Raw genomic sequence first — 55,041 nt, forward strand, 5'->3', positions numbered from 1 at the left:
ATGCCTCGGCTCTGGGCGTGGTGATGTTCTTCTTCACGGTCGGCTTCGCGATCCTGTCGCTGCGGCTGTCCCGGCGCGAACGAATCGAGTACTAGATGACGACGATGATCTCGTGGACCGCGGCCACCTCGCGCAAGCTGGCCCGCGAAGAGCGCCGCCGCCGGCTGGGGCCGCTCGGGGTGCTGACGCACCTGGCCCTGCTCATCTGGACGCTGCTGGTGATCATTCCGATCCTGTGGACGTTCCTGGCCTCGGTCAAGAGCGAGGACGAGATCTTCGGCGACGCGTGGTCGCTGCCGGCCACGCTGCGCTGGGACAACTTCGCGCGGGCCTGGGAGCAGGCGCACATCGGGCAGTACATGCTCAACAGCGTCATCGTGGTGTCGTTCAGTACGTTCGGCACGATGCTCGTCGGGTCGATGGCGGCGTACGTGCTGGCCCGGTATCCCTTCCGCGGCAACCGGGCCATCTACCTGCTGTTCGTCTCGGGCCTGGCGTTCCCCGTCTATCTCGCGCTGACGCCGCTGTTCTTCGTCGTGCAGAACATGGGCAACATCCCCGTGATCGGGCCGTTCATCGGGCTGAACACGCACGCGGGGGTGGTGCTCGTCTACATCGCGTACTCGCTGCCGTTCACGGTGTTCTTCCTGTCGGCGTTCTTCAGGACGCTGCCGACCGCCGTGGGCGAGGCCGCGATGGTGGACGGGGCCTCGCACACGCGGGTCTTCTTCCAGATCATGCTGCCGATGGCCCGGCCCGGGATCATCAGCATCACGATCTTCAACGTGCTGGGCCAGTGGAACCAGTACCAGCTTCCGCTGATCCTGCTCCAGGAGCGGGACAAGTGGGTGCTGACGATGGGCATCGCCGACATCTCCACCGCCGCCGGCTACGACCAGGACTGGTCCGCCCTGTTCGCCGCTCTCACCCTGGCCATCCTGCCCATGCTGATCGTCTACACGGTCTTCCAGCGGCAGATCCAAGCCGGCCTCACCACCGGCGCGCTCAAGTAGCCCGCCGGCGATCGGCACCGGCCCTGCCGCCGACATGGTCGGGGCGGGGCCGGGCCACACGATGGGCCCGGCCCCGCCCGCCCCGCCATGCCGCACTCCGCCGGGGCGCAGGCCGTGGTCTGGCACCGGTGCGCCAGTTTCTGGCCCGACCCGGCCCGCCCCGGCCCCCCAAGTTCCGGCATGGCGGCCTCCCCGGCCGCTACTTCCCCGCGCCGGCGACGCGCGTAGTCGCCGGCTGCCTCACCTGGCCTCTCCCGACAGGATCTGCTTCCAGATCGCCAAGGTGACGGCGCGGCGGCCGCGGGCGGCCTCGTCGACGAAGACCGCGTTCTCGTGCCTGCGGGTCCTGCGGATGAAGCTCTCGCCGCCGTACTCGCACAGCTCGTAGGTGATCGACTGGTACGAGCACGTGTAGTCGCGTACCCGTACGGACCGGCCCATGGGACGGATCGGCGTCCACGTGAGCTTCTTGTAGCCCTCGTTGGCCGGCGGGAGGTGCACCGACAGACATTCCTCGTCGTCGGGGCTCGGGCAGATCGTCATGCGCACACCATATCTCTGGTCGTACACGCTCGTCTGCTTGCACAAGCACATCTGTCTAAGAAGACAGAGCGATATGGGCGCTCTTGCGGTGATTGGCCTATGTTGCCGATGTGCTCGACTACGAAGGCGACACACACGTCTACATTCAGATCGCCAACATCCTCAGGGAGCGGCTGAAGGGTCTCTCGCCGGGCGACCCGGTGCCGAGCGAGGCCGACATCCAGTACGAGTTCGGCGTCGCCAGGACCACGGCCCGGCGCGCGATCCGCGTGCTGCGCGAGGAAGGGCTCATCTACACCGTCCAGGGCGAGGGCGCCTTCGTCGGCCCGCCCGCGGGCGGCCTGCGCAAGAAGCGCAAGACGCCGCTCTACCAGCAGATCGCCACGGAGATCGCCGCCGGCATCAAGCAGGGCCGCTACCGCCCGAGGCGTCCCATTCCCGGCGAGTCGGCGCTGGTGAAGCAGCACGACGTGGCGCGCGAGACCGTGCGCAGGGCGATGGCGCTGCTGCGCGAGCAGGGCTGGATCTACACGGTGCCGCAGCGGGGCAGCTACGTCTCGCCCGAGGAGAAGTGGCCGAAGGACTGATCATGGCCGCCTCGGCGTAGGCGGGCGTCTACGATGCGAGCATGCTCGACCGCGACGGTCCCGTACCCCTGTATGTCCAGGTCGCCGAGGTGCTGGGCGAGCGCATCGCCTGCGGCGAGTTCCGGGTGGGCGAGGCGCTGCCGAGCGAGACGGCGCTCGAGGAGGAGTTCGGCATCGGGCGCACGACCGCCCGCAACGCCGCCCGCGAGCTGCGCAGGCGCGGGCTGGCCCACACCGTGCGCGGCGAGGGCACGTTCGTCGGCCCTCCCGGCGTGCCCAGGGTGAAGCCGAGCAGGGCGCTGTACGTGCCGATCGCGGCGGCGGTGGCTCGCAGGATCGCGCGCGGCGAGCTGCGGCCCGGCCGGCCGATCCCCGACGCGGGCACGCTGATGCGCCACTACGGCGTGGCCAGGGTCACCGCCAGGCAGGCCGTGGCGCTGCTGGTGCGCCAGGGGTGGGCGGTCGCGACGCCCCCGCGCGGCGCCCGCGTCGCCGACCCGTCGTCCTGGCCCCGCGACGCCTAGCCCTTGACGGCGCCCGCCGTCATCCCCGTGCCCACGTTGCGCTGCAGGAAGAGGAAGAGCAGCAGCGCGGGCAGCGCGAACAGGCTCGCGGCGGCCATGGTGGCGCCCCAGTCGGTGCCGAAGACGTCCCTGAACGACGACAGCCACACCGGCAGCGTCCGCTTGTCCTGGGCCTTGATGATGAGCACGTTCACGAACGCGAACTCGTTCCACGCCGTGATGAACCCGAACAGCGAGGTCGCCATCAGGCCGGGCGCGAGCAGCGGGAACACCACGCGGCGGAAGGCCGTCATGCGGCCGCATCCGTCCACCTGCGCGGCCTCTTCAAGCTCGGGCGGGATCGCGGCCAGGAAGCCGCGCAGCGTCACGATGGTGAACGGCAGCGTGACCATGAAGTACACGCCGGTCAGCATGGCGAGCGAGTCGAGCAGGTCGGTGTCGCGGGCGATGATGAACACCGGCACGAGCAGCGCCTCCCACGGCGCCATCTGCGCGGCGAAGACCGCGATCACGAACGGCCCGCGCCCCCGCCAGTTCATCCTGGCCACCGCGAACGCCGCCATCAGCGCCACCACCAGCGCGAGCAGCACCGCGCCCGCCGTCACCAGCAGGCTGTTGCGCAGGTACGTCGAGAACCCCGGCGCGTTGACGGCGGTGACGAAGTGCTCGAGCGTCGGGTTCGCGGGCCAGAACGTGGGCGTTGCCGACTGGATGTCGCGGGTGGGCTTGAAGGCGGTCAGGAACATCCAGTAGACGGGGAAGATCGTGGTCACCAGCACGACGACGGCCGCCGTGTTGAGCAGGATCCTTCTGGCGAGTCTCATGAGCGCACCATCCGGCGCAGGTTGCTGATCAGGGCGAAGGCGAGCAGGATCACCAGCAGGATCGCCACCGCCGAGCCGAGGTCGTAGCGGTGCAGCGCTCTGGCGATCTTGAACGCGTAGACGGGCAGGGTGGTCGTGGCGTCGCCCGGCCCGCCCTGGCTGAGCACCCAGATCTGCGGGAAGCACTTGGCCACCCAGATCACCTCAAGGGCGGTGATCAGCGCGAACAGCGGCCGCAGCATGGGGAAGGTGACGCTGCGGAACACCTGCCAGCCGGTGCCGCCGTCGATCCTGGCCGACTCGAACAGCTCGTTCGGGATCGTGGTGAGCCCGGCGTACAGGGTGAGCGCGGCGAACGGTACCGACTGCCAGACCACCAGCACGACGAGGACGGCGAACGTGGCGGTGCCGTCGGCGAACCACGTGTAGCCCTCGAAGGACTCGAAGCCCAGCGTGACCAGCAGCCAGTTGACGATGCCCAGCTCCGACTGGAACAGCCACTGGAACACCGTGGTCGCCGCGATGATCGGCATGGCCCAGGCCAGCGCGAGCGCGCTCATCAGCGCCAGGCGCAGGCCGCGCCGCAGGTGCTGGAGCATGAGCGCGACGCCGGTGGAGATGCCGACGATGAGCACCACGTTGATGGCCGTCCACACCGCCGTGCGCAGCAGCACCTGCCAGAACTGCGGGCCGCTGAGCAGCTCGGCGTAGTTGTCCAGGCCGATGAACGCCGCCCCGCCCCTGATCAGCTCCCCCATGCGGAAGTGCTGGAGCGAGATCAGCAGCGCTCTGAGCAGCGGGTAGAGCAGGAGGAAGGCCCCGCCGGCCACCGTGGGCGCGATGAGCAGGTAGGGCCAGTACGAACGGCTCCTCGACCGCATTCAGGATCCGCTGTTCAGGGTCGTGGTGATCGACTCGGAGACCTTCTTCGCCTCGGCCGCCGGGTCGCCGCCGGTGAGCACGGCGGTCATGTACTGCTTGATCACCGCGGTGGCCTCGACGGCCGCCCAGTTGGGGGTGTTGGGCGTGGCGCGGCCGTTGGCGGCGCCCTTGGCCATGGCGGCGGTGCCCTCGTCGCCGTCGAGCACGGAGGCCAGCGAGGTGCGGTTCGGCACGTAGCTCATGGTCTTGGCGAACTCCTTCTGGAACTCCTCCCCCGCCAGCGTCTTGACCAGCTCGTACGCCTCCTCCTGATGCTGGGACGCGGCCGGGATGATGAGGTCGGAGCCGCCGGTGAAGACGGTGCCGGGCTTGTCGGCCGTCTTGCCGGGGATGGGGAAGAAGCCGATCTTGTCCTTGAGCGAGGCGTCCACCTCCAGCACCCGGGCGGCGGCGCCGGGCACGGCGATGATCTGGGCGACCTTGCCCTGCGCGAACACCTCGTGCTGCGGCGGGTTGGCCTCGTCGGAGTCCTTGGGGCCCTTGCCGAGCGCCTGGAGCCGCTTGTAGAAGTCCATGCCGGCCAGCGCCTGCGGGGTGTCGAGCGCGCCCTTCCACCGGCCGCCCTCCTGGACGGCGAGGTCGCCGCCCTCGTCCCAGATGAAGCCGGCGAGCGCGTACCAGGTCTGGCCGGTCAGGTAGATGCCCTGGACGCCGTCCTTATTGAGCTTCTTGGTGACCTCCAGCCACTCGTCGCGCGTGGTGGGGAGCTTCTTGATCCCGGCCTTGGCGAACAGCTCCTTGTTGTAGACGACCACGCGGTTGGCGGCGTACCACGGGATGCCGTACTGCCTGCCGTCGATGTTGCCCGGCTGCGCGAGACCGGGCACCCAGTCCTCGCCCTTGAGCTCGGCCACCTTGCCGGTCAGGTCGGTCACGCCGCCGCTCGCGCTGTACTGGGCGACCTGGGTGTTGCCCACCTCGATCACGTCGGGGGCGTCGGTGCTGGCCAGGGCGGCGGTGACGCGCTCGCCGATGCCGTCCCACTGCTGGATCTGGATGTCGAGGTCGATGCCCTGGTGCGCGGCCTCGTACTCGGTCTCGAACTTCTTCAGCAGCTCCTCGGTGATGCTGCCGTCCATGATCCAGACGGTGAGCTTCGTGGGGGTGCCCGGCGCGGCCTCCTGCGGCTCCTGAGAGGTGCCGCACGCCGCGAGCGCGAACACGGCCGCCAGAGCCAGGATGCGGTTTCTCATGACGTTCCTTGTCCGGGGCCTCTCGCGAGAGCCCTCTTGCTGGGGGGTGCCCCGCGCCCGCACGCTCGCGGGCGCGGGGTGTCGGTCAAGGGGTGGGAACGGTGTCCTTGAAGGCGGTGCCGGCCGCCCGCAGCTCGGCGACGCGGGCCGACACGGTGGCGGGCGAGACGACCTCGTTCGCGCTGAAGTAGACGTAGTCCACCTGCTGCCGGTACGAGCGCGTCCCGCTCGCGCCCTGGAGATCGATGAACCACTGGTTGAACATGATCCACATGGGTGTCTCGGGATAGTAGTCGCCGCCGTGGTCGGCGAACAGACGTCCGTCCACGTAGTACTTGATCCGGCCGCCGGAAACCTGGATCACCAGGTCGTGCCAGCCGGCGAAGCTCGCCCGCTCCTCGGTGTGGGTGTTCACCGCGAGCCAGGGCTCGTTCCTGTAGGTCTCCCAGCTCGTCGTGTAGAGGATGCTGGACGGCTCGCCCCAGCCGCCGTTCGGCAGGTACTCGAAGTCGAGCTCGCCGTAGTCGGGGTCGAGGTCGTAGCGCAGCGGGGTGATGGTGAAGAACGTCTGCACCACGTGCTCGCCGTCTGGTCCGCTGACGGGGGCGTCGCTGAAGCGCACGCGGGCGGCGTACGTGCCCTCGTGGAACTTGCGCTGGGCGGTGGACAGCTCGGTGTGCACGGTGCCTGCGGCGGTGCCGTCCGTGGAGGAGTCGAGGGTCAGCAGGCCGCCGGGGAACGAGACGGCCGACGGCGACCAGGTCGCGCCGGGCACGCCGGGGCCGCCCGACGCCGAGCGCACGGTCCAGCCGCGCTGCGCGAGCCGCGGGTCCGCCGGTCCGGTGTAGGTGAAGTCGTCGAACAGCTCTCCGGTGCCGCCCGGTTCCTCGGGGTCGGGGTCGGGCTCGGGCTCGGGCTCGGTGCCGTGCGGCGTGCCCCAGGCGAGCTGCCCGTCCACGTAGACGGTGACCTTGTCCCAGTCGGCGTAGGCGGTGTTGGACCCGTACGAGTAGTCGTCGCCCTGCTGGAACGGCTGCCAGTCGGCGCGGTAGAAGCGCAGCTGCATGTCGCCGGTGTCCTGGCCCGGGTTCAGCGTGCCGGAGGTGAAGCCCACCTCCAGGTACTGCTCGCCGCCCTCCTGCGGGGCGAACCTGCCGGTGATCGTGGCGCAGCCGATCACGGCCCAGGAGCAGGCGAAGCGGTAGGTCTCGGTGCCGGTGAGGTAGTAGCGGATCTTGACCTGGCCGAGCGGGATCGCGGTCGTGCCGGTGTTGAACAGGCGCAGCCAGGGCTCGGCCTGGGCGGTGGTGGCGCCGGGGGCGCTGGTGCGGTACTGGAGGCGGACCGCCTGTGCGGCACTGGCGGGGGCGGCGATCAGGGTCACCGCGATGAGGATGGCGGGGAGGGCTAAGGAGAGAAGGCGTTTACCGAAATTTCGGGACATGGGGGGTTCTCCTTGCGGTCGTGCGACTCCCGGAAAAGGCGTTGATCGGGGGATGAGTGGACGGATCGTGGCGCCGGAGGTGCCCCGGGGATGCCCCGATGGCGGGACTCCCGGGTCGGGCGCCGGGCGGTCAGGTGGCGGCGGACGGGTCGGCGGCGGACGGGTCGGCGGCGGACGGTGCGGGCTTCAGGCGGCCCGCGGCGGATACGGCAGGCGGTGGGGTCAGTCGCCGCCGCGGCGGATGCGGCGGGTCGGTGCCATCAGGCGCCGCCGGCGACTACGGCGGGTCGGTGCGGTCAGGCGCCGCGGCGGATGCGGCCCGCGTAACGGGCCTCCAGGGCGAGGTTGTGCTCGTCGCCCTCGGGGACGTTCGCCGACAGGTAGACGGGCGGCACCTCGCCGGCTTCGAGCAGGTTGCGTACGGTCTGCGTGACCACGAGCTGGGCCAGCAGCGCGGAGGTGATCGTGGAGACGGCGCCGGTGGCGCCTCCGCCGGGCAGGGGCAGCACGGCGTCGCCGTAGGGCGCGTGGTTGTCCAGGACGACGTCGGCCAAGTCGGCGAGCTTGCGGCCCGAGGGGTGGCGGGAGGCGACGGCATCGGTGTGCGTGCGCGAGGTGATCGCGACCAGGTCGTGACCGCGCTCCTTGACGAGCGTGGCGAGCTCGACGACGACGCCGTTCACGCCGGAGTTGGAGATGATGACGAACAGGTCCTGCGGCTGCACGGGGGCGAGGTCGAGGATCTTGTGCGCGACGGCGGGGTCGCGTTCGAGGTCGTAGCGGTCCAGCTCGGACTTGGGGGCGTCGCCGTAGCGGACGATGTCCCTGAGCGCGAGCCGGTTGGTGGGCACCAGGCCGCCCGCGCGCCCGGCGATCTCCATGGCGATCGCCTCGGAGTGGCCGGAGCCGAACGCCTGGATGACGCCGCCGGCGGTGAGCGACTTGGTGAACAGGTCGGCGGCGCGGGAGATCTCGGGGTCTTCGGGGATCGTCCGTACGAGGCGGGCGATGTGCTCCACGAAGTCCTGCGGGTTGACTGTCATGTGTCCCTTTCTGGCAGGCGATGTCCGGCCACCGCGCGAACGGTCACGTCGAAAGCCTGCTTCGTCCTCTCATAGGTGCGCTGCGCCACCGACACGTACACGACGTCCAGCACCAGGAGCTGCGAGTGGATCGCGGCGAACCCCTCCGAGCGGAAGCTGGTCGCCCGGCTGGCGGTGGTGAGCACCAGCTCGGCCACCTCGGCGAGCGGCGAGCGCGGGTGCGAGGTGACGGCCACGGTGATCGCGCCGTGGCTGCCCGCCTCCGCCAGCACCTCGATGACCTCGCGCGTCCTGCCGCTGTGCGAGATGCCGATGGCCACGTCGCCCTGGCCGAGCAGCGCCGCGTCGGTCAGCGCGGCGTGCGCGTCGGACCTGCTCCAGGTCGGCACCCGCATGCGCTGCAGGCGGTACTCCATCTCGCTGGCCACGGCCGCGCTGCTCGACACCCCGAAGAGCAGCACCCGCCCGGCCCTGGCCACGGCCTGCGCGACCTTGTCGACCACGGCGAGGTCGAGCTGGTCGCGGGTCTGCTCGATGAGCCGGATGTCGTTGCCGGAGACGACGCGGAGCACGCGGTCGAGGCCGTCGTCGGGCAGGATCTCCTGGCCGATGTCGGTCTCCCACGTGGCCTTCGTCTCCCGGCCCGAGGCGGTGGCGATGGCCACCCGCAGCTCGGCGTACCCGGCGAAGCCGAGCGCGCGGCAGAAGCGGGTGATGGTGGCGGTGGACGTCCCGCTGCGCTCGGCCAGGTCGACGATGGTGAGCCGGTACGCCTCGTCGGGGGCCTCGAGGATGGCCTGGGCCACCTTGCGCAGCGCCTCCGGCATGTCGCCCTGCTCGTTTCTGATGCGGGTCAGGAGGTCCACGCGGTGAAAATTATGCTCAGATCTGCGCTCGGTCAATGGTTCCGGCAATAATTCTTGACATCCGCTCCGGTCACCACGCGAGCAGCGCGGCGCTGCCGTAGCTGCCGCCTAAGCCGGTCACCAGCGCCGTCTCCCGTCCCGCGCGCCGCTCGCGGACGGCCTGGGCCACGCCGTTCAGCCCGTGCACGTAGCCGTCCGACAGCAGGCCGCCGTGCGCAGGGGCGTGCTGACGTACGGGCCGGCCAGGTAGGCGTCGAGGGTGGGCGGCTCGCGGCGCAGCGCCTGCTCGGCACACCGGCCCAGCCACGGAAGTGAGATGACTACGCAACTTCACGAAAGCTGTCCGCTCTTGTAATACGGAGGTGCGATCAACCGATAGCTCATCATCATCACGCCGAGGTGAGCGATGGATCTACGCTATGTCCGGTATGCCATGGCGATCGCACGGGCGGGCAGCCTCCGACGGGCGGCCGCCGCCCTGCACATCGCTCAGCCGACGCTGTCCGAACAGCTCAGGGCGCTGGAGAAGGAGATCGGGGTCGAGCTGTTCAGCCGGTCGTCGAGCGGGGTGCAGCTGACCGAGGCGGGCGAGGCGTTCCTCGCGCAGGCCACGGTCGCACTCGACGCCTTCGAGCGTGCGGTCACCGCCGCGCGCGGCAAGGGCGCGACCACCCGCCTGGGCGTGGCCGACGGGCTCGGCGACATCGTCGCCCGGCTGCTGAGCCAGATCCACACCGGCCGCTTACGCGTCGCGCCGATGGGCACCGCCGAGCAGATCGTCTCCATCGCCGACGGCACCCTGCAGGCCGGGCTCGGCTACGCGCCCGGCTCGCTGCCCAGGGGCGTCGCGCGCATGCTGGTCCACCGCTTCCCCGTACGCGCCCTGCTCCCCCGCCGACACCACCTGGCCGCGTACGAGAAGGTGTCGCTGGCCGACCTGGCCGGCGAGCCGCTGCTGATGCCGGAGTCCGACGCGGTGGCCGGAGCCCGCCGCTTCCTTGAGGGCTTCGTCCGCCACGGGCTGCACCCCCGGCTGGGCCCCGCGGCCGCCACCCATGATCTGGTGGTCGCGATGGTCGGAGAGGGCGCCGGCTACGCGCTCTGCGTGCACGAGGGCACCACCGTGCCCGACACGCTCACGTTCGTCCCCATCAAAGAGGACACCCCGCCCATCGAGGTGGTCTTCCTCTGGAACCGCCAGGCCGACGTGCACGAGCTGGTGAGCGCCGCGCGGCATCTGGCACGATCTGGATAGCCCTATTATCTAACGATGCGGATCTCCGAACTCAGCGCCAAGTCCGGCGTGGCCATCCCCACGATCAAGTACTACCTGCGCGAGGGCATGCTGCACCAGGGCGAGCAGACCGCCGCGACCAGGGCCGAGTACGACGAGACGCACCTGCGCAGGCTGCGCATGATCCGCGCGCTGCTCGAAGTCGGCAGGCTCTCCGTCGCCTCGATCAAGCAGGTCATCGCCGCCGTCGAGGACGAGTCGCTGCCCGTGCGCCAGGTGCTCGGCACCGCGCACTACGCGCTCTCCCCCGCCGTGGAGCCCGAGCCCGGCGAGGAGTGGCGCTCGGCCCGCGCCATGGTGGACGATTTGATCGACGAGCTGGGCTGGGACGTCACCGAGTCCGCACCCACCCGCGACGAGCTGGCCCAGACCATCGTGAGGATGCGCCAGCTCGGCGTGCCGGTCGATCTGCGCCCCTACGTCGAAGCGGCGCGCCGGCTGGTGGCCGAGGTGGAGCTCAACACCATCCCGTTCGACGGGCCGCGCGACGCCGCCGTGGAGGCCATGGTGCTCGGCACGGTGCTGTACGGCAGGGCGCTCGACACGCTGCGCCGCATGGCCCACGAGTCGGAGTCGGCCCGCCGGCTGGGCGTCTAGATCAGCTCATTGGCCCGCAGCACCCGCACGGCGTGGACCGTGATCGCGCCGCGCCACTCCATCGCACCGGCCGGCGAGATGCGCGCGTAGTCGACCACCCAGCCGCCGTCGTCCTGCTGCTCGCCGGCCAGCCTGACCAGGTCGGCGGCGATCACGCTCGGGTCGAACAGGGCGCGGGCGGCGGTTCCGGGGAAGGGCGCGAAGTCGAGCGGCCGCAGCGTCTCGTGCTCGGTGCCGCCCTCGACCGGCACCTTGCCGTCGTCGGGGATGTACGCGGCGAGCTTCTTGAGCAGGTCGGCCGCGCGGGGCTCGGTGTCGTGCACGGCGTCGAGGAAGCGCACGGCGAACGACAGCACGTACGCGTGCGGCCGCTCCTCCATGGCCTGGACGGCGTCGAGGCAGTAGCGGGTGGCCCGCGCCAGCCAGGGGTGCCCGGCCACCGCCGGGTCGTGGGCGGCCACCCGGTGCGCGGCGGCCGCGATGACGGCGGTGATCTGCAGCGACGAGACGGACGGGTCGGCCCCGCGCCACCAGGGCGCGGTCGCGGTGGTGACGCCGAGCGGCAGCGCGAACGGCAGGCCGCCGTCGGGAAGCGTCACCGACTCCAGCCAGTCGCACAGCGCGGCGGCGTGCGGCGAGGTGACGGTGGCCGCCTCGGCGAACACCTCGAAGGCGTGCAGCGCCGCGCCCGGCTGGCTCTCCGGCGTGCGCAGGTCGGGCTCCAGGCCCCAGCCGTAGCCGCCGTCGGGGTTGCGGTAGGCGTCGAGCGCGGCGAGCACGCGCTCCGGTTCCTCCTCGCCCATGAGCAGGCCGTAGCGGCGGCGATCGAGGATGCGGGCGTGCCCGGCCATGAAGCCGGGGACCGCTGACAGGTTCACGTTCATGCCGTCATCGTGCCCAGGTCGCCGCCGTCCGGTCTTGTACGTTCCGGACACGCCGCACGGTGCGACCATGAGGGCATGGGGGACGGTATCGGCGGCGAGCAGGCGCGGGAGATGTTCGCCGGGCAGCCGGTGGCCAGGATGGCCAGGCTCGCGCCAGATGGCACGCCGCGCATCGTGCCAATCACGTTCGCGCTGCTCGACGGCGCGATCGTGACGGCCGTCGACCACAAGCCCAAGACCACCACGCGGCTCGCCAGGCTGCGCGACATCGCGCGCGATCCGGCGGTCAGCGTGCTGGCCGACCACTACGAGGACGACTGGGCCAGGCTGTGGTGGGTGCGCGCCGACGGGACGGCCGCCGTCGTGGACAACCCGGCGCTGCGCGAGCGGGCGCTGGAAGCCCTCGCCGCCAAGTACGCCCACTACCGCGAGCGCCCGCCTGCCGGCGCCGTCATCCGCGTCGAGGTGACGCGCTGGAGCGCCTGGGCGGCTACTCCGTGATGGTGACCGGGCGCTTCAGCAGCCACAGCGCGGCGCGCTGGAGCAGCGTCCTGTGCACCTCGTTGTCGTACGACCTGGTGTCGTGCCCGAGCGCGTCGTAGAACACCCGGCCGCGCCGCACCGGCCGTGCCCACACCAGCGGCTGGCCGCTCGCGGACGACGCCAGCGGCTTCACGTCGGGCAGCAGGTCGAGGTCGCTGTAGACCTCGTCCACCACGTCGAAGTCGCGCAGGCCGTCCACCACCGGATGCCCGCCGTGCACCCGCACGCCGGTCCAGCCGAGCGGCGGATGGTGCGACTTGGCCCAGTTCCAGCAGCCGCCGAGCACGCGCGGCCAGCCCTGCCAGTCGTCGAAACAGATCGACGCCGAGTGCATGCACAGCAGGCCGCCGCCCTGGTCGAGATGGTCGAGCAGGGTGGCCCTGGCCTCGGCGGGCAGCGTGAAGCGCCACTGGTCGCGCTGGTCGGCGAAGCGGTCCTGGGCCATCTGCCAGCGCAGCGCGTTCACCGTGATGAGCTGGTACTCCGACGGCTCGGCGAGCGCGCCCGCGATGTCCTCGGTGATCTCCGACTCGACCCCCACCTCGGCGAGCAGCTCCACGAGCGCGGCCGACGTGGCGGCGAAGTCGTGGAACAGCCCTCCGGAAAGGATGAGATTTCTCGCCATCTGCCCAGCCCATCATGCCCGTCGCGGCATTACCACCCATCGGCCTGACGCGCCCGGCACGCGGGCCGCCCGCCGCGCAGCGCGCGGATCCGCACGATCTATAGTCGGCCTTATGGATCTCGGCATCTCGGGCAAGGTCGCCCTCGTCACCGGTGGCAGTGCGGGTCTCGGCCTCGCCGCGGCCAAGAGCCTCGCGCGGGAGGGCTGCGACGTGTGCGTCAGCGCCCGCGACCCGGAGAAGCTCGCGGACGCGGTGGTGGAGCTGCAGGAGTTCGGCAAGGTCGTGCACGCCGTGCTGGCCGACGTGGAGGACCCGGCGGCGGCCGGGCGGGTGGTCGAGGAGACGCGCGACGTGCTCGGCCCCGTGGACATCCTCGTGGCCAACGCGGGCGGGCCGAAGCCGGGCCGTTTCACCGAGGTCGCCCTCGACGACTGGGACGCCGCCGTCCAGCGCAACCTGCTCGGCATGGTCCGCCTCATGCACGCGGTGCTGCCCGAGATGCGCTCGCGCGGCTGGGGCCGGATCGTCACCATCACCAGCAGGTCGGCCCGCGAGGCGATCGACGGCCTCGCCCTGTCCAACGCCACGCGCTCGGCCGTCGCGGGCGTGGTGCGCACGCTGGCCCGCGAGGTGGGCGGCGACGGCGTGCTGGTCAACAACGTGATGCCGGGGCCCATCGAGACCGAACGGCTGCGGCAGCTCGCCGGCGACGAGGAGGCGCTGCGCGAGCGCGGCAAGGGCGTTCCCGTGGGACGCGTCGGGCGGCCTGAGGAGGTGGGGGACGTGGTGGCGTTCCTGGCCAGCGAGCGGGCCTCGTACGTGAACGGGGTGTCGCTGCTGGTGGACGGCGGAGAGGCGCGCGTGATCGCTTAGTCACCTGAGCAGGGTGGCGACGATCGCGCCTGCCCATTCCTTGTCGCCGGGGCCGGGCAGGTCCACGAAGCGCGACAGGTTCGCCCGGTGGAAGCAGGCGCCCAGCAGCATCGAGGCCGCCGCGTCGGCGTCGAGCGCGACGTCGATGCGGCCCGCGCGCTGCTCGGCCCGCAGGATGCCGGCCAGCGCCTGGACCGGCACGTGCGGGCCTGTGCGGTTCTCGGCCAGCATGGCGCGGAACCCGGCGATGAGCGCGGGGTCTGCGAGCATGCCGCCCGCGATGGCCTGAGTGCGGGTGTAGAAGCGCAGCGCGGCCAGGGCGAACGCGACGAGGGCCGCGTGCAGGTCGCCCCGGCCGATGCCCGCGCGCAGCTCGTCGAGCGCCGGGCCGAGCGCCGGCATGCGCTCGAGCACCACGGCGAGCAACAGCTCTTCCTTGCTCGCGAAGTGCTTGTAGAGCAGGGCCTCGGAGCAGCCGGCCTGCCTGGCGATGCGCTTGGTCGTGGCGCCCGCGACGCCGTACTCGGAAATGGCCTGCTCAGCGGCGTCGATGATGCGATCGCGGGTACCCACGCGCTCATCATATGAACGCCCGGCTCGGCCGGGCCGCAACACATGACATTCTTCGTTTAAGCACAGCATGGTGGAAAGGCAAGAGGGCATGGACAAGCCGGTCATCGTGACGGTGGACGACGACCCGGGCGTCTCGCGGGCGGTCGCCCGTGACCTGAGACGCCGCTACGGGCATGACTACCGGATTGTGCGGGCGGAGACGGCGAGGGACGGCATCGACGCGGTACGCGAGATGCGGCTGCGCGGCGACGAGGTCGCGGCCATCCTGGCCGACTACCGCATGCCCCAGATGAACGGCGTGGAGTTCCTCGAGGCCGCCATGGACCTCTATCCCTACGCGCGCCGCGTCCTGCTGACCGCCTACGCCGACACCCAGGCGGCCATCCAGGCGATCAACGTGGTGGACCTCGACCACTATCTGCTCAAGCCGTGGGACCCGCCGGAGGAGAAGTTCTACCCGGTGATCGACGGGCAGCTCGACGCCTGGCTGCGCACCGACCGTCGCGAGCGTTCCGAGCTGCGGGTGGTGGGCGACCGCTGGTCGGCGCCGTCGTACAAGGTGCGCGACTTCCTGGCCCGCAACCACGTGCCGTACCAGTGGCTGCTGGCCAGCGAGCCGGAGGGCGCGCAGCTGGTGAAGGCGGCGGGTGACAACTGCCACCTGCCGCTGGTGGTGAAACCGGACGGCACCGTGCTGGAGTCGCCCGACCAGGCGACGCTGGCGGCGGCGGTGGGACTGTCCACGACGCCGGCGACCGACTTCTACGACCTGATCGTGGTGGGCGGCGGACCGGCCGGGCTCGGGGCGGCCGTGTACGGCGCTTCAGAAGGGCTCAAGACGGTGCTGGTCGAGGCGTACTCGTCGGGCGGGCAGGCGGGCCAGAGCTCCCGTATCGAGAACTACCTGGGCTTCCCCGACGGCGTCTCCGGGCAGCAGCTCGCCGACCGGGCGCGCAGGCAGGCGCTGAAGTTCGGGGCCGAGCTGCTGACCCCGCGCAAGGTGAACAGCCTGGAGGCGCGCGGCCAGGCGCGGGTGGTCGGCTTCAAGGACGGCGGGGAGATCGCGGCGCACGCGGTGATCCTGGCCACCGGCGTCACCTACCGGCGGCTGGAGGCGCCGGGGCTGGACGACTTCGTGGGCCGGGGCGTCTTCTACGGCGCCGCGCTCACCGAGGCGCCCTGGTGCAAGAACACCGAGGTGTTCGTGGTCGGCGCGGCCAACTCCGCTGGGCAGGCCGCCGTCTACCTGTCGGGATTCGCGAGCAAGGTCCACTTGTTGGTGAGGGGTGACGGTCTGGAGAAGTCCATGTCCCACTACCTCATCGAGCAGATCGCCGCACTTCCCAACATCGAGGTGCATCTGCAGACGCAGGTGGTCGGCGCGTCCGGCGACGGCCATCTGGAGCGGCTCACGCTCTCCACGAAGGGCGAGGAGCGCACGGTCGACGCGCAGTGGCTGTTCGTGTTCATCGGCGCCGAGCCGTACACCTCGTGGCTGGGCGAGACGATCGAGCGGGACGGGCGCGGGTTCGTGCTGACCGGGCCCGACCTGGTGCAGGGCGGACGGCGGCCGCGCAACTGGCCGCTGCGGCGCGAGCCGTACTACCTGGAGACGAACGTGCCCGGGGTGCTGGCGGCCGGCGACGTACGCGCCGAGTCGATCAAGAGAGTGGCCTCCGCCGTCGGAGAAGGCGCGATGGCCGTCGCGCTCGTCCACCGCTACCTGGAGAAGCAATGATCGACATCGAGGAGCTGCGCAAGCTGTTCCTGTTCGAGCGCCTCAACGACGAGCAGCTCTCCCTGCTCGCGGCCAGCGGCGGCGTGCGGACCTTCGAGCAGGACGAATACATCGTCCGGCAGGGCGACCCCGCCGAGTGCTTCGCGGTGCTGCTCGAAGGCGAAATCCAGATGATCATGGAGACGGTCAGCGCCGGCTCCGTCGCGATGCCGCGCACCTCACAGCCCGGCGTCTTCGGCGGCGCCACCGCCGCCTACCTCGGCGATCAGGCCCCGACGACCTACCAGCACACGCTGCGCGCCACGGCGCCGTCGCGGATGTTCATGCTGCCTGCCAAGAAGTTCGCCTACATCGTGACCGAGTGGTTCCCGATGGCGATGCACCTGCTCAACGGCCTGCAGTCGGGCGGCAGGATGCAGCGGGAGCTCATCGACAGGCGGCAGCGGCTGACCGCGCTCGGCACGATCACCGCCGGTCTCACCCACGAGCTGAACAACCCGGCGGCGGCCGCCGTGCGCGCGGTGCGCGAGCTGCGCTCGCTGATCACCAATTCGCGGCTGCAGCTCGCCCAGCTCGCCGAGGACGGCATCGCCCCGGAGAAGCTGCGGGCGCTGGTCGACGCGCAGGACGCGTGCACGCGCCGGCTGGCCGAGCAGCCGCAGCGCTCGCCGCTGGAGATCTCCGACGCCGAGGACGAGCTGGGCGAGGCGCTCGACGAGCTCGGCGTCGAGGACGCGTGGGACCTCGCGCCCGGGCTGGTCAACGCGGGCTTTTCGAAAGAGGACCTGGAGAAGGTCAGGACGAAGATCGGCGAGGAGCACACCACGAAGGCGCTGCGCTGGCTGGCCGAGGCCGTGGAGATCACGCAGATGCTCGACGAGGTGGCCGAGGCCACCGAGCGCATCACCACGCTCATCGGCTCGGCCAAGCAGTACTCCCAGATGGACCGGGCGCCCTTCCAGCGCGTGGACGTGCACGAGCTGCTGGACAGCACGCTCGCGATCTTCCGCGGCAAGATCCCGCCGGGCATCACCGTGGTCACCGACTACGACCGCACACTGCCGCCCATCCCCTGCTACGCGGGCGAGCTGAACCAGGTGTGGACGAACCTCATGCACAACGCGCTCGACGCGATGGGGCAGGAGGGCACGCTGACCATCCGCACGGCCCACGACGAGGACGAGGCCATCGTGGAGATCGGCGACACCGGTCACGGCGTGCCGGAGGCGATCAGGGACCGCATCTTCGAGCCGTTCTTCACCACCAAGAGCGTGGGCGAGGGCACGGGGCTCGGGCTGGACATCTCGTACCGGATCGTGGCGGGACGGCACGGCGGCGAGATCAAGGTCCGCTCGGTGCCCGGCGACACGTGGTTCGAGGTGCGGCTGCCGCTGCGCGAACCCGCCGAAGCTGACTGACTTTTTACCCCGACTTGTCAGGATGTCTCCTGACCGCATGTAATGGGTGACCGAAATGCGGGAGGGAGATCAGCCGGTGGCGGCCCCGGAGACTGTGACGGGATCGCGTTCGCTGAACGCGTTGCTCAAGATGCTCGGCGGCATCGAGCGGCTGGGCAACCGGCTGCCTCATCCCTTTTGGCTGTTCGTCATCCTCAGCGCGGTGCTGTCGCTGCTGAGCTGGGCGCTCGCGGCGGCCGGGGCGTCGGCCGTCAACCCGGCCACGGGTGAGACCGTCGCGGTCAAGAACCTGCTGTCCGCCGAGGGCGTGCGGTTGATGGTCGGCGACGCGATCGAGAACTACACCTCGTTCCCGCCGCTCGGCACGATCCTCGTGGTGATGCTCGGCGTCGCCGTCGCCGAGCGGTCAGGGCTGCTGGCCGCCGTGCTGCGCTCAGGGGTGTCGCGGGTCTCGCCGCGGTGGGTGACGTTCGCGCTGTCGTTCACCGGCATGGTCGCGCACGTGGCGTCCGACGCCGCGTACGTGGTGCTGATCCCGCTCGGCGCGCTGGCCTTCCGCGCCGTGGGGCGCAACCCGATCCTCGGCATCGTGGTGGCGTTCGTGTCGATCTCGGCCGGCTACGACGCCAGCCCGCTCATCACCCCCGTGGACGCGATCCTGTCGGGCCTGACCACCGCCGCCGCCCACACGATCGACGCGGACTACACGGTCACACCGCTTGCGAACTACTTCTTCTCGCTGGTGTCGTCCGTGGTGCTGGCCGCCGTCATCACGCTGGTGACCGAACGGGTGCTGGCCCGCCGCGTCGAGCAGATGCCGGTGGACCCCGACGCCGGCGAGGACGACCTGGGCTCGCTGAAGCTCACCGCCGAGGAGCGGCGCGGGCTGCGGGCCGCGCTGATCACGCTGGTGGTGTTCGTCGCCGCCGTGACGGCCGCCGTGCTGCCCTCGGGCTCGCCGCTGCGCGGCGAGGGCGGCAGCATCGTGCAGTCGCCGCTGCTCACCTCGATCGCGGTCTTCCTCGGCCTTGCGTTCCTCGCGGTCGGCTGGGCGTACGGCAAGGCCGCGGGCACCGTGACCCGCAGCGGCGACATCCCCGGCTTCATGGTGCACGGCATCCGCGAGATGGCGCCGATCCTCGTGCTGTTCTTCGCGATCTCGCAGTTCCTCGCCTACTTCAAGTGGACCGGCATCGGCGAGATCCTCGCGATCGACGGCGCCGGGCTGCTGAAGTCGGCAGGGGTGAGCGGGCCCGTGGTCTTCCTCGGCATCCTGCTCGTGGTCACCCTCATCAACCTCGTGGTGACCAGCGGCTCGGCCCAGTGGGCGCTCGTCGGGCCGGTGTTCGTGCCCATGCTGATGCTGCTGGACATCCCGCCCGAATACACCCAGGCCCTCTACCGCATCGCCGACTCCTGCACGAACGCGATCACTCCGATGAGCCCGTACTTCGTGATGGCGCTCGGCTTCCTGCAGCGCTACCGCCGCGCGGCCGGCATCGGCACGCTGGCCTCGATGACGATCCCGCTCTCGCTGACGCTGCTCGTCGTGTGGACGCTGCTGTTCTACGTCTTCTGGTGGCTGGGCGTGCCGCTCGGCCCCGGTTCCCCCGTCCCCTAGTGCACACCCCGTGGAAGGACTCTCGTGTTGATCACCGACTGGACCCGGCAGGCCCTGCCGGCCATGCTCGACGACCTCAGGGCCGTGGTGGAGCTGGAGACCCACAGCTACGACAAGGCCATGCTGGTCAAGGGGCTGCGGGCGATCAGGGCGAGGGTGGTCGGCCACCTGGGGACGCCGGACGACGAGATCCTCCACGAGGGCGGCCAGCACGGCGACATCCTGGAGCTCACCTACGAGGGCACCGCGCCGGGCACGGTCCTCATGCTCAGCCACTACGACACGGTCTGGCCCACCGGGACGCTCAAGACCTGGCCGTTCACCGTCGTCGAGGGCAAGGCGACCGGGCCGGGGGTGTTCGACATGAAGGCCGGGCTCGTGCAGTCGATCTGGGCGCTGCGCGGGCTGCGCGAGCTGGGGCTGCCGCACCCGAGCGTGCGGTTCCTGCTCAACGGCGACGAGGAGATCGGCAGCCCGGCCTCGCGCAAGCACATCGAGGCGGCCAGTGAGGACGCCCTGGCCACGCTGGTGTTCGAGGCGTCGCTGGACGGGGCGCTCAAGACCGCGCGCAAGGGCGTCGGGCTGTTCAACGTGACCGTCAAGGGGGTCGAGGCGCACGCCGGGCTCGACCCGTACGCGGGGGCCAACGCCATCCACGCACTGGCCGAGGTCGTCACCACGCTCGCCGCCGCCGGGTCGCGCGAGCGCGGCACCACCGTGAACGTCGGCCTCATCAGCGGCGGCACCGGGCTCAACGTCACCGCCGGCCACGCCACCTGCGGCATCGACGTGCGCGTCACCGACCCGGCCGAGATGGGCCGCATCGACGACGTCTTCGCCGGGCTGCGCGTCTCCGACCCGCGCATCAAGATCTCCGTCACCGGCGAGTGGAACCGGCCCCCGATGGTGCCGAACGAGCCGTCCGAGCGGCTGTTCAAGGAGGCGCAGGGGGTGGCCGCCGGGTTCGGCTGGCCGCTCGACCAGGCGGCCGTGGGCGGGGCGAGCGACGGCAACTTCGTCTCGGCGCTGGGCCGCCCCGTACTCGACGGCATGGGCGCGGTCGGCGACGGCGCGCACGCTCGGCACGAGCACGTGCTGATCGACCACATCCCGGACCGCACCGCGCTGACCATCGGGTTGATCTCGGCTCTGGCGTAGCGGCTCCTGCGACAGGCCGCGCGCGTCGAGCCCACCGACGGCGGCGTCGTCGCAGGCGACGGCGGCCAGTTCGGCGGCCGAGGTGCGATGGCCGGCGGGCAGGTGGTCGAGCTCGAGGCTGCGCGGCACGTCGTACAGCACGCCCCTGGCCACCACTCCGCCCGCGTGCTCGATGCCGCACCTCGTGGCGCCGTACGAGCGGACGCGGGCGGCCGGATGGCCGTTGTGGAGCTCGTCGCCCTTCCACATGTGGCACAGCGCGTCCATGTGGGTGGTGGTGCCGTGCCGGCTGACGAGCAGGGCGTCGAGCACCACGGCAGGTTGAGGGTGCCGCGCTGGTCGTCTGGGCCGAAACGTCCCCAATTGTTAGGCTCGTGTCTCACGTAAGCACTCCCTTTCCCCGTCTTCCCCGCTGGAGGTCCGATGCATTGCGACCCGCGCTTCGCCCGCGTGCGCGAAGTGTTCGAGCGGCACTTCGCCGACGGCGAGGAGCTGGGCGCGGCGTTCGCCGTCTATAAGGACGGCGAGCTGGTGGTGGACCTGTGGGACGGCATCGCCGACCGTTGGACCGGGCGGCCCTGGGAGCGCGACACGCCCGCGTTCGTCTACTCCTGCACCAAGGCGGTCACCGCCGCCGTGCTGCTGCGCCTCGTCGAGCAGGGCCTGGTGGACGTGGCCACGCCGGTCGCGGAGGTGTGGCCGGAGTTCGCCGCCGAGGGCAAGGGTTCGGTGACGGTCGAGCACCTGCTCACCCACCAGGCCGGGCTGCCGGTGGTCGAGGAGGAGGTGCCGGTCGAGGAGTTCGATGACCTGCCGGCGATCGCGGCGCGGCTGGCCGGGCAGCGCCCGCTGTGGGAGCCGGGGACGGCGCACGGCTACCACGCGCTGACGTACGGCTTCCTCATCGGCGAGGTCGTGCGGCGGGTGACGGGCAGGACGGTGGGCGAGCTGGTCGCCGCCGAGATCGCCGGGCCGCTGGAGCTGGAGCTGTGGGTGGGCGCGCCGGACGACGTCATCGAGCGTACGGCGCGGCTCAAGGCCGGCGAGCGCCCGCGCCGCGCCCCCGGCCGGGCCGAGCGCTCCGGCATGGAGATCGTGGAGAGCGCCGACCGGCCACAGGACGCCCAGCCCACCGGCCGGCCGCAGGACGCCCAAGCAGCCGACCGGCCTCGAGAGGTCCGGGCCGCGGACCGGCCGCAGGACCTGCTGGCCGAGATCCAGCGGGCCGCGCTCGACCCCGCGAGCCTGATGAACCGGGCGCTCGGCAACCCCGCCATGCACCGGCTCAAGGGCGGCGCGAACCACCCGGTGATCCTGCGCGCGGGCTGGCCCGCGGCGGGCCTCGTCACCACCGCACGCGGACTGGCCGGGTTCTACCAGGGGCTGCTCGCCGGTGACGTGCTGCGCCCCGAGACGCTGCGTGACGCGCTCCGCCCTCGGGTGAACGGCCCGGACAAGGTGCTGTACCTGGCCACGTCGTTCGGGCTCGGGTTCATGCTGCCGTCGCTGACGTTCACGATGCCGTCGAAGAGCGCGTTCGGGCATTCGGGCATGGGCGGCGCGCTCGGGCTCGGCGACCCGGAGCGCGGCCTTGCGATCGGGTACGTGATGAACAAGATGGCCGACGCGCTGACCGGCAACCTGCGCGGGATCCGGCTGGTCCAGGCGGTCTACGACTCGCTGTAGGCGCATGGCGGGTCAGTGCATGGTCACGCCGCCGCTCACCGACAGGATCTGCCCGGTGATGTACGCGGCGCGTCCGTGCACAGGTCGGCGACCAGCCCGGCGACGTCGGCGCCAATGGCCGCGCCGATCGCCCCCGCTCCTCCGGTGACGACCGCGACCCGCCCGTCCAGCCGCATCCCGTCCATCACGTCCACGCCTTGATCAGCTCGGCGGTGGCCGTACGGGTGGCCAGCAGGCCGATCGTGTACCTGAGCACGGCCTGCGCGTACTCCTCGCGCACGCCCGCCACGGCGTCGGTCACCACGCTCACCCGGTAGCCCAGATTGACCGCCTCAAGCGCCGGCCCGGGATGCCCAGGTCGAGCGAGACGCCGAGCGCGACCACGGCGGAGACGCCCAGCGAGCGCAGCGTCATGTCCAGGGAGGTCCCGGTGAACGGGGAGAAGCCGTGGTGGCGGCGGCTCTCCAGGTCGCCGGGGCCGAGCAGCTCGGGCAGCACCTCGGTGGCGGGCGTGCCCTCCAGCATGTGGGCCGGGTCCTTAACGTCCGCCGACGGCAGGACGAAGGCCGGGCGCCTGGCCGCAGGCCCCCACCAGAGCACGCCCGAGCGCGCGAAAGACGCCCGGCACAACTCCGGCGCACCCCATTAACGCGGGACGAAATATCTCGCTCGTGACAACCCGAACCCCGGGTGAGACCGTCGAATCGATGACGGCCGTCTGATGGGGGTAGGACTTGGTCCCTGGGTACCGCGAAGTACGGCAGCTCGGCGCCGGGCGCACCGGCCGCGTGTTCCTCGCCACCTACGAGCAGACCGGCGCGTACGTGGCGATCAAATACCTGAACGCCACCCTGCGCAGGGACGCCGAGTTCATGGACCGCTTCCGGTCGGACACCCACCGCCTCGTCGAGATCGACACCCCAGAAGTGGTGCGCCTGTACGAGTACGTCGAGACGCCCAGCAGGGCCGCCGTGGTCATGGAGCTGGTGGACGGCGTCTCCCTGCGCACGCTGCTCGCCGAGCACGGCCGGATCAGCCCGGAGGCGGCGCTGGCCGTGGTCAAGAGCACGCTGCTGGCACTCGCCGCCGCCCACGAGCGCGGGGTGCCGCACCGGGACGTCACCCCCGGCAACATCCTCGTCCAGGCCGACGGCACGACCAAGCTGACCGACTTCGGCATCGTGGTGCACGCCGAGGAGCCGGGAGTGCCGGCGGGCACCCCGGAGTACATGGCCCCCGAGCTGTGGACGCGGGGCCAGGCCGGGCCGCCGGCCGACGTGTACGCGGCGGCGTGCGTGCTGTTCGAGGCGGTCAGGGGGCGGCCGCCGTACCGGGCGTACAAGGAGAGCGGCGACGACGGCGGCGGGGAGCGCGAGCAGGACGTGCCCGCGCTGCGCGGCAAGCACCTCGTGGAGCCGATTCCGGTGGAGGTGGCCCCCGACGGGCTGCGCGACCTGCTCAGGCGCGGCATGGCCAAGGACCCGATCATCCGGTACGCCTCCGCCCGGCAGTTCGCGGCCGAGCTGGAGGAGGACGCCGTCGCCGGGTACGGCCCCGACTGGGAGAAGCGCGGCCGCCGTCACCTGGCCGAGCTGGCCACGCTGCTCGCCTTACGCTTCCCGCTGGCGCGGACCGACCCCGCCCCCTCCAACGGCCCCAGGGCTCGGCTGCCCAGGCTTCCGCCCCACCTCTGGATCGCGGGCGGCGCGGCGGCCGCGGCGCTGGTCGCGATCATGCTGTCCGGCGGCCGGGTGCCGCCCGGCCCTGGGACGATCCTGATGCCGCCGCCCGAGTCCAGGAACGACCCCACGACCGCCACCACGTCCCCGGAGCCCACCCGGGCCAGCCCGGCGCCCAGGCGGACCTCGTCCGCACCGCCGCGCGCCACCGGCACCGCCCCTCCCACGCCCGCGTCTCCCCCGGCACGTCCCGCCCGCAGCGGCCAGGCCGGCACGACCGCACCCGGCCCGAAGGTGCGGGCGGCCACGATCCTGCGGTGGAACGGCAAGGCGGGCACGATCGGGGTCTCGGCGGACGGCACGGGCGCGGTGCGGCTGCGGATCTCGTACACGAGGAGGGACGGCGAAGGCGGGCCGGCGCTGACCGTCCGCCAGGAGAGCCGCACCTTACGCGGCAGCACCTCCTACACCAGCGCCGTCACCCACGACCCCGGGCGGCTGCCGTGCGGGGAGCAGGCGTACGTCGGGATCGTGGTGATGACCGAACCGGCGGCCGGGAACGGGCCGCAGGTCAGCGAGGCGCCGCTGACCGGCCCCGACTGCCCGGCGACGCCTTCCCCCACGACCTCCCGCCCCGTGCCATCGACCACGCAACCGTCACCGTCCCGGTCGCCCGCCCCGTCAAGCCCACCCTCCGACGGCCCGGCCGCCCGCTCCTCCGGCCTCACCACGCCCACCTCCTCCCGCAGCCCGCAGAACCCCGCCGCCGCCCCCACCCACGGCTCACCCGAGCCCACCGGCGCCCCGCTCCCCCGCACCCAGGACCCCGCCACCGCGCCCACCAGCGCCCCGCTCCCCCGCACCCAGGACCCCGCCACCGCGCCCTCCGCCGACTCGCCCGGCCTGGCCACCGCACCGCCACACGACTCACCCGAGCCCGCCGGCTCGCCCTTGCCACGCACGCGGGAACCCGCGGGTCCTTCCGGCGAGTAGCTCGGCTTCACCGCCACACCGTCACGCGGCACGCCGGTGGCGTCCGCCCCCGGCTTCACCGCACCCGCCCGCACTCGCAGGCGAGCTTCAGCCCGCCGCACGGGGACCGGCAGGCAAGCCCGAGCAGCGGCCGCGCAGCAGCACCGTGGAGAGCTTCAGCGACGGGGCACAGCAATGAAGGCCGCCGGGCGCGGCTCCATCGTGAACATCTCCTCCATCGAGGGCTACATCGGCGCGGAGGGGCTGTCGGCGTACTCGGCGTCGAAGTTCGGAGTACGCGGGGTGACGAAGTCGGCGGCGCGGGAGCTGGCGAAGTTCAAGATCCGGGTGAACTCGGTGCATCCCGGGGCGATCAATACCCCCATGGTCACGGACCCGGATCTGGTCGGCGCGGTGGACGCCGAGGCGTTCGTGCGGTCGATGGTGATCAAGCGCTTCGCCAAGCCGGTGGAGGTCTCGCACGTGGTGGCGTCCCTGGCCTCGGACCGGGCCGGCTACTGCACGGGCAGCGAGTTCACGGTGGACGGCGGCCTGCTGACCGGCGCGGGCTACTGACCCCTCAGACGAGTACGGAAATCCGCACGGCAGCGGGACCCGCGTACGCAACACTCCGCACGGCGCGCATGATAAAGGCCCTGCGGCCGATCTCCGGCGCGGGCCGCATAATACACCAGCGCACGATACCGAGATCTCACCCCAGGGTAGATCTTTTAGTGTTAAACCACCTGGGGCCGGACATTTCTGGCAACATCACTGACCTGCTGGTTTCTACCCCTTGAGGGGTCTTGCCCCCAGGGTGCGTGCTTGAGCTAAGGTCACAACACGATAACCTCACTCATCACGGAAGACGACAGGTCACCGGTTTTGTCACACCAGTCCCGGGTCACCCCCACTACCCAAGACTGTCGTGCCGAACCCGGTCTTGCTCGGAAGGCTCCCCCACACTTCCATGACGCCAGAGATCCAGAAGTACATAGAACTGCTCGAGAGCCAGCTGGGCTACTCCGAGAAGTCGAACTCGTACACCAAGTTCGGCGCCTGGTACGGCAAGAACGTCGAGTTCGACGCCGACTACAGCGTGGCGCCGTGGTGTGACATGTACCTCTCGTGGGCCGCGCACAAGCTCGGCTACGAGGACTGGATCGGCCAGTTCGCCTGGACCGTCGAGCACGCGAAGTGGTTCAAGAAGCAGGGCGCCTGGGGGAAGAAGCCCGAGGTCGGCGCGCTCGTCTTCTACGACTGGAGCGGTTCGGACGACATCGACAGGATCGACCACGTCGGCGTCGTGACCAAGGTCGAGGGCAACCGCATCCACACGATCGAGGGCAACATCGACGGCGGCGTCGCCAAGCGCAAGGTACGCGACACCAGCAAGGTCGTCGGCTACGGCTACCCGCAGCGGGTCAAGGAGCGCCTGGAGCGCAAGGCCAAGAAGAAGGCCGAGAAGGAGACCCCGGACGCGCTCAGGGAGGCCGGGAAGCCGGGAAGCGAGGTTGGCACGCTCCAGTCTCCCGAGCAGTCGCTGAGCGCGTACATCCCCCGCGCCGACGACGGCCGGTCCGGCCAGGTGCCGCTGTCCGGCGACCGGATCCAGTCCCCGCAGATCAGCGGTGACGAGCCGAACCAGGTGCGGGGCAGGACCGAGGGCCAGACCCCCGAGCAGGCCCAGGCCCAGCCGCAGGGCGAACCGCGTACCACGACCTCCTCCCCCGCCGGCTCGCGCGCGAAGGCTCCGGCCGCGCAGCCGAAGGCCGAGAAGGAGACCGCCCCTCGTACGGACGCGACCGGAGCGGGCCCCGCACCCTCCGGCTCCCCCACGACCGAGACCGGCACGTCCACGGGCGCGTCCTCGGGGGCGACCCCTAGGAAGGGCAAGCACGCCAAGCCGAGCACCGCCGACACCGAGGCGGCCACCGGCGAGCCCCTTCCCGCCCACGGCGACGCCTCGGCCACCGGGCCGCTGCCCGCCATCGACGCCCCGACGCTCGTCGGCTCGACGCTGATCGCCGCGCTGACACTGCTCGCCGTGGCCAAGACCCGCCGGATGCGCTCGGCCGCCGCCATGGCCGCGACGCCCGCCAAGCCGGCCCGCCCGTCGCGCGCCAAGGGCCGCCGCCGTCGCAGCAGGAAGGCGCCGGTCCCGGTCATCGCGGAACGCCGCACCGTGCTCGACCTGCCCGAGACCCCCGAGCGCCTGGCCACCGCCGCCGCCCTGCGCTCGCTCACCGCCGCCGCGGCCACCGCGGACGCGACCCCGGCGCTCCAGACCGCCGGCGCCACCGCGGACCCGGCGCTGCAGACCGTCGCTGCCTCCTCCGGCGCGGCGCTGCAGGCAGCGGGAGCCTCCTCAGGCGCGGTGCTCCAGGCCGTGGGGGCGTCCTCGGGTTCCGGTACGGGCGGCATGGCCTGGCCCATGCCGGAGACCACCGACCCCATGGCCTGGCCGGTCACCGCCGCGCCCAGCACGAGGTCCGGCGGCATCGCCGCGATGGGCTCCGACGGCGCGGACATGACCGCGATGGGCGGCGGCCGGCTCGGCAGGACGGGGCCGGACGTCACCGCCATGGGCGGCGCGCGCGTCGGCGCGCCCGGGTCCGGTGGCTCGACCCGGCCGTTCTCCGGCGCGTCCGAAGGCGCGGCGTGGTCCGATGGCTCGACCCGGCCGTTCTCCGGCGCGTCCGAAGGCGCGGCGTGGTCCGGTGGCGGGGTGCGTGGCCGGGGCGGGTTCGGGTCGGACGGCTACTCCTCCGACGGCGACCGGCCCGGCCTGCCGCAGACCGGAGACGTGTGGGAGGGGTCCAGGCGCGGGACCGGCAGGGACTCGGCCCGGCACGCCGGCCGGGGCAGGGCCCGCCACGCCACCGCGCGGAACGCCGCGCGTCACGCCGCGACCAGGGAGGCCGCCGCCCGGGAGGCCGCCCGGCAAGCCGCCGCGAGGGAGGCGGCGGCGCGTGAGGCCGCACAGCACGCCGCCGCCAGGGAGGCCGCCCGCCGTATCGCCGCACGTGAGGCCGCCGCACGCGAAGCAGCGGCCCGCCACGCCGCTGCCAGGGAAGCGGCCGCGAGGGAGGCGGCCCGCGACGCGCTGCGGCACGGCGCGCGGCACGCCAGGCACCGCAGGATGCCGCTGGAGATCCGGCCGTTCGACCTGACCACCGACGCCGTGCCGCAGAGCCGGGGAGCTTTCGAGCCTCTGAGCGCCCGGCGCGACGCCGCCCCCTACGAGCCCGCCTTCCTGGCCGCGCCGTACGAGCCCGACTTCGACAGGTCCCGGTACCGGTTCACGGACGAGACGGGCCCGCTGGAGGTCGTGCTCGACACGGGCCCGCTGGAGCGCGTGGTGGACACGAGCACGTTCGAGCGCATCGTCATCCCCGGCGCGACCAGCGAGTTCGACGCGTTCGCTCCGCCTGCCCGGCCCGGGCGCGCAGGTGGTCTGCTCACCGCCTCGGAGCCGGCGACCACCTACCGTGGCCGCCGCCGTCGCCGTAACTCGGACGAGCATCCGGCGTTCCCCTACACCGACGCCCCGCCCCGTGGCCGCCGCCACCGCCGCACCACCACGGAGGAGGAGCCGACCCGCCGCACGGTCGGCCGCCACCGCGCCACCACCCGCTGACGCGAGCGCCCAGGCAGGTCTCCATCCGGGCCACGGCCCGCTGACGCGAGCGCCCAGACAGGTCTCATCCGCGCCAGGCCCGCGGCGAGACTACGACGCCCGGCGGCGCGCGCGGCCGGACCACACGACCGGCGGCGCGCGCGGCCGGACCACACGACCGGCGGCGCGGGCGGTCGCCACGGTGCCCGCCCGCAGAGCCGCCGCCACGGCCGCGGTCTCCGCGACCGGCCCGGGCAGGCAGGCCCGCCCGGTCTCCTCCAGCGCGGGCAGCACGTCGATGAGCCGCAGCCCAGCCCGCCGTCCTCGGGCGGCAGCAGCGAGCCGAAGAACCCGAGCCCGGCGAGCTGCTTCCATCCGGGCCGCCGTTCGGTGCGCAGCGCGGCGGGCGGGCAGTGCGCGGCAATCCTGCGGGCGGTCGCGTAGGTGTGCAGCCGGTACGTCTCCGCCTCCGGTGCTCCGGCGGGCGAAGCCCTCGGGGGTGTCCATGGACGGCAGCGGGCCCGGCACGTGGGTGCTCAGCCAGTCGCGAACTCGGCGCGGAAGTCCCGCTCGGCCGGGAGAAGGCGAGATCCACGGAATCGACCTAGCGCACGCTTGGTGATCTGGCCAGGTTACGCTGGGCATCGTGCAGGGACTGCTGCTGCGCCTGTCCACGCTCGACGCCGACGCCGAGAGCGCGGTGCGGGTCATCGCCTACTTCGACTCCCTCGTGCGCGACCACGTGACCGTGCCCACGCTGATCACGGCCACGGCCCGGCTCACGCAGTGCCCGGTCGGCCTGTACGACGCGGCCACCGGCCGCCGCACCCGCGCCACCCCCGACGGCCGCACCGACTCCCGCGCCGCCGCACCGGATGCCGAGGCCCCGGTGCGGCGGCTCGCCTGCGGGCTCGGCGCCGTCTGGATGGAGCGCGAGGGGCCGCCGCACGGGCTCGACGAGATCGTGCTCGAACGCTACGCCGCCGCGGCCGAGGTCACCTTGGAACGTGCCGCCGCACTCGTGCGCGCGGGCCAGGATCCGGCGCTGGTCGAGCTGGTGCTGTCGGCCGAGACCGGCGACGCCGAGCGGGCCCGCGCGCTGCGCCTGCTCGGCTTCGACCCGGCCGCGCCGCTCCACGCCCTGGCGGTCGCGCTCCCTGCCCCGGAGGGAGAACACTCCCGCAAAGCGGAGGCGGGGCCCGCCGCCGGGCTGCGCGCGATGGGCCACCACGTACGCACCGCCACGATCGGCGACATCCAGGCGGTCTTGGTCACGCCCACCGTCCCCCAGGTCACGACGCCCACCGGCGCACAAAGCGCGGGGCCGGATGTGCTCGGCCTGCGCTTGGAGACGCTCACGGCGGCCGGCGGCAGCGCCCGGGTGGGGGTGGGGCCCGAGCTGCCCGGCGCGCGGGCGGCCGAGTCGTGGGCGGGAGCCCGTACGGCGCTGCGCTTCACCGGCCCCCACGACCGGGTGATCCGCTGGTCGGAGCTGGGCGCGCTGGCGCTCTTCGCCGACCTGCCCGCGCAGGCGATCGCCGAGCTGGACGACGTACGCGCGATGTCCCGCCTCAGCGATGAGTCGCTCCAGGCGATCCGCGCCCTGTGCCAGGCGGGCTCGATCAGGGGCGCGGCCGCGGCCCTGCACCTGCACCACAGCTCGCTGGCCGCCCGGGTGGCGCGGGCGGAGAGCGTGCTGGGCTTCTCGCCCGCGGAGCCGTCCGGACGGCTGCGCGCCCACCTGGCCCTGGCACTCCTGCGCCTGCTCGCCAACACCGGAGCCGGCCACCACCGCCCCGGCGCCTCGCCGGTCTGAGCCGCCGGCCCCGGCGGCCACCTGCTGTGAACGCCGGGGCCGGCGCGGCCGGTCAGTCGTTGATGACGGCATCCCGGGGGCCGCCGTAGACGGGGTTCTTGTCCAGGCGGCGCTCGGTCACGAGCAGGCGGATCACCCCCTCGGCGTTCTCCTCGGCCTCCCAGACGACCCAGTGGTCGCCGACCGGCTCCTTCTGGGTGCGGACGATGCCGAACCCGCCGGGGTTCCCCGGGGGCACGCTGATGATCGCGAACACCACCTCCTTGCCGCGTCTGCGCAGCTCGGGCAGGACCTCGCCGACGGTCTTCTCGTCCACGCGCAGGCCCTCAAGTGAGCGGCCCTCGGCGGTCGCGAGGCGGAACTCCGGCTCGGTGATGATCGACGGCTTCGGCGCGGGGACGGGCTCGCAGGGCGCGATGGGCCCCTCCATCAGGTGCGTGGTGGTCGTGCCGCCCTTGCCGCTGATCGTCCAGACGAACGTCTGGCCGGGGCCGAACAGTCTCGTGTTGATGCGCATCTGCCAGCCGTCCCGCTCGCCCGGAATGTTCTCCGGCAGGCTGTAGAGGCCGCGGGGGATGTTCTCCACCATCTTTCCGCGCGGTTCCCTGCACATCATGCCCTGGGGGACGAAGTCCACCATCGCGGGGACGTTCAGCTCGCGCAGCCGCCGCTCAAGCCCGGCCGCGTCGTCGAAGTCGCGGATCCGGATCGTCACCATCCCGTCGTCCATCTCCACGGCGTACGAGCTGGGCGCGCGGTCCCCCAGCACGATCGGGGCCACGACGGCGCCGGCCGCGAGCGCGACGGCGGCGGCCAGCCCGAACACCGGCCGCTTGAGCGGAAGACGCCGCGCCCTGTGCGGCCTCGCATCCGGCTCCTGCGCGGTGATCTCGGCCAGCAGCGCCCGTGCCCCCGCGCCGGACGGCTCACCACCCGAGCCACCGGGCGCGATCCGGGCCAGCGGCTTGATCGCCTCGATCTCGTCGACGTTCCTCACAGCGCTCCTCCCTGCGATCCCTCCACAGCGGCCCCCTCCGCAGAAGCCATGGCCGGAGCCGGGCGGCGGCCGGGTGCGGCCACGTGCACGCCGCCGGCGGCGAGTGCACGCGACAGCCTCCTGCGGGCCCGGTACAGCCTGATCCGTACGGCGTTGCGCGACAGCCCCAGCGCCTTGGCGATCTCCTCGCGCTCCAGCTCCTCCCAGGCGACCAGGGACAGCAGCTCCCTGTCGTCGTCGGGCAGGCTCATGAACGCCCGCCGGATCGCGTCCAGCTCGACCTCGGTGTCCGGGGAGTGCCCGTACAGATCGGCCAGTTCGGCGTCGAGCTCGGCCGTGCGCGCCCTGCGCCGGTTGTCACCGCGGAAGTGGTTGGCCAGCACCTTGCGCGCGACCCCGTACAGCCACAGGACGGCCTCCTCGCCCTCCGGCAGCTCGGCCACCCGCCGCCAGGCGATGGTGAAGGTCTCCGCCACCACGTCGGCGGCGTCCTGCGGGGAGTCGCAGCGGCGTACGGCGTAGGCGGTGATCCTGCCGTAGGCCAGCTCATAGACGGCCTCGAATCTGGCCAGCCGCTCGTCATCCACGGGCGGTCCCCATGGCATATCTCCTCAGCAGACGATTGACACGGACACCTATCCCTATGTGCGCCGAAAGCCCGCCATTTCCGGAACGTCAGAAAAAGGCGAGGGCACCCGCCCCACACCAGGCGGGTGCCCTCGCACGAAGGAATGATCTCAGATGCCGAAGGCGCGCTGGAGCGCGGCCTCCCTGGCCGCCCGCGCCCGCCTGCTCAGCCCGGCGTCGGGCACCATCATGTCGAAGCCGTGGAACGCCCCCGGATACAGGTGGAACTCGGTCGAGACCCCGGCCTGGGCCAGCCGCTGGGCGTAGCCGATGCACTCGTCCCTGAAGACCTCCAGCTCCCCCACGTCCACGAACGCGGGCGGCAGCCCGGACAGGTCGGTGGCGCGGGCGGGCGCGGCGTACGGGGGCACGTCGTCGGTGCCCATCCGGTCGCCGAGCAGCGCCTTCCACCCGTAGAGGTTGGCCGACCTGGGCCACACCACGGCGTCGGTGAACTCGTGGCTGGACGGCGTGACGTTGCGGTCGTCGAGCATGGGGCAGACCAGGAGCTGGAAGGCCACGTCGGGGCCGCCGCGGTCCCTGGCGAGCAGCACGGTGGCGGCGGCCAGCCCCCCACCCGCGCTGGCCCCGCCCACCGCCACCCTGGACGGGTCGATGCCCAGCTCGGCGGCGTTCTTGACGGTCCAGGCCAGGCCGGCGTAGCAGTCCTCGACGGGCGCGGGGTGCGGGTGCTCGGGCGCGAGCCGGTAGTCGACGGAGACGGCGACCAGGCCGAGCCGCTCGACGTACTCGACGATGATCCCATCGTCCATCTCCGGCTTGCCGATGATCATGCCGCCGCCGTGGATCCAGTAGAGCGCGGGCCGGTTCTCGGCCGCCTCGGCCGGCCGGTAGACGCGCAGCCGGACGTCCGGCGCGCCGGCGGGGCCGGGGACGAGCCTGTCCTCGATGGAGACCGTGGTGTCGGGCCGGGGCGCCGCAGCCAGCATGGCGTTGAGCTGCGCCCGGTGCTCGGCCAGCGCCTCGTACGACAGCGAGGCGAGGTCGATCTCCGCCATCTGCGCGGCCTGCTCGACCCCGGCACGCAGCTCGGGGTCCAGGTTGGGGTGATGCGCCATGGGCTTGTCCTTCCACGGGCGGGTGTTACCGGTCCTTCGATGGTGGGTGCGCGGGCCATCGCCGCACAACCGCCACGCGGCGGCGATTACCGGCCGCGATCCCGCCGTTCGGCGAGACGCCCGCGCGCGGGGCCTGGGGTGGTGCGGCATCCGGCGGCGGCGCTCGGGCATTCTGTAGATCATGTGCCACTCCACTGACAGCAGGCCGCCGGCCCCGCCCGTGCAGGGCGAGGTGTCGGCGCACGAGCAGATCGAGCTGACGGCCGCCGACGGCAACCGCTTCCTCGCCTACCGCGCCGAGCCGGCGCAGCCGAACGGGCGGAGCATGGTGATCCTGCCGGACGTCCGCGGCCTGCACCCGTACTACCGCGACCTCGCGGTGCGCTTCGCCGAGGCGGGCTTCAAGACGATCGCGATCGACTACTTCGGCCGTACGGCGGGCATCGGCGACCGCGGCGACGACTTCGACTTCGGCCCGCACGTCGGCAAGCTCACCAACGACCACGTCAGGGCCGACGCGCTGGCGGCCACGCAGGCCCTGGACGGCCCGGTGTTCACGGTGGGCTTCTGCCTGGGCGGGGCCCAGTCGTGGCGGCAGGCCGCCGAGGGCAACGGCCTGGCGGGCGGCATCGGCTTCTACGGCGCCCTGCGCTTCATCGGCCCGCCGGAGTCGGGTCCCGGCGCGCCGCTGCTGATGCTGCTGGGCGGCGCCGACACGGTCTCGACGCCGGAGCAGTTCGCCGCGTACGAGGCCGCGCTCGACCGGGTCGGCACCCCGTACGAGAAGCACGTGTACGAGGGCGCGCCGCACTCCTTCTTCGACCGCTCGTACGCGGAGTGGGCCGATGCCTGCCAGGACGCCTGGCGGCGCATCCTCGACTTCACCGAGCGCCGCTCCTGAGGGCCGATCATCCCAGGTAGGCGGCCCTGACCACCGGGTCGTCGCGGAACGCCGCGGGCGGCCCGGCGGCGAACGCCCAGCCGCAGGTCAGCGCGGATACGGCTGCCAGGGCCGCCAATGGGCACACCGAGCAACCGCTTGCTCGCAGGAGTGGGCGCGATTACCGTGTGGCGCATGCGGATGCGCGCGGCCGTGTGACCGAGTTCCACGCCCCTCTGGAGCTGCGCGAGGTCGAGATCGCCGCCCCGGGCCCAGGCGAGGTGCGGGTGCGCGTCAAGGCGTCCGGCGTGTGCGGCTCCGACCTCAAGGCCATCGACGGCAAGAGCCCCGTGGCCGGCCGCCTGCCGTTCATCCTCGGCCACGAGAGCGCGGGCGCGGTGGAGAGCGCCGGCGAGCCTGGCGACCCCGTCATCATCGCCATGAACGGCCCCTGCGGCCGCTGCGGCCCCTGCCAGGCGGGACGCTTCCACCTCTGCGCGAGCCCCGGCCGCCTGCCGATCATCATGGGCGGCCTGCCCCGCGTCACCATGGACGGCACCGAGGTGCGCAGGTTCATCGGCATCGGCTCGTTCGCCGAGTACGCCGTCGTCCCCGAGGCCACCCGATGGAGCTGGACACCGGCCTGCTGTTCGCCTCCCGCCGCCTCATGGGCACCCAGGGCGGCGACGCCTCGCCGCACCGCGACCTGCCCATGCTGGCCGAGCAGTACGTACGCGGCCGGCTCGACCTCAACGGCCTGATCAGCGAGCGGCTACCGCTCGAACGGATCAACGAGGCGATCACCCACGTCCGCGAGGGCGCGGTGGCGCGTACCGTGATCACCTTCTGAACCGGGCGCCGCGCGGCGGAGCCGGACGGGCGCCCGGCGGGCGGAACCGCCGCTCCGGCTCGCCAAGAGCCTGAACACGCCCGACCAGCTCAGCAGGGGCCGTTACGCGACCTGCGCGCGGTCATCGACGCCGGAGCGGGACCGGTGCCGCCGGGCCCGAAGACCGGCGAGGCCGAACAGCTCGGCAGGCCGGCCAACCGCCCGCGTTATTCTAAGCTTCCTTAGAACACTAGAGGAGGCGTTGATGTCCTACCCCGAGCCCCGTTACCTCGGCGAACACGGCGAGGCCAGTGGTGTGGTGAAGCTCGCCGGCCAGGCGCCCGACCTGATCATCGGCGGTGAGGGCGGCACCAAGGTGCACTACCTCGCCACCGGCGGCAGCACGAACGGTGCGTACGGCCTTTACCGCTGGGAGATGAGCGGCAAGCCGTCGGGCCCCGACCCGCACTTCCACCGCACGATGACCGAGTCGTTCTACGTGCTGTCGGGCACGATCAAGCTGTACAACGGCGACAGGTGGGTGGACGGCAAGCCGGGCGACTTCCTGTTCGTGCCGGAGGGCGGCATCCACGCCTTCCGCAACGAGTCGGGCGAGCCGGCCTCGATGCTCATCCTGTTCACGCCGGGCGCGCCGCGGGAGGGCTACTTCGAAGAGCTGGCCGAGATCGCCGCCAGCGGCCGGCAGCTCACCCCCGAGGAGTGGACCGACGTCTACCTGCGCCACGACCAGTACATGGTCTGATGTTCGCAGAAGAGCCGATCTACGAGCAGCTCGCCCGCGTCGGCAAGGTCCTGGCGAGCCCTGTCAGGCTGCACCTGCTCGACGTCCTCGACCAGCGCGAGCGCACGGTCGAGGAGCTGGCGCGGGCGGCCGGCGTGCCACTGAAGAACACCTCGGCGCAGCTCCAGCAGCTGCGCGCGGCCAACCTGGTCACCAGCCGCCGCGAGGGCACGCGGATCTACTACCGGCTGGCCGACGAGAGCGTCTCGCGCTTCCTCGGCGCGTTCGAGGCGTTCGCCGGCGAGCGGCTGGCCGACCTGCGCTCCGCCGTCCGCGATCGGCTCGGCGACCTGGAGGGCGTGACGGCCGACGAGCTCGCCTCGCGGCTGTCCGACCCCGGCACGGTCGTCCTCGACGTACGCTCGGCCGCCGACTACGCGGCCGGGCACGTCCCAGGGGCGATCTCGGTGCCCATGGCCGAGCTGCGCGAGCGGCTGGACGAGCTGCCGGCATCGGCGGAGATCGTGGCCTACTGCGGCGGGCCGTACTGCGTGGTCTCGCCCGAGGCCGTACGCGTGCTGCGCGATCACGGCCGCTCGGCCCGCCCGCTGGACGGCGGCTTCCTCACCTGGCGACGCCACGGCAAGCCGCTGGAACGGTGAGCGACAGTCCCGCTACTGTCAGTGCGTGGACTTCGGATCCGCGGCTCTGACCGCTTTGCTCACGCTGCCCTCCAGCGCCAGGCCCGTGTACGACTTCGCCGCCCCCGAGGTCGTCATCTGGTCCGAGCCGAGGGCGGGGGCGCGGCCCCACGGGCTCGGCCGGCCCGGCGAGGGGTTCGCATCCAACCGCGAGGAGGAGCACGAGCCGTACCGGTGCGGCCCGTACGAGACCACGCTCTGGCACCACGGACACAACGCCACCACCGGCGTCATCGGCTGGGTGCCCGCCTGCGACCTGCTGGACTTCGACTGAGGCTCAAACGCCCGTCGTGACCGGCTCGCGCCGCTCGGCCACCGGCTCCTCGTCGTCCTCCTCGTGGCCCTCCACCGACAGGTTCGGCAGCAGCCGGTCGAGCCAGCGCGGGCACCACCAGTTGAGCCGGCCGAGCAGCACCATCGTGGCCGGCACCAGGAACCCGCGGATGATCGTGGCGTCCACCGCGATCGCCACCGCGAGGCCCACGCCGAACGTCTTGACCAGCGAGTCCGGGTAGGCGATGAACGCCGTGAACACCGCCACCATGATCAGCGCCGCCGACGTGATGACCCGCCCGGTCGAGCCGAGCCCCTCGGCCACCGCCCGCGCGTTGTCCCCGTGCCGCAGGTACGACTGCCGCACCGCCGTCAGCAGGAACACCTCGTAGTCCATCGACAGCCCGAACAGCACCGCGAACAGCATCAGCGGCACGTAGCTCTCGATGGGCACCGAGAAGAAGATCGTCTGCACGTACGAGGAGCTGGCCGGCGGGTCCATGCCGACGAGCCCGGTGCCGAGCCCGAACGAGAACACCAGCGCCAGCGCGCCGAACGCGGCGCCGAGCGACACCAGGTTCATCACCGCCGCCTTGATCGCCACGACGGGCGCGCGGAAGGCCAGCAGCAACAGCAGCGCGCTGAGCCCCACCACGACGCCGATGACCAGCGGGGTGCGCTCGGTCATCCGGTCGCCCGCGTCGGTCAGGCCCGCGACCTTGCCGCCCACGTGCACCTGCACGCCCGGCAGGTCGATCGCGCGGACGTCCCTGACGACCTCGGCGGTGCGCTCGTCGCTGGGCGCGTACTCGGGGATGGCCTGCACCAGCACCGACCGGCCGTCCTCGTTGACCTTGGGGTCGCTGACGTACTTGACGCCCTCGACGTCCTCCACCTCGCGGACGACGTCCTTGACCAGCGGGTCCTTGGCGTCCGGCACCTTCTCCGGCAGCTCGGCGACCACGATGAGCGGGCCGTTGAAGCCGGGGCCGAAGCCGGTCGCCATCAGCTCGTACGCCCGGCGCGACTCCGAGCCCTTGTCGCCGTAGCCCTCGTCGATGGGGCCCAGCTTCAGCCCCAGCGCGGGCGCGGCGAGCGCGCCGAGCACGAACGCGCTGGCCACCAGCACCCGCCACGGCATGCGCGCCACCCACGAGCCGAGCCCCGCCCAGCCGGAGCCGGCGGAGCCCGAGCCGCGCAGGAACGGCACCTTGAGCGCGTTGATCCGGTGGCCGAGCAGGCCGAGCAGAGCCGGCACCAGCGTGATCGAGGTCAGCACGGCGGCCACGACCGAGATGCCGGTCACCCAGCCGAGCGTGGCTAGCAGCGGGAACCCGGCCAGCATCAGCGCGCTCAACGCGATGATCACCGTGCCGCCCGCGAACACCACCGCGCCGCCGGAGCTGGAGACGGTCCTGCGTACCGACTCCACCACGGGGACGCCCTGCGCGAGCAGCCTCCGGTGCCGCGACAGCAGGAACAGCGCGTAGTCGATGCCGACGCCGAGGCCGATCATCGTGGCCATGATCCCGGCCTGCTTCGGCATGTCCACGACCCAGCCGAGCAGGCCGATGACACCCAGCCCCGAGGCCACGCTGATCAGCGCGGCGAAGATCGGGATGATGGCGGCGACCAGCGTGCCGAACGCGAACACCAGCACCACCAGCGCGCACAGCACGCCGATGACCTCGCTGGGCCCTGTCTTGATCTCCTTGTCGGCCGGGTTCGAGGCGTCGGCGGGCACCACTTCGAGCCCGGCCTCCCGCGCCGGGTCCGCCGCCTTGGACAGCTCCTGGGTGGTCTGAGCGATCTTGTCGGAGTCGTTGCCCTCAAGCCGGATGGTGATGAGGCCGATCTGCAGGTTGGACGAGATGCCGCCCATCCTGAACGGGCTCTCCACGGAGGAGACGTGCGGCTGCGTGCGCAGGCGGTCGACCGCCCGCTCCACGGCCTCTTTGCGCTCGTCCTCCATCAGCGAGCCGCCGGGCGAGTAGACGAGGAGCTGGACGGTGCCGCCCGCGGCGTACCCCGCGCCGAAGCCCGTCTTCATCAGGTCGTGGGCGCGCTGCGCGTCGGTGCCGGGGATGCTGGCGTCGTTGTTGGTCGGGCTGGGGAAGGCGAGGTTGCCTCCCATCAGCGCCGCGGCGGCGATCACCCAGGTCACGAGCACGATCCAGCCGTGCCGTGCGCACCAGCCGCCCAGCCGTCCCAGCAACCGTGTCATCGCTCAGCCCCCACTCGACGGCCGTCCTGTACGATCGTACAGGACATACGATAAGGGGACGGATTTCCCCTAGGCCGTCTCCGGCAGGGAAATGAGACGATGACCACAGCCGACGACACCCGATCGCGGATCCTGGCCGCCGCCAGAGAGCTCTTCGCAGAACGCGGCTACGCGGCGACCTCCCTGGCCGACATCGCGGCAGCCGTCGGCCTCACCAAGACGGCCGTCGCCTACCACTTCCACCCCAAGGACCGCCTGGCCGCCGAACTCCTCGACCCGGTCGCGGCCGACATGCTGACGCTGCTCGACACCCCGTACGACAGCAGGGAGGAGTTCGTCGAGGCGCTCGTCACGTTCGCGGTGCGCTACCGATCGGTCATCCGGCTGTTCATGGAGGATCTCGCCGCCGACGACGCGGGCGCCGAGCCCGGCTCCGAACGCCACACGATCAGGACGTTCAGGGACGAGATCTACGCCAAGCTCGCCGGCCCCGACCCCACCCCCGAGGCGAGGCTGAAGAGCTGGGCACTGCTGGGGGCGCTGCAGTGGGGCGCGGTGAAGACCATGGATCTGCCGGAGGACCAGGTACGGGCCGCGCTCTTGGAAGCGGCCCGAGCGTACTGACCGCTGTCATGTGACGGTTCCACGGCCTGGCCCGCTCGCGCGAAGGGCCTGCACGACTCGACGGCCGGCTAGCGCGGAGGGCCTGCACGGCTCGACCGCCTTACCGCTTGTGCACAACAGCCCTCGCGAAAACGTCTCAGCGGCGATACTGGGACGCCAGACCACCCATCGCACCCCGCAGGGAGTCCGGTCGTGCGTACCTGGTTCGAGCCGGAGGAAGCCGAGGAATTCGAGGCGGCCAAGGCCGTGCTGGTGCGGCGCTGCCTCACCTGGGCCGGCGAGCACGACCGCCCGGCGGACGAGCTGCTCGTCGGCGCCGCCATCGACGCCCGGCACCACAGCCGCGACGGGCGGCTCGCGTACTGGGACGAAAAGCAGATCCGCCGCTACCTGCTGGGCTGGATCCCCCGCTACGTCGTCGCCCCGCGCGAGATCCTCGACATCGCCCCGGACACCCTGCGCACCTACCTCGGCTACCTCACCGCCACCGGCCTGCGCGACCCCCGCGGCGCCACCCCGGCCGAAGCCGACCTCGCCATCGCCCGCGCCACCCCCGAGTACCGTGCCGCGCTCGGCCACCTCACCAGGCCAGGCCCCCTCGGCTTCGCACGCGACCCGGCCGAGCCGCGCGCCCACCTCCAGCCGCCCATCGCGCTGCCGCCCGCCGCCGACCTCACCGCCGCCGCCGCGCGCAGCCCCACGGTCGAACGCCTCATCGCGCTCACGACCTGGGCCGGCGAGGACGGCCGAGCGCTCACCGGGACCGGCGACCTGCCCGCCGACGCGGCCCGCGAGCTGACCGCCCTGCTCGGCACCGGCGAGGACGCCGGGCAGGCCCGCTCCAGCGCCGACCTCCCCCAGCTCGCCCTCCTCCTCGCCTGGGCCAGGCGGCTGCGGCTGGTCCGTGCCGCCGAGGGCCGCCTGCACGCGGTCGCCAGGACCGCCCCGCTGCTGCGCGACCCCGAGGGCCTGTGGCGGCGCGCCTTCCACGCGCTCCCCTCGCTCGGCCCGTTCGTCATCCGCCGCACCACCGCCTCGCCCTTCACGCTCTTCTTCCCCGACCTCCTCACCGGGCTCCTCAACACCCTGTACGGCATGGACGACATGCCGGTGGCCCGCCTCGCGGAAACGGTGTGGCTGACCTGCAGAAAACACCACCACCGCATCCCCACCGGCTGGAACGACGGACGGAAGCCCACCGATGACCTGATGGAGACCCGGCGAAGACTCGCCGAGGACCTGGCCCGCGCCTTCGACGTCCTCGCCGACCTGGGCGCCGTCGAGCTGACCCGCGGCCCGGCCGACGAGCTCTACCTCAGCGACCTCGACCACGACGACTACATCGATGACGACGGTCAGGGGCTGCCGCCCGATGCCGCAGAACGCCTGCGCGCCCGCCTCGCCGAGCCCGACCTGCTGCTGGCCAGGCTCACCCCACTCGGGCAGCGCGCCGTACGCGAACGCCTGCTGGCCGACGGCCGCGACGCCCCGCTGATCGGCGAACTGGCCGGCGCCTCCGCCGCCGAGCTGCTCGGCGTACTCACCCAGCACTACCCGCCGTACGACGCCGCCGCCGAACTCCACGGCTGGCTGGCCCAGCCGGGTCACGGCATCGAGCCGTTGTTGCAGGCTGTACGCGAGTGCCCGTTCCGCACCCGCGCCGCGGCCATGCTCAACATGCTCGCCGAAGCCCTGCCCGACGGCCGTGCCCTCCTCCACGGCCTGCGCCGCGACCCCGTACTCGGCCCCGCCGCCCTCACCTACCTCGTGGACGTCGGCGAACTCGACCCGTCCGCGATCGGGCACGGCGAGCACCTGCTGCTCGTCGCCGAGAACTTCCTCACCCTGCTGGAGCTCGGCGGCCCTCAGCCCCTGATCGAGCAGCTCAAGGTGATGGCGGGGCGGGAGGCGTACGACCTGGTGACCGCCGTACTCGACGCCGGCCACCACGACACGGTCGGCCTGGAGGAAATGCGCGTCCTGGTCGCCGAGCCGCTGCGCGCCGCCCGCCATCGCCCGCTCCGCCTCATCCCCGGCACCGGCCCAGGCAGCGGAAACCGCCCCACCAGAAAACGCAACCGCCGCAACCACTGACCGCTCCGCCGGAAGCGGAATCCACCCCGCCCGACCTGAGCTGTTGGCAGAATGTGACCATGCGACTACCCCGGGCGAAGTATTTCAATACCACCGGGCCATGCGACCCGGCACTCCACTACATGCTTCCTCCTGTGCCGCGCATCCCCGAGGCCCGCACGCTTATCGAGATGGACCGCTACTTCGTCCTGCACGCCCCTCGGCAGACCGGCAAGACCACGTCGCTGCGCACCCTCGCCGCCGAGCTGACCGCCGAGGGCGACACCGCCGCCCTGATGGTCTCCTGCGAAGTCGCCGAGGCGGTGGGTGACAACTACGCCGCCGCAGAGTCCCTGCTGCTCAACGCCCTGCGTGAAGCCGCCAATCGCTCGGGGTGGCCGAAGAAGTGACTCCCACCGGATCCCTGGCCGTCGAGCCCTCCTGGCGCTCAGTTCGGCGCGGCATTGAGCGCCTGGTGCCGCCGCTGCCCGCGCCGGGTGGTGCTGTTCCTGGACGAATTCGACGCCCTTCAGGGCAACAGCATGGTCAGTATCCTCAGCCAGCTCCGCGACGGCCACAACGCGCGTCCGGAGCGCCACCCTTTCCCCGCATCGATCGTGCTGTGCGGACTGCGGGACGTGCGGGATTACAAGGTCGCATCCGGCAGTGACCCCGACCGGGTCAACCCGGCGAGTCCGTTCGACATCATCGCCAAATCGCTGCGCATGGGCGACTTCACCGCCGACCAGATCGCCGAGCTGTACGACCAGCACACCGAGGCGACCGGGCAGGAGTTCACCAAAGACGCGGTTGATCGGGTGTTCGAGCTGACCCAGGGCCAGCCGTGGCTGGTCAACGCGCTCGCCCACGAATGCGTGCACGAGATGGGGCTGAAGGGCACCGTCACCACCGCCCATGTGGAAGATGCCAAGGAGCGGCTGATCCGGGCCCGCGCCACCCACCTCGACTCGCTCGTCGCCCGCCTGCACGAGCCCCGGGTCGAGCGCGTGATCGAGCCCATCGTGGCCGGCGCGGCTCCCGGCCTGGACAGCGCCTTCGACCATGCCGTCTCCTACGTCCACGACCTGGGCCTCATCCGCGACACCCGAACGCTGGAGATCGCCAACCCCATCTACCGGGAGGTCCTCTCCGGGTGCTGGGCGACCGCACCGAGCGGTTCGTCCGCGCGAACCCGCGCAGCTTATTCGCCGGCCCTACCAGGGGCCGGACGGCGAACGGCTCATGCAGCGCGAGGCCATGGAGCTCAAGGTCTGGCGGGCGGGCGAGAACGACCCGCTGCCCGAGGGCCTGGCCCAGCTCGACCGCTACCTCGACCGGCTCACCCTCCCCACCGGCAAACTCGTCATCTTCGACCGCCGCCCCGAAGCACCGCCGTGGCCGGAGCGAGGCGCGTTCGAGGAGGCGGTCACGCCGTCCGGCCGACCGGTCACCGTACTGCGCGTGTGACCTCGTGGGGCGGGTTACGAGGGTGCCGGGGCGGGGGTGCGGGCGATCAGTAGTGCGGGTTCAAGGGCGTCCGGCCCGTGCCAGTAGTGCGGGTTCAAGGGCGTCCGGCCCGTGCGGCCTCCTGCGCGGTACGGCCGTACTGCGGCACGGGCTGCCGCCCCTCGCGCTCGGCGCGGCGGCGCTTGCGGCGTCGCCCGAGGATCCAACCGGCGCCCAGAATGGCCAGGCCGAGAGGGGTCGCCGCCAGGCGGCGGGCCACCAGAAGCTTCAGGAATGCCTTCATACGCCCCACCTGCCCAAGGACGACAGCCACACGCCTGGGCCCGCCCCCGTACGGAACCACGAGACGCGGCCCCACCCCGCACAACGCGGCCGCCGCAAGAGGCGAACGCCAGCACCGCCCTGCAGGAGGCGTGAGCCACCTGCCCTGGCGCAGCGGTGCATGAGGCGAGCGCGCCGGCTCCACGGAACTTCCGTGTGGGCCGAGGTCAGTCGGGTTCGGAGAGGTCGGTCGGAGGTTCGAGGGATTCGCCGGGGTCGGGGCCGGTCTGGGCGGGCTCGCCGATCGTGATGACGACCTGGCTGCCGGGCTTCGCGCACGTCTCCGGCTTGACGCTCTGTGCCAGCACCATGCCGGCCTGGGACTCGTCGTCCACCGATTGTTCCTTCGTCACCACCGAGAAGCCGGCCGCGTCCAGGGTGGCGCGGGCGGCGTCGCGGGGGCGGCCGACGACCGGCGGCACGGCGGCGCCGTGCCGGGAGATCGTGAGCGCCACCGCCGTGCCTCCCTCGACGCGGCGGCCCGCCTTGGGGCGGGTGGTCAGCACCGTGCCCTCCGGTGCCTCAGAGCAGGCCCGGGTGACGGAGCCGACCTTCAGGCCCGCGTCGATCAGGGCCGCTTCGGCGACGGCGCGCCGCCTGCCCGCCACCGCAGGCACGGGCAATCCTGCCGACACCCGCAGGGACACCGTGCTGCCTCGGTCCACGACGGTGCCGGCGGCGGGGGTGCTGGAGAGCACCTGGCCGATCGTTCGAGGTGAGTCCTGCTTGGTGACGCGTCCCACGGCGAGGCCAGCGCGCTGGACGGCCTTGGCGGCGGCTTCCCTGCTCAGACCGACCAGGGACGGGACCGTCGCCGTCGGCGGGCGTACGGCCGAGGGCTGGTCGTACGCGGGCCGCCTGGCCCCCTCGACCTGCTTCCTCTCCGTTTCCTTCGTCGGTGAGGGCGTGGCGGTTCGCGACTTGCGCTCGGGTGAAGGCGTGGTGGGCGGCGGCGAGGCGAGCGGGCCGGCCGCCTGCGGACCTGCCTGTCCCGCGGGGGTACGGGTCATCGCGGGGACGATCACGACGAGCAGCACGACGGCGGTCACCAGCAGCGCCGCGCACACGGCCATCGCCGCCCGCGGCCAACCCCGCCGGTTCGTACGCTCTCCGCCGCCCGAACCCTCCGCGGCGGCCCAAAGCTCGTCACCGCCCAGCGCGCCGTCCCCGGGAGGTAAGGCCCCACCGGGTGCGATCGGTGAGCGGGCATGAGCCGAACGGAGGTCGGAGGCGGTGCCGAAGTCCCTGCCACGTCTCGCGGCCCACGGATCGAACGCTCCAAAATCCGCAGCGCTGCCGGCATCCCCAGGGTCGGGCGTACCGGAATCCGACGGGCGGCCGGCGGCCCATGGGTCGGAGGTGCCGAAGGTTCCGGGATGGTCGACCCAAGGGGAGGAGGAGCCCGAGGTCCCGAATCGGCCGGCGCGGGGATCGGAGAAGCCGGGCCGAGCCGCTTGCGAGTCGGCAGAGCCGGGACGGGCGGCATGCGGGTCGGAGGAGCCGAGGTGGCCGTATTGCGGGTCGGAGGAGCCGAGGTGGCCGGCGTGCGGGTCCGCGGCTCCGGGAGGAGCAGGGTGATCGATGGGCTGGTCGGTGGTGGGCGGGAGGTGGTAGGCGTCGGGTGTGCCGGTCGCCTCGGGTTCGGCGAGAGGCGAGGCGGGCTCGGCCGACGGCGCACCCCACGACGAGGCGGGCTCCGCAGGCGGCGAGGCGTCGGCGGGCCCGGCTCCCTCCCCCGCCGTACGCGGCCCGGGCGCCAGGGGCTCCACAGCGGGAGGCGTGCGGAGGACGGGCGGCGGGGGTGAGCGCAGCACCTCCGCCGGCACGTCGGCCGACACCTCCCTCGGCGCCTCCCCCAGTAACTCGAACAGCAGCTCCCGGCTGGTCGGCCGGTTACGGGCGTCTTTCTCCAGGCAGGCGGCGACGAGCGTGCGCAACCGGCCGTCGAGGAGCCCGAGTTCGGGCGGCGCGGTGAGGATGCGGTGCAAGACGGGCGCCACGGAGTCCTGGCCGAAGGGCGCGGTGGCGTTGGCCGCGAAGCACATGGTGGCGCCCCAGGAGAAGACGTCGGCGGCGCCGGTGACGGCGGAGGCGGTGATCTGCTCGGGCGCCATGTACGCGGGCGTCCCGACCCCGCGCCCGCTGAGGGTGGCGGCGGCGTCGAGCAGCCTGGCCAGGCCGAAGTCGATGACGCGCGGCCCGTCGGGTCCGAGCAGCACGTTCTGGGGCTTGAAGTCGCGGTGGACGATGCCCGCGCGGTGGATGGCGACGAGCGCGGTGGCGGTGCCGACGGCGAGGCGTTCGAGCGCGCCGCCGCTGCGGGGCCCGGTGAGCATGACTTCGCGGTGCAGGGAGTGCCCGTCGACGTACTCGCTGACGATGTACGCCCGTCCCTCGTCGAACCCGGCGTCGATCACCTGCGCGGTGCAGAACCTGGCCACGTGTTTGGCCAGCTCGACCTCCCGCAGGAACGCCGCCCGTTCGTCGCCGACGGGCCCGTGCAGGAGCTTGACCGCGTACCTCTGACCGCCCCTGGAACCGAGGAACACCGCCCCCTGGCCACCCTCGCCCAGCCGCCCGGTGAGCTCGTAGTCGCCGAGTCTCCGAGGGTCCCCCGTTCTGAGCGGCTGCGCCGTTGGCACGGGGCCGCCTCCCCTCGCCGCCACCTTCTGCCTCCTACTGAAGGCAACGGGCCGCGAACAGTCAACGGTGCGCAGGGCAATCGCATCCGGACCGTGACACAGCCGGTCAGGACGTACGCGCGACCCTGCCGAAATACGTCACTTCGTCCTTACCTGGGCGGTTGACCTTGATGTCCATCTGGTTCACATCGGAGGTGGGGAACATGCGGAGCGTGCCGGGGTAGCACTCGCGCCCGGAGACGTCCCGGAGCGTGAAGACCATGCCGCCGCCCTCGGGGACGAGCCGTCCCGTGCAGTGCAGGTCGGCTCCCCAGCGCATGCGCCCGGCGCCGTCGTCGTCGAGGACGAGTTCGACGGGAAAGACGCGTCCGGCGGTGAAGTGCTCGGCGGAGCCGGTCCAGTCGCCGGCCAGCCCCGGGCCCTGGACGCCGCGCAGGTAGAGCACGAGCCCGGCGACGCCCATGAGGAGGCCGGCGAACGCGACGGCCACCTGCCAGGGGCGCACGCGCCGCCGCCGGTCACCGGCGTCGGCGTCGGCCACCTGGCCGGGGGTGATGGCGGGGAAGCTGGTGGTGGGGTCGGGGTCGGTGATGACGCCGGGCTCGGCCTCGGACGCGCCGATCCCGACGACGGCGTCGGGGGCGCGGGTGACGGCGGTGGCGGGGCGTACCAGCGTGCCGAGTGCCTTGCCGCCGACGGCGGCCATGGCGCCGGTCGTGAGCACGTCCCCGCCGGCGACGGCCTCCTGCCCGAGCAGCAGGCGCAGCACCTCTTCGGCGTCGGGCCGGTCGGTGGGCTCGACGGCCAGGCAGGCTTCGACGATCTCGCGCAGCCGCCCGTCGAGGTCGCCGAGGTCGGGCTTGCCGTAGAGGACGCGGGCCAGCACCTCGTTGTGGGTCTCGGCGGTGTACGCGTGCCGCCCGCTGGCGGTGTAGGCGACGGTGAGCGCCCAGGCCCACATGTCGGCGGGCGGTCCGGCGGGTTCGCCCTTCATGCGCTCGGGAGCCATGTACGCGGGCGTGCCCAGGGGCATGTGGCTGGTGGTGACGGCGGTGTCGACGAGCCGGGACACGCCGAAGTCGATGACGCGGGGCCCGTCGATGCCGAGCAGCACGTTGCCCGGTTTGAAGTCGCGGTGCACGACGCCGGCGCGGTGGATGGCGACGAGCGCGGTGGCGGTGCCGATGGCCAGGCGTTCGAGCGAGCCGCCCGTGCGCGGCCCCTCGGTTTCGACGTGCTCGCGCAGCGAGGGGCCTTCGATGTATTCGCTCACCAGGTAGGGCCTGGTGCCTTCGAGGTCGGCGTCGAGGAGCTGGGCCGTGCAGAACGCGGCGACCCGGCGTACCGCCTCGATCTCGCTGAGGAAGCGGCGGCGCGCGTCCGGCGTGCCGGAGAGGCTGGCGTGCAGCAGCTTGATGGCGACCTGCTGACCTTGCGGGGATTCGCCGAGGTAGACCACACCTTGGCCACCCTGACCGAGCCTGCGTGTCAGCCGGTAGGACCCCAACTGCCGGGGGTCGTCGGCACGTAGCTCGGACATATACCGCCATTATGCCTGGCCGCAGCGAACATGCGGCCAGAAGAAGCTACGGGAGCAGTGCGGCGTACCGGTCGAGAACGGGCAGCACCTGGTCGGCGGGGCCGCTGGGCAGCGTGGCGACCGCCTCCTCGACGCCCAGCCCGGCGAAGTAGTCGAGCTTCTCGCGGGTGGGCAGGGTCGCGAACGGAATCACCTTCGCCATCGGCCGCCCGGCCTTCTCGCACGCCTCCCGCAGGGCGGGCAGCGCCGCCTTGATGCCGCGCCCGCCGATGGGCATCCAGCCGTCGGCGTACTCGGCGACGTGGGCGAAGAGCTTCGGCCCCGCCGCGCCCCCGACATAGACGGGCGGCATGGCGAGCGGTTTGGGCCAGGACCAGGCCGGCTCGGCGCCCTCGAAGGAGGCCACCTCATCGCGCCAGAGCGCCTGCATGGCCAGGACGTGACGCCGGGCGATCTCGCGCCGCCGCCGGTACGGGACGCCGTGGTTCTCGATCTCCTCGGCGTTCCAGCCGAAGCCGACGCCGACCACGACGCGGCCGCCGGAGAGCAGGTCGAGTGTGGCGATGGCCTTGGCGGTGACGATGGGGTCGCGCTGGGCGGCGAGCAGGATGCCGGTGCCGAGGCGCAGCCGGGTGGTCGCGGCGGCGGCGAAGGACAGGGCGACGAGCGGATCGAGCGTGCGCTTGTACTCCTCGGGCAGCTCGCCGTCCGCCGCGCCCGGGTACGGCGTGCGCCGCGAGACGGGTATGTGGGTGTGCTCGGGCAGGTAGAGCGAGTCGAACCCGCGTTCCTCCGCCGCCCTGGCCAGCTCCTGCACCGGCATGGCCAGGTCGGTCGCGAACATCGTGACGCCGAGCTTCATGACACCTCACATCCGCAAACCAAGCGATTGCTCGGTTGAGATTTCCAGAGTACCTTGCGAAGGACGTCCCGCTAAGAGGCGGAGAGGGGTGCGCCGGTGAAGTTTTCCATCTTCCTGAATCCGCAGATACCGGGCTCGGGTTACGCGGCCGAGGAGAACGCCAAGGCCAGGCGCCCGATCGGCCGCGACACCGAGTCGTACCAGCGGCTGCTGCACGAGGTACGCGAGATCGCCGTGCACGCCGACCGGATCGGGTTCGACGCGCTGATGATGACCGAGCACCACTTCCACTCCGAGGGCATGGAGTTCTCGGTCAACCCGCTGATGTTCCTCACCGACCTCGCCGCGCGGACCGAGCGCATCCTGCTCGCCCCGCTCGGCCTCGTCCTGCCCGCCTGGGACCCCATCAGGGCGGCCGAGGACGTCGCGCTGCTCGACCAGTTCAGCAAGGGACGGCTGCGGCTGGGCGTGGCGCGGGGCTACCAGAACCGCTGGATGAACGTGCTCGGCCAGCGCTGGCAGGCCGCCGCCGCCCGTTCCGACGGCTCGGCCGGCGACACGCGGAACTTCGACGTCTTCGGCGAGGTCCTGAAGATCATGAAGATGGCCTGGACTCAGGAGACGCTCCGCTACAAGTCGGACGTGCTCGACTACCAGGTGCCCTACCCGTACGAGGGCATCGAGGGCTGGCCCGCCCAGGAGTGGACCCGCACGTTCGGCGCGCCCGGCGAGCTGGACGAGAACGGCGTCGTCCGCGCCGTCTCCGTCTGCCCCCGGCCCTACCAGCAGCCGCACCCCGAGCTGTGGCAGCCGTTCACGATCTCCGACCGGTCGGTCATCAGGGCGGCGCAGGAGGACATCCTGCCGTGGATGTTCACCCCCGACCCCGACGAACACGCCAAGAAGGCCCGGCTCTACCAGGAGGAGTCCGCCAAGCACGGCCGCCACTACAAGCTGGGCGAGCACACCGGCATCCTCAAGATCGTCGGCATCGGCGACACCACCGAGCAGGCCATCGCCACCTTCGGCCGCAGCATCCCCAAGGACTTCGCCGCCTTCTTCGGCCCCTTCGGCTACCTGGAGGTGCTGCGCAAGCAGGAGGACGACGGGCACAAGCCGATCTCGCCGGAAAAGGGCGACGCCAAGCGCATGAGGGACGTCGAGATGGCGCTGTTCGGCACGCCCGACGACGTCAAGCGCGGCATCCAGCGCATGCTCGACCGGATGCCCGACCTGGAGTGGTTCGGCCTCTACATGCAGGGCCAGCAGGGCGTGCTGCCGCTCGACACGGTCAAGCGCAACTTGGAGCTGTTCGCCACCAAGGTCGCCCCGGAGTTTCGATGAGATTCTGGCTGGGCGCCTCCTTCTCCGGCACCGGCGAGTTCACGGAGCTGGCGCGGGCGGCCGAGCGGTGCGGCTTCGACACGCTGACGCTCTCCGACCACCTCTTCTACGCCGACTTCGCCTCGCCGTACCCGTACTCGCGGTCGGGACGGCCCCGGTGGGATGCGCGTACGCACTGGCCCGACGTGTGGGTGACGATCGGCGCGATGGCCGCGGTCACCAGCACGCTGCGTTTCGCCCCGAACGTCTACGTCGCCCCGGCCCGCGACCTGTTCACCGTGGCCAAGCAGGTCTCCACGGCGGCGGTGCTGTCGCACGAGCGGGTGGCGTTCGGTGTCGGAGTGGGCTGGTGCAAGGAGGAGTTCGTCGCCACGGGGCAGGACTTCCACACGCGCGGCAAGCGCCTGGACGCCATGCTGCCGACGCTGCGCGCGCTCTGGTCGGGCGCGACGGTGGCCCTCGACGGGCTCCCGCCGCTGTCGATCTCCCCCACGCCGGAGCATCCGATCCCCGTGTACGTCGGCGGCGACAGCGAGGCGGCACTGCGCCGCGCGGCCCGGCTCGGCGACGGCTGGATCGGCAACCGCATCTACACCGAGGAGCAGCTCGACGAGGTGCTCGCCGCGCTGCGCGGCCACCTGGAGGCGAACGGCAGATCCGCCGACGGCTTCGAGGTGATCGCGCCGCTCGCGGTGCTCCCCGACGCCGAGACCTACCGCCGCTTCGCCGCCAAGGGCGTGACGGGCACGCTGGCCGCGCCGTGGTGGCTCGCGACGGACGAGGAGAAGTCCCGGTACGGCGCGGGCACGCTCGACCTCAAGATCGCCACCATGGAGCGCTTCGCCGAAGAGGTCATCGCGAAGATGTGAGCGCGCCGCGCGGGAGCCCGGATGGCACTCGCCGCGCGGGAGCCCGGATGTCCTGCGCCGCGCTGGAGCCCGCAAGACGTGCTGAGCGGCGGTTCCGGGGCGATAGCCTCATCTCGTGCTGGAAAAGATCGCAGCCACCCGTTACGTCACTCCGCTGCGGGAGGGCGGGTCGCTGCCCGGCGTGGTCGAGGCCGACGACCTCGGCACGTACGTCGTCAAGTTCCGCGAGGCCGGTCAGGGCCGGCGGGTGCTGGTGGCCGAGATCATCGCCGCCGAGCTGGCCCGCCGCCTCGGCTTCAAGACCCCCGAGCTCAAGCTCATCGACCTCGACCCGCAGCTCGGCGTCAGAGAGCCGGACGAGGAGGTGCAGGACCTCCTCAAGGCCAGCGCCGGGCTCAACCTCGCGGTCGACTTCCTGCCGGGCGCCCTCGGGTTCGACCCGCTGGCCTGGGCGCCCGACCCGGTGTTCGCCGCCAGGGTGGTGTGGTTCGACGGCCTGATCCACAACGTCGACCGCAGCTGGCGCAACCCCAACCTGCTCGTCTGGCACCGCGACACGTGGCTGATCGACCACGGCGCCGCCCTGTGGTTCCACCACAACTGGCGCACCGCCGACCCGCAGCGGCCGTTCGACGCGGGCGACCACGTGCTCGCCCCCTTCGCCGGCGACGTGGACGCGGCGGGCGCCGACCTGGCCGGCCGCATCGACCGCGAGCTGCTGGAGACGGTGACGGCCCTGGTGCCGGACGAGTGGCTGGCAGGCGAGCCGGGCTTCGACTCCCCCGACGGCGTGCGCGCGGCGTACGTCGACCATCTCCTGCGGCGGGCGCACGGGCCGCGCGCGTGGCTGACGGCCGGCGAGCAGAAGGAGCGCAGGACGACGGGCCCCGGCTCCGTCGGCGCGTTCTGGCGGGAGGGCAGGACCCAGTGAGCAGAGACGTCTACGAGTACGCGGTGATCCGCGTGGTGCCGAAGGTCGAGCGGGGCGAGCAGATCAACGCCGGCGTGCTGCTCTACTGCCAGCCGCGCGGCTACCTGTGCGCCAAGGTCCAGCTCGACCCCGAGCGGCTGCGGGCCCTCGACCCGAGCGCCGACGTGGAAGGGGTGCGGCGGGCGCTCGGCGCGTACGAGGCGGCCTGCGGCGAGCGTCCGGGACCGCTCGCGCGCGAGTCGCTCGGCGGCCGGTTCCGCTGGCTGACCGCGCCGCGCAGCACGATCGTCCAGGCGGGGCCGGTGCACGCGGGGCTCACCGCCGACCCCGACATCGAGCTGGCGCGGCTCTTCGACAAGCTCGTACGCGTATAGCCCGGCCTGCGGTGATACAGAACGCTCCTGGGTAGGTTCCTCCTGATGAAAGGAGATCCGCCCATGAGCGTCCCGCCCCGGCAGGCTGAGCGCCCCCTCACCGCCGAGGGCGGGCATCTGCTGCGGCTGCGCGACCTCAAGATGGCGGGCGCGTACGTGGTCGACGACCGCGGCGTCATCGTCGAGATGAACCCCGCCGCCGAGCGCCTGCTCCGGCGGCGCGCCGCCGATCTGCTCGGCCACGACGCCCACGACGCGATCCACCGCGGCAGGCGCGGCGAGGCGCTGCCGCACAGCCAGTGCGCGTTGCGCCACTCCCTGCTCACCGGCACCACCGCGTCCGGCGACGAGGCGTATCTGGAGTGCGGCGACGGCACGGTGCTGCGGACCTGCTGGCTCATCACGCCGTGCCGGATCGACGGCTCCACCACGGGCGCGCTGGTGATCTTCCACGAGGTGAGCGACAACGGGGAGGACGCCGCCGAGTCTCCGGGCCCCAGCGCGTCGCTGTCCGACCTCGAACGCCTGGCCCTGCTCGCCGAGACCACCGCGACGCTCACCTCCAGCCTCGACGTCCAGGCCACGCTGGGCCACCTGGTGCGCCTGGTGGTGCCGCTGCTGGCCGACTGGGTGGTGGTCGACCTGGTCGCCGAGGAGGGCACGATCTCCCGGTCCGTCGTCGTCCACTACGAGAACGGCGCGCTGATGCACCGCGACGACCTGCAGCGGCAGCTCCCCGCCGTGCGCCCCGATTCGGCCATGCCGCTGTCGCGGGCGCTGCGCGGCGTCACCGCGACGCTGATCAGCCCGCAGACCTACCAGTGCCCGCCCGACACCGACCTCGCCGCCGTCCAGCAGGAGCTGCTGGCGGCGACCGGCATCACGTCCGCGTGCATCGCGCCGATCCGCGGCATCCGCGACGTGATCGGCGCGCTCACCCTCGGGCGTTCCGAGCGGCCCGAGCCGTACACGGCGGGCGACCTGCTGCTGGTCGAGGACATCGCCCGCCGTGCCGGGCTGGCGCTGGACAACGCCCGCCTGTACGAGCGGCAGCGCCGCGTCGCCGAGACCATGCAGCGCCACCTGCTGCCCCGGCTGCCGAGCCTGCCCAACCTGCGGATGAGCGCCTGCTACGTGCCCGCCCCCGACGCCTCCCAGGTCGGCGGCGACTGGTACGACGCGTTCGTACAGGCCGACGGCTCGGTGGGCCTGGTGATCGGCGACGTGGTGGGGCACGACCTCGCCGCCGCCGCCGGCATGGCCCAGTTGTGCAACATGCTGCGCGCGTACGCGGGAGAGCTGGACATCGCGCCCAGCGCCGTCGTGGACAAGCTCGACCAGGCGGTGGCGCGCATGGCCGAGGCCACGATGGCCACCGTCGTCTTCGCCCGCGCCGAGCAGATCGACGGCGGCTGGCGGCTGCGCTGGACCAACGCCGGGCACCCGCCGCCGCTGCTCGTGGAGCGCGACGGCAGCACCCGGTTCCTGGAGGACGGCACCGGCCTGATGCTCGGCACCGGCTTCGAGACGGTACGCGAGGACGCCGTCTACGACCTGCCGCCGCACTCCAGCGTGGTGTTCTACACCGACGGGCTCATCGAGTCGCCCGCCCACAGCCTGGACGACGGCATGGAACGGCTGCGCGAAGAGGCCGCGGCGCTCGCCGGCAGCAGATTGAACGGCTACTGCGACCGGCTGCTCGCCAAGGTGCGCCCGCCCGACAACGACGACGACGTCGCCCTGCTCACCCTGCGCGTGCCCGGCTAGAACAGGACGGACATGAACGTGCCCACCTCGCGGAAGCCGACCTTGCGGTAGACCGCGCGCGCCGAGTGGTTGTAGTCGTTGACGTACAGGGTGACCACGGGGGCGAAGCAGTTCATCGCCGCCTCCACCACGGCCGCCATCCCGGCCACCGCGTGCCCCCTGCCGCGCAGCTCGGGCGCCACCCAGACCCCCTGGATCTGGCAGGCCTGCGGCGTGACCGCGCCGATCTCCGCCTTGAACACCACCCGGCCGTCCTCGATCCGCGCGTACGAGCGGCCGATCCTGATCAGCTCGGCCACCCGCGTACGGTAGAGCGCGCCGCCGTCACCGAGGTTCGGCGAGACCCCGACCTCCTCGGTGAACATCGCCACGCACGCGGGCAGCAGGATGTCGAACTCCTCGGGGCGCACCCGGCGTACCAGCGGGTCGGCCGGCACCGGCGGCTTGCTGGAGGTCGCCATGACCGGCTGCGCCCAGCGGATCGCCCGCGCCCGGCCCCAGTGCGGCTCCAGCCGCTCCCACAGCAGGCTGACCGCGTCGACGGGACCCACGATGGACGAGCAGCGCCGGCCCTGCTTGCGGGCACGATCGGCGAACGCGTGCACGGCTTCGGGACCGGCGTTGACCGGCACCATGTTGGCCCCGGCGTAGCAGAGCGACACGAGGTTGCCGCGCGTGCCATAGCCCCACATCTGCCCGCCCAGCCTCGCCGGGTTGAGGCCGACGGCCCGCACCCGCGAGGAGACGAAGACGTTGGCGACCGGATCGGCGTCGAGCAGGGCGAGAACCTCGTCCCGGTCGTTGTCGTCGAGCACGCGCGACGCCGATGTACGCAGCATCACAATGGTCAGACTACGCGAAGGGTTACCGAATGGCTCATCCGGAAATGCCCACGGTAACCCTTTCTTGACGTCCGACCTCTGCGCGGGCTACGCGGTCACCGGCGGGCGCCCTCTGAGCGATCTCATCGGGCGCCCGGCAGCGGCCTCAGCGCGCGCCCTTCAGCAGGTCCAGCACGCCGAGCAGGCCCAGCAGGTCGGGGGCGCGCGAGCGGCCCGCCGCCTGGGGCGCGGCGACGGCCGGGCTCGGCTGCTGCGCCGCCGCGCAGGACGAGCCGTCCCGCGGCAGCGTCCCGTCCCGCAGGTAGGCCACGAGATGCCGGTCCATGCAGGCGTTGCCCGCGAGCGTCACCCCGTGGTTGCCGCCCTGGTCCACCACCAGCCGGGCGCGCGGGAAGCGCTCGGCCATCTCCTGCGCCCCGCGGTACGGCGTCGCCGCGTCGTCCTTGGACTGCAGGATCAGGAACGGCGGCAGCTTCGGCGAGTCCTTGACCTGCACCGGCGTGCCGCCCCGCACCGGCCAGAACGCGCAGGGAGCGTTGTACCAGGCGTTGGGCCAGGTCAGGAACGGCGCCTTGCGGTGCATCCTGGTCATGTCGGCCCGCCACTTCTCCCACTTGCGTGGCCAGCGCGCGTCGCTGCACTCCACGCCCAGGTAGACGGCGTAGCCGTTCTCGTCGGCCGCGTCGTTCTTGCCGTGCCTGGTGTAGATGTCGGTCAGGCCCGACGCGTCGCCGTCGCGCACGTACGACGACCACGCCTGCGCGAACGACGGCCACACCTTGTCCGTGTAGCCGGCCAGCGCGAACGTGTCGTCCAGCTCGCTCGGGCCCACCACGCCACCGGCCGGGTGCGAGCGCAGCCGGTCGCGCATCGCGTAGAAGGCGAACGACGTCTGCTTCACCGTCGAGCCGAGCTTGTAGACGTCGTTGTGCCGGGCCGTCCAGGCCAGGAACTGCC

Annotated in this window: 56 protein-coding genes and 2 pseudogenes (2 of these 58 only partly in view); 32 read left to right on the forward strand and 26 right to left on the reverse strand. The window is 72.2% G+C overall.

What is annotated here, in order from left to right; genetic code table 11:
* On the forward strand, window positions 1-95 hold the 3' portion of the coding sequence (locus AB0K67_RS37975; RefSeq protein ID WP_364069816.1) for a sugar ABC transporter permease. 817 nt of this gene lie to the left of the window's left edge; 95 of the gene's 912 nt are visible here — the last part of the coding sequence; its start codon lies off the left edge, out of view; it ends in the stop codon at window positions 93-95.
* Window positions 96-1,013, forward strand: coding sequence for a carbohydrate ABC transporter permease (locus tag AB0K67_RS37980; RefSeq protein WP_364069818.1), 918 nt, complete (start codon window positions 96-98; stop codon window positions 1,011-1,013).
* A gap of 240 nt (window positions 1,014-1,253) precedes the next feature.
* Here the strand turns inward: AB0K67_RS37980 and AB0K67_RS37985 are convergent, their stop codons facing one another.
* Window positions 1,254-1,556 (reverse strand): hypothetical protein, encoded by a 303-nt coding sequence (locus AB0K67_RS37985; protein ID WP_364069820.1) that lies wholly within the window; start codon window positions 1,554-1,556, stop codon window positions 1,254-1,256.
* A 110-nt stretch (window positions 1,557-1,666) separates the two neighbouring features.
* On the opposite strand from AB0K67_RS37985, the gene AB0K67_RS37990 reads away from it, so the two are divergent.
* On the forward strand, window positions 1,667-2,143 hold the full coding sequence (locus tag AB0K67_RS37990; protein ID WP_364069822.1) for a winged helix-turn-helix domain-containing protein: 477 nt from the start codon (window positions 1,667-1,669) through the stop codon (window positions 2,141-2,143).
* Between the two features lie 41 nt (window positions 2,144-2,184).
* Window positions 2,185-2,667, forward strand: a complete 483-nt coding sequence (locus AB0K67_RS37995; RefSeq protein WP_364069824.1) for a GntR family transcriptional regulator — start codon at window positions 2,185-2,187, stop codon at window positions 2,665-2,667.
* Here the strand turns inward: AB0K67_RS37995 and AB0K67_RS38000 are convergent.
* The 7 genes and pseudogenes from AB0K67_RS38000 to AB0K67_RS38030 form a co-directional block, all read right to left on the reverse strand.
* Window positions 2,664-3,491 (reverse strand): carbohydrate ABC transporter permease, encoded by an 828-nt coding sequence (locus AB0K67_RS38000; protein ID WP_364069826.1) that lies wholly within the window; start codon window positions 3,489-3,491, stop codon window positions 2,664-2,666. The two genes, AB0K67_RS37995 and AB0K67_RS38000, sit on opposite strands and share 4 nt — an antisense overlap.
* Window positions 3,488-4,372 (reverse strand): sugar ABC transporter permease, encoded by an 885-nt coding sequence (locus AB0K67_RS38005; RefSeq protein ID WP_364069828.1) that lies wholly within the window; start codon window positions 4,370-4,372, stop codon window positions 3,488-3,490. The genes AB0K67_RS38000 and AB0K67_RS38005 overlap by 4 nt, the downstream gene beginning before the upstream one ends.
* Window positions 4,373-5,626 (reverse strand): extracellular solute-binding protein, encoded by a 1,254-nt coding sequence (locus AB0K67_RS38010; protein ID WP_364069830.1) that lies wholly within the window; start codon window positions 5,624-5,626, stop codon window positions 4,373-4,375. It lies immediately after the preceding gene.
* 85 nt (window positions 5,627-5,711) lie between these two features.
* A complete protein-coding gene (locus AB0K67_RS38015; protein WP_364069832.1) occupies window positions 5,712-7,010 on the reverse strand; it encodes a cellulose binding domain-containing protein in 1,299 nt (432 codons plus the stop codon).
* 356 nt (window positions 7,011-7,366) lie between these two features.
* Window positions 7,367-8,113 carry an SIS domain-containing protein gene (locus AB0K67_RS38020; RefSeq protein WP_364069834.1) on the reverse strand — a complete coding sequence of 249 codons (747 nt, stop codon included), beginning with the start codon at window positions 8,111-8,113 and terminating at the stop codon, window positions 7,367-7,369.
* The gene (locus AB0K67_RS38025) at window positions 8,110-8,979 is read right to left on the reverse strand and encodes a MurR/RpiR family transcriptional regulator (RefSeq protein WP_364069836.1); all 870 of its coding nucleotides are present in this window, start codon (window positions 8,977-8,979) and stop codon (window positions 8,110-8,112) included. The genes AB0K67_RS38020 and AB0K67_RS38025 overlap by 4 nt, the downstream gene beginning before the upstream one ends.
* Window positions 8,980-9,049: 70 nt before the next feature.
* Window positions 9,050-9,193 (reverse strand): annotated as a pseudogene (locus AB0K67_RS38030) (acetyl-CoA acetyltransferase); the annotation flags it as partial.
* A gap of 192 nt (window positions 9,194-9,385) precedes the next feature.
* Here AB0K67_RS38030 and AB0K67_RS38035 point away from each other — a divergent pair.
* Window positions 9,386-10,234: a LysR family transcriptional regulator gene (locus AB0K67_RS38035; RefSeq protein WP_364069838.1), complete on the forward strand. Its 849-nt coding sequence runs from the start codon at window positions 9,386-9,388 to the stop codon at window positions 10,232-10,234.
* 15 nt (window positions 10,235-10,249) lie between these two features.
* The gene (locus tag AB0K67_RS38040; RefSeq protein WP_364069839.1) at window positions 10,250-10,870 is read left to right on the forward strand and encodes a MerR family transcriptional regulator; all 621 of its coding nucleotides are present in this window, start codon (window positions 10,250-10,252) and stop codon (window positions 10,868-10,870) included.
* Here AB0K67_RS38040 and AB0K67_RS38045 read toward each other — a convergent pair.
* Complete coding sequence (locus AB0K67_RS38045) at window positions 10,867-11,754, reverse strand: hypothetical protein (protein ID WP_364069841.1); 888 nt, start codon at window positions 11,752-11,754, stop codon at window positions 10,867-10,869. The genes AB0K67_RS38040 and AB0K67_RS38045 overlap by 4 nt on opposite strands.
* Before the next feature lie 75 nt (window positions 11,755-11,829).
* Between AB0K67_RS38045 and AB0K67_RS38050 the strand changes: the two genes are divergently transcribed.
* Window positions 11,830-12,255 carry a TIGR03668 family PPOX class F420-dependent oxidoreductase gene (locus tag AB0K67_RS38050; RefSeq protein WP_364069843.1) on the forward strand — a complete coding sequence of 142 codons (426 nt, stop codon included), beginning with the start codon at window positions 11,830-11,832 and terminating at the stop codon, window positions 12,253-12,255.
* Here AB0K67_RS38050 and AB0K67_RS38055 read toward each other — a convergent pair.
* Window positions 12,245-12,922 carry a ThuA domain-containing protein gene (locus tag AB0K67_RS38055; protein ID WP_364069845.1) on the reverse strand — a complete coding sequence of 226 codons (678 nt, stop codon included), beginning with the start codon at window positions 12,920-12,922 and terminating at the stop codon, window positions 12,245-12,247. The genes AB0K67_RS38050 and AB0K67_RS38055 overlap by 11 nt on opposite strands.
* Before the next feature lie 112 nt (window positions 12,923-13,034).
* Here AB0K67_RS38055 and AB0K67_RS38060 point away from each other — a divergent pair, with 112 nt between their 5' ends.
* Entirely contained in the window at window positions 13,035-13,796 is a 762-nt protein-coding gene (locus AB0K67_RS38060) for an SDR family oxidoreductase (RefSeq protein WP_364069847.1), read from the forward strand.
* On the opposite strand, the gene AB0K67_RS38065 is transcribed toward AB0K67_RS38060, so the two are convergent.
* Window positions 13,797-14,369 carry a helix-turn-helix domain-containing protein gene (locus AB0K67_RS38065; RefSeq protein WP_364069849.1) on the reverse strand — a complete coding sequence of 191 codons (573 nt, stop codon included), beginning with the start codon at window positions 14,367-14,369 and terminating at the stop codon, window positions 13,797-13,799. It abuts the gene before it with no gap.
* Window positions 14,370-14,436: 67 nt separating this feature from the next.
* On the opposite strand from AB0K67_RS38065, the gene AB0K67_RS38070 reads away from it, so the two are divergent.
* The 4 genes from AB0K67_RS38070 (at window position 14,437) to AB0K67_RS38085 (ending at window position 20,304) form a co-directional block, all read left to right on the forward strand.
* Window positions 14,437-16,107 (forward strand): FAD-dependent oxidoreductase, encoded by a 1,671-nt coding sequence (locus tag AB0K67_RS38070; RefSeq protein ID WP_364069851.1) that lies wholly within the window; start codon window positions 14,437-14,439, stop codon window positions 16,105-16,107.
* Window positions 16,104-17,525, forward strand: coding sequence for an ATP-binding protein (locus tag AB0K67_RS38075; RefSeq protein WP_364069852.1), 1,422 nt, complete (start codon window positions 16,104-16,106; stop codon window positions 17,523-17,525). The genes AB0K67_RS38070 and AB0K67_RS38075 overlap by 4 nt, the downstream gene beginning before the upstream one ends.
* Window positions 17,526-17,655: 130 nt before the next feature.
* Window positions 17,656-19,146, forward strand: a complete 1,491-nt coding sequence (locus tag AB0K67_RS38080) for an AbgT family transporter (RefSeq protein ID WP_364069936.1) — start codon at window positions 17,656-17,658, stop codon at window positions 19,144-19,146.
* Window positions 19,147-19,173: 27 nt separating this feature from the next.
* A complete protein-coding gene (locus AB0K67_RS38085; RefSeq protein ID WP_364069854.1) occupies window positions 19,174-20,304 on the forward strand; it encodes a M20 family metallopeptidase in 1,131 nt (376 codons plus the stop codon).
* Window positions 20,305-20,433: 129 nt separating this feature from the next.
* Here the strand turns inward: AB0K67_RS38085 and AB0K67_RS38090 are convergent.
* Window positions 20,434-20,687 (reverse strand): annotated as a pseudogene (locus tag AB0K67_RS38090) (cyclase family protein); the annotation flags it as partial.
* A 40-nt stretch (window positions 20,688-20,727) separates the two neighbouring features.
* On the opposite strand from AB0K67_RS38090, the gene AB0K67_RS38095 reads away from it, so the two are divergent.
* The gene (locus AB0K67_RS38095; RefSeq protein WP_364069856.1) at window positions 20,728-21,990 is read left to right on the forward strand and encodes a serine hydrolase domain-containing protein; all 1,263 of its coding nucleotides are present in this window, start codon (window positions 20,728-20,730) and stop codon (window positions 21,988-21,990) included.
* 35 nt (window positions 21,991-22,025) lie between these two features.
* Here the strand turns inward: AB0K67_RS38095 and AB0K67_RS38100 are convergent, their stop codons facing one another.
* From AB0K67_RS38100 to AB0K67_RS38110, 3 genes are read right to left on the reverse strand one after another with little or no spacing between them, the layout of a single operon-like run.
* Entirely contained in the window at window positions 22,026-22,184 is a 159-nt protein-coding gene (locus AB0K67_RS38100; RefSeq protein ID WP_364069858.1) for a hypothetical protein, read from the reverse strand.
* Window positions 22,175-22,300, reverse strand: coding sequence for a hypothetical protein (locus AB0K67_RS38105; RefSeq protein ID WP_364069860.1), 126 nt, complete (start codon window positions 22,298-22,300; stop codon window positions 22,175-22,177). The genes AB0K67_RS38100 and AB0K67_RS38105 overlap by 10 nt, the downstream gene beginning before the upstream one ends.
* The gene (locus AB0K67_RS38110; RefSeq protein ID WP_364069862.1) at window positions 22,297-22,515 is read right to left on the reverse strand and encodes a hypothetical protein; all 219 of its coding nucleotides are present in this window, start codon (window positions 22,513-22,515) and stop codon (window positions 22,297-22,299) included. Before AB0K67_RS38110 ends, AB0K67_RS38105 begins: the two co-directional genes overlap by 4 nt.
* A 209-nt stretch (window positions 22,516-22,724) precedes the next feature.
* Here AB0K67_RS38110 and AB0K67_RS38115 point away from each other — a divergent pair, with 209 nt between their 5' ends.
* The 3 genes from AB0K67_RS38115 to AB0K67_RS38125 all read left to right on the forward strand — a co-directional run bounded on the left by AB0K67_RS38115 (window position 22,725) and on the right by AB0K67_RS38125 (window position 28,281).
* Window positions 22,725-24,662: a protein kinase gene (locus AB0K67_RS38115; RefSeq protein WP_364069864.1), complete on the forward strand. Its 1,938-nt coding sequence runs from the start codon at window positions 22,725-22,727 to the stop codon at window positions 24,660-24,662.
* Between the two features lie 174 nt (window positions 24,663-24,836).
* Window positions 24,837-25,217: an SDR family oxidoreductase gene (locus AB0K67_RS38120; protein WP_364069866.1), complete on the forward strand. Its 381-nt coding sequence runs from the start codon at window positions 24,837-24,839 to the stop codon at window positions 25,215-25,217.
* Window positions 25,218-25,611: 394 nt separating this feature from the next.
* Window positions 25,612-28,281, forward strand: coding sequence for a CHAP domain-containing protein (locus tag AB0K67_RS38125; protein WP_364069868.1), 2,670 nt, complete (start codon window positions 25,612-25,614; stop codon window positions 28,279-28,281).
* A gap of 90 nt (window positions 28,282-28,371) precedes the next feature.
* Here the strand turns inward: AB0K67_RS38125 and AB0K67_RS38130 are convergent, their stop codons facing one another.
* Window positions 28,372-28,635 carry a hypothetical protein gene (locus AB0K67_RS38130; RefSeq protein WP_364069870.1) on the reverse strand — a complete coding sequence of 88 codons (264 nt, stop codon included), beginning with the start codon at window positions 28,633-28,635 and terminating at the stop codon, window positions 28,372-28,374.
* A gap of 271 nt (window positions 28,636-28,906) precedes the next feature.
* Here AB0K67_RS38130 and AB0K67_RS38135 point away from each other — a divergent pair, with 271 nt between their 5' ends.
* A complete protein-coding gene (locus tag AB0K67_RS38135; RefSeq protein WP_364069872.1) occupies window positions 28,907-30,076 on the forward strand; it encodes a helix-turn-helix domain-containing protein in 1,170 nt (389 codons plus the stop codon).
* A gap of 52 nt (window positions 30,077-30,128) precedes the next feature.
* On the opposite strand, the gene AB0K67_RS38140 is transcribed toward AB0K67_RS38135, so the two are convergent.
* From AB0K67_RS38140 to AB0K67_RS38150, 3 genes are all read right to left on the reverse strand, one after another.
* Window positions 30,129-31,073 (reverse strand): hypothetical protein, encoded by a 945-nt coding sequence (locus AB0K67_RS38140; RefSeq protein ID WP_364069874.1) that lies wholly within the window; start codon window positions 31,071-31,073, stop codon window positions 30,129-30,131.
* Window positions 31,070-31,660, reverse strand: a complete 591-nt coding sequence (locus AB0K67_RS38145) for an RNA polymerase sigma factor (protein WP_364069876.1) — start codon at window positions 31,658-31,660, stop codon at window positions 31,070-31,072. The genes AB0K67_RS38140 and AB0K67_RS38145 overlap by 4 nt, the downstream gene beginning before the upstream one ends.
* Window positions 31,661-31,810: 150 nt before the next feature.
* Window positions 31,811-32,779, reverse strand: coding sequence for an alpha/beta hydrolase (locus tag AB0K67_RS38150; RefSeq protein ID WP_364069878.1), 969 nt, complete (start codon window positions 32,777-32,779; stop codon window positions 31,811-31,813).
* A gap of 181 nt (window positions 32,780-32,960) precedes the next feature.
* Between AB0K67_RS38150 and AB0K67_RS38155 the strand changes: the two genes are divergently transcribed.
* The 6 genes from AB0K67_RS38155 (at window position 32,961) to AB0K67_RS38180 (ending at window position 36,205) form a co-directional block, all read left to right on the forward strand.
* A complete protein-coding gene (locus tag AB0K67_RS38155) occupies window positions 32,961-33,680 on the forward strand; it encodes a dienelactone hydrolase family protein (RefSeq protein WP_364069880.1) in 720 nt (239 codons plus the stop codon).
* Window positions 33,681-33,874: 194 nt separating this feature from the next.
* Entirely contained in the window at window positions 33,875-34,420 is a 546-nt protein-coding gene (locus AB0K67_RS38160; protein WP_364069882.1) for an alcohol dehydrogenase catalytic domain-containing protein, read from the forward strand.
* Window positions 34,372-34,509: a hypothetical protein gene (locus AB0K67_RS38165; protein ID WP_364069884.1), complete on the forward strand. Its 138-nt coding sequence runs from the start codon at window positions 34,372-34,374 to the stop codon at window positions 34,507-34,509. The genes AB0K67_RS38160 and AB0K67_RS38165 overlap by 49 nt, the downstream gene beginning before the upstream one ends.
* A gap of 244 nt (window positions 34,510-34,753) precedes the next feature.
* Complete coding sequence (locus tag AB0K67_RS38170) at window positions 34,754-35,251, forward strand: cupin domain-containing protein (protein ID WP_364069886.1); 498 nt, start codon at window positions 34,754-34,756, stop codon at window positions 35,249-35,251.
* Window positions 35,251-35,892 carry a metalloregulator ArsR/SmtB family transcription factor gene (locus tag AB0K67_RS38175; protein WP_364069888.1) on the forward strand — a complete coding sequence of 214 codons (642 nt, stop codon included), beginning with the start codon at window positions 35,251-35,253 and terminating at the stop codon, window positions 35,890-35,892. Before AB0K67_RS38170 ends, AB0K67_RS38175 begins: the two co-directional genes overlap by 1 nt.
* 25 nt (window positions 35,893-35,917) lie before the next feature.
* A complete protein-coding gene (locus tag AB0K67_RS38180; protein ID WP_364069890.1) occupies window positions 35,918-36,205 on the forward strand; it encodes a hypothetical protein in 288 nt (95 codons plus the stop codon).
* A gap of 3 nt (window positions 36,206-36,208) precedes the next feature.
* On the opposite strand, the gene AB0K67_RS38185 is transcribed toward AB0K67_RS38180, so the two are convergent.
* Window positions 36,209-38,428, reverse strand: coding sequence for an MMPL family transporter (locus AB0K67_RS38185; protein ID WP_364069892.1), 2,220 nt, complete (start codon window positions 38,426-38,428; stop codon window positions 36,209-36,211).
* Between the two features lie 99 nt (window positions 38,429-38,527).
* On the opposite strand from AB0K67_RS38185, the gene AB0K67_RS38190 reads away from it, so the two are divergent.
* The 4 genes from AB0K67_RS38190 to AB0K67_RS38205 all read left to right on the forward strand — a co-directional run bounded on the left by AB0K67_RS38190 (window position 38,528) and on the right by AB0K67_RS38205 (window position 42,645).
* Complete coding sequence (locus AB0K67_RS38190; protein WP_364069894.1) at window positions 38,528-39,052, forward strand: TetR family transcriptional regulator; 525 nt, start codon at window positions 38,528-38,530, stop codon at window positions 39,050-39,052.
* 192 nt (window positions 39,053-39,244) lie between these two features.
* On the forward strand, window positions 39,245-41,146 hold the full coding sequence (locus AB0K67_RS38195; RefSeq protein ID WP_364069896.1) for a hypothetical protein: 1,902 nt from the start codon (window positions 39,245-39,247) through the stop codon (window positions 41,144-41,146).
* 122 nt (window positions 41,147-41,268) lie between these two features.
* Entirely contained in the window at window positions 41,269-41,535 is a 267-nt protein-coding gene (locus AB0K67_RS38200; RefSeq protein ID WP_364069898.1) for a hypothetical protein, read from the forward strand.
* An 87-nt stretch (window positions 41,536-41,622) separates the two neighbouring features.
* On the forward strand, window positions 41,623-42,645 hold the full coding sequence (locus tag AB0K67_RS38205; protein WP_364069900.1) for a hypothetical protein: 1,023 nt from the start codon (window positions 41,623-41,625) through the stop codon (window positions 42,643-42,645).
* A gap of 41 nt (window positions 42,646-42,686) precedes the next feature.
* Here the strand turns inward: AB0K67_RS38205 and AB0K67_RS38210 are convergent, their stop codons facing one another.
* The 4 genes from AB0K67_RS38210 to AB0K67_RS38225 form a co-directional block, all read right to left on the reverse strand.
* Window positions 42,687-42,875, reverse strand: a complete 189-nt coding sequence (locus AB0K67_RS38210; protein ID WP_364069902.1) for a DUF6203 family protein — start codon at window positions 42,873-42,875, stop codon at window positions 42,687-42,689.
* Window positions 42,876-43,080: 205 nt separating this feature from the next.
* The gene (locus AB0K67_RS38215) at window positions 43,081-45,555 is read right to left on the reverse strand and encodes a PASTA domain-containing protein (protein ID WP_364069904.1); all 2,475 of its coding nucleotides are present in this window, start codon (window positions 45,553-45,555) and stop codon (window positions 43,081-43,083) included.
* A gap of 106 nt (window positions 45,556-45,661) precedes the next feature.
* The gene (locus tag AB0K67_RS38220; RefSeq protein WP_364069906.1) at window positions 45,662-47,095 is read right to left on the reverse strand and encodes a serine/threonine-protein kinase; all 1,434 of its coding nucleotides are present in this window, start codon (window positions 47,093-47,095) and stop codon (window positions 45,662-45,664) included.
* A gap of 46 nt (window positions 47,096-47,141) precedes the next feature.
* Window positions 47,142-47,957: a TIGR03619 family F420-dependent LLM class oxidoreductase gene (locus AB0K67_RS38225; RefSeq protein WP_364069908.1), complete on the reverse strand. Its 816-nt coding sequence runs from the start codon at window positions 47,955-47,957 to the stop codon at window positions 47,142-47,144.
* A 96-nt stretch (window positions 47,958-48,053) separates the two neighbouring features.
* Here AB0K67_RS38225 and AB0K67_RS38230 point away from each other — a divergent pair, with 96 nt between their 5' ends.
* The 5 genes from AB0K67_RS38230 (at window position 48,054) to AB0K67_RS38250 (ending at window position 53,242) form a co-directional block, all read left to right on the forward strand.
* On the forward strand, window positions 48,054-49,301 hold the full coding sequence (locus AB0K67_RS38230; RefSeq protein WP_364069910.1) for an LLM class flavin-dependent oxidoreductase: 1,248 nt from the start codon (window positions 48,054-48,056) through the stop codon (window positions 49,299-49,301).
* Window positions 49,298-50,170 (forward strand): TIGR03619 family F420-dependent LLM class oxidoreductase, encoded by an 873-nt coding sequence (locus AB0K67_RS38235; RefSeq protein ID WP_364069912.1) that lies wholly within the window; start codon window positions 49,298-49,300, stop codon window positions 50,168-50,170. The genes AB0K67_RS38230 and AB0K67_RS38235 overlap by 4 nt, the downstream gene beginning before the upstream one ends.
* Window positions 50,171-50,285: 115 nt before the next feature.
* On the forward strand, window positions 50,286-51,101 hold the full coding sequence (locus tag AB0K67_RS38240) for a HipA family kinase (RefSeq protein ID WP_364069914.1): 816 nt from the start codon (window positions 50,286-50,288) through the stop codon (window positions 51,099-51,101).
* The gene (locus AB0K67_RS38245; protein WP_364069916.1) at window positions 51,098-51,475 is read left to right on the forward strand and encodes a DUF3037 domain-containing protein; all 378 of its coding nucleotides are present in this window, start codon (window positions 51,098-51,100) and stop codon (window positions 51,473-51,475) included. Before AB0K67_RS38240 ends, AB0K67_RS38245 begins: the two co-directional genes overlap by 4 nt.
* Before the next feature lie 63 nt (window positions 51,476-51,538).
* Window positions 51,539-53,242 (forward strand): SpoIIE family protein phosphatase, encoded by a 1,704-nt coding sequence (locus tag AB0K67_RS38250; protein ID WP_364069918.1) that lies wholly within the window; start codon window positions 51,539-51,541, stop codon window positions 53,240-53,242.
* On the opposite strand, the gene AB0K67_RS38255 is transcribed toward AB0K67_RS38250, so the two are convergent.
* Window positions 53,239-54,081, reverse strand: coding sequence for a GNAT family N-acetyltransferase (locus tag AB0K67_RS38255; RefSeq protein WP_364069938.1), 843 nt, complete (start codon window positions 54,079-54,081; stop codon window positions 53,239-53,241). The two genes, AB0K67_RS38250 and AB0K67_RS38255, sit on opposite strands and share 4 nt — an antisense overlap.
* A 148-nt stretch (window positions 54,082-54,229) precedes the next feature.
* Window positions 54,230-55,041: the 3' portion of an alpha/beta hydrolase gene (locus AB0K67_RS38260; protein ID WP_364069920.1), read on the reverse strand. Its footprint extends 817 nt past the window's final position; the window shows 812 of its 1,629 coding nt (coding positions 818-1,629); its start codon lies off the right edge, out of view; its stop codon occupies window positions 54,230-54,232.

Source organism: Nonomuraea sp. NPDC052634 (assembly GCF_040678535.1).
GTDB classification, from domain to species: Bacteria; Actinomycetota; Actinomycetes; order Streptosporangiales; family Streptosporangiaceae; genus Nonomuraea; species Nonomuraea fastidiosa.

What these genes read in the sequence shown, in the direction of transcription:
- AB0K67_RS38185 (WP_364069892.1), bottom strand. Translation starts at nt 38,428, where the DNA reads ATGACACGGTTGCTGGGACGGCTGGGCGGCTGGTGCGCACGGCACGGC.
- AB0K67_RS38095 (WP_364069856.1), top strand. Translation starts at nt 20,728, where the DNA reads ATGCATTGCGACCCGCGCTTCGCCCGCGTGCGCGAAGTGTTCGAGCGG.
- AB0K67_RS38130 (WP_364069870.1), bottom strand. Translation starts at nt 28,635, where the DNA reads ATGGAAGCAGCTCGCCGGGCTCGGGTTCTTCGGCTCGCTGCTGCCGCC.
- AB0K67_RS38125 (WP_364069868.1), top strand. Translation starts at nt 25,612, where the DNA reads ATGACGCCAGAGATCCAGAAGTACATAGAACTGCTCGAGAGCCAGCTG.
- AB0K67_RS38020 (WP_364069834.1), bottom strand. Translation starts at nt 8,113, where the DNA reads ATGACAGTCAACCCGCAGGACTTCGTGGAGCACATCGCCCGCCTCGTA.
- AB0K67_RS38000 (WP_364069826.1), bottom strand. Translation starts at nt 3,491, where the DNA reads ATGAGACTCGCCAGAAGGATCCTGCTCAACACGGCGGCCGTCGTCGTG.
- AB0K67_RS38055 (WP_364069845.1), bottom strand. Translation starts at nt 12,922, where the DNA reads ATGGCGAGAAATCTCATCCTTTCCGGAGGGCTGTTCCACGACTTCGCC.
- AB0K67_RS38080 (WP_364069936.1), top strand. Translation starts at nt 17,656, where the DNA reads ATGCTCGGCGGCATCGAGCGGCTGGGCAACCGGCTGCCTCATCCCTTT.
- AB0K67_RS38070 (WP_364069851.1), top strand. Translation starts at nt 14,437, where the DNA reads ATGGTGGAAAGGCAAGAGGGCATGGACAAGCCGGTCATCGTGACGGTG.
- AB0K67_RS38225 (WP_364069908.1), bottom strand. Translation starts at nt 47,957, where the DNA reads ATGAAGCTCGGCGTCACGATGTTCGCGACCGACCTGGCCATGCCGGTG.
- AB0K67_RS38210 (WP_364069902.1), bottom strand. Translation starts at nt 42,875, where the DNA reads ATGAAGGCATTCCTGAAGCTTCTGGTGGCCCGCCGCCTGGCGGCGACC.
- AB0K67_RS37985 (WP_364069820.1), bottom strand. Translation starts at nt 1,556, where the DNA reads ATGACGATCTGCCCGAGCCCCGACGACGAGGAATGTCTGTCGGTGCAC.
- AB0K67_RS38255 (WP_364069938.1), bottom strand. Translation starts at nt 54,081, where the DNA reads ATGCTGCGTACATCGGCGTCGCGCGTGCTCGACGACAACGACCGGGAC.
- AB0K67_RS37980 (WP_364069818.1), top strand. Translation starts at nt 96, where the DNA reads ATGACGACGATGATCTCGTGGACCGCGGCCACCTCGCGCAAGCTGGCC.
- AB0K67_RS38050 (WP_364069843.1), top strand. Translation starts at nt 11,830, where the DNA reads ATGGGGGACGGTATCGGCGGCGAGCAGGCGCGGGAGATGTTCGCCGGG.
- AB0K67_RS38045 (WP_364069841.1), bottom strand. Translation starts at nt 11,754, where the DNA reads ATGAACGTGAACCTGTCAGCGGTCCCCGGCTTCATGGCCGGGCACGCC.
- AB0K67_RS38010 (WP_364069830.1), bottom strand. Translation starts at nt 5,626, where the DNA reads ATGAGAAACCGCATCCTGGCTCTGGCGGCCGTGTTCGCGCTCGCGGCG.
- AB0K67_RS38165 (WP_364069884.1), top strand. Translation starts at nt 34,372, where the DNA reads ATGCTGGCCGAGCAGTACGTACGCGGCCGGCTCGACCTCAACGGCCTG.
- AB0K67_RS38150 (WP_364069878.1), bottom strand. Translation starts at nt 32,779, where the DNA reads ATGGCGCATCACCCCAACCTGGACCCCGAGCTGCGTGCCGGGGTCGAG.
- AB0K67_RS38035 (WP_364069838.1), top strand. Translation starts at nt 9,386, where the DNA reads ATGGATCTACGCTATGTCCGGTATGCCATGGCGATCGCACGGGCGGGC.
- AB0K67_RS38190 (WP_364069894.1), top strand. Translation starts at nt 38,528, where the DNA reads ATGACCACAGCCGACGACACCCGATCGCGGATCCTGGCCGCCGCCAGA.
- AB0K67_RS38175 (WP_364069888.1), top strand. Translation starts at nt 35,251, where the DNA reads ATGTTCGCAGAAGAGCCGATCTACGAGCAGCTCGCCCGCGTCGGCAAG.
- AB0K67_RS37995 (WP_364069824.1), top strand. Translation starts at nt 2,185, where the DNA reads ATGCTCGACCGCGACGGTCCCGTACCCCTGTATGTCCAGGTCGCCGAG.
- AB0K67_RS38075 (WP_364069852.1), top strand. Translation starts at nt 16,104, where the DNA reads ATGATCGACATCGAGGAGCTGCGCAAGCTGTTCCTGTTCGAGCGCCTC.
- AB0K67_RS38170 (WP_364069886.1), top strand. Translation starts at nt 34,754, where the DNA reads ATGTCCTACCCCGAGCCCCGTTACCTCGGCGAACACGGCGAGGCCAGT.
- AB0K67_RS38040 (WP_364069839.1), top strand. Translation starts at nt 10,250, where the DNA reads ATGCGGATCTCCGAACTCAGCGCCAAGTCCGGCGTGGCCATCCCCACG.
- AB0K67_RS38110 (WP_364069862.1), bottom strand. Translation starts at nt 22,515, where the DNA reads ATGCTGGAGGGCACGCCCGCCACCGAGGTGCTGCCCGAGCTGCTCGGC.
- AB0K67_RS38220 (WP_364069906.1), bottom strand. Translation starts at nt 47,095, where the DNA reads ATGTCCGAGCTACGTGCCGACGACCCCCGGCAGTTGGGGTCCTACCGG.
- AB0K67_RS38005 (WP_364069828.1), bottom strand. Translation starts at nt 4,372, where the DNA reads ATGCGGTCGAGGAGCCGTTCGTACTGGCCCTACCTGCTCATCGCGCCC.
- AB0K67_RS38060 (WP_364069847.1), top strand. Translation starts at nt 13,035, where the DNA reads ATGGATCTCGGCATCTCGGGCAAGGTCGCCCTCGTCACCGGTGGCAGT.
- AB0K67_RS38235 (WP_364069912.1), top strand. Translation starts at nt 49,298, where the DNA reads ATGAGATTCTGGCTGGGCGCCTCCTTCTCCGGCACCGGCGAGTTCACG.
- AB0K67_RS38250 (WP_364069918.1), top strand. Translation starts at nt 51,539, where the DNA reads ATGAGCGTCCCGCCCCGGCAGGCTGAGCGCCCCCTCACCGCCGAGGGC.
- AB0K67_RS38120 (WP_364069866.1), top strand. Translation starts at nt 24,837, where the DNA reads ATGAAGGCCGCCGGGCGCGGCTCCATCGTGAACATCTCCTCCATCGAG.
- AB0K67_RS38155 (WP_364069880.1), top strand. Translation starts at nt 32,961, where the DNA reads ATGTGCCACTCCACTGACAGCAGGCCGCCGGCCCCGCCCGTGCAGGGC.
- AB0K67_RS38200 (WP_364069898.1), top strand. Translation starts at nt 41,269, where the DNA reads ATGCTTCCTCCTGTGCCGCGCATCCCCGAGGCCCGCACGCTTATCGAG.